The following is a 53,405-nucleotide window of genomic DNA, read 5'->3' as shown; positions in this document are numbered from 1 at the left end:
CAGCAGATAGAAGCGCAGGATTATGCTGCACCACTTTCAGCTGACGGATACAGACCGATATTAAAGTACGGAATTGCAATGTACAAGAAGGGCTGCATGGTGAAGAAAGCTGAATAAAACTAGAATTTTAAAGGACTATAAACTTTTTAGGGGGGGTAGACTTTGGCGGAGGTCTAAACTTAAAGGGGTTTTTAGAGGAAAACAGGTATAGAGTCAAGCTGAATCATAAAGGCTTGAGGCTATACCTTTTCTTGTAGAACGAAAACCACCGGCTAAGCCGGTGGATTATTATTAGAGTATAAAGAGTATCAAATATTTTGCGACCATAGAAAAAACTATTGCTGGAAGAGGTAATCATGACCTTGATTATCTGAATGCAAGGTCGCTTTGCGGCAATAGAGGTTCAACGTCTAAATCCTCTCTTAAGCGTTGGCATATTAGTTCTTCGTCTCTTGCTAAAAGAGCCTCAATTAATGCTTCGTGCTTACTTTTGGTGCTGGAGGTGGAAAGATGAATTGCTTTTCGAACGGTAAAGGCAAGGAGTGATTCCAGCAATTCTACGAGAAACTTATTTCCTGTAAGTTCAGCCATTTGCAGGTGGAACTGACGGTTGACTACCTTTTCAGGTAAAGTAGGATACTCTTCGCCGTCTATACAGTTGTATAAATCGCGAATTTGTTCATCAGTGCAATGGGCAATGATATGCTTAACAACACCTACTTCCAGGAAGTAACGAGTATGTATAATTTCCTGCATTTCCCTGGTAGAAAAATTGTAAATAAAATAGCCTTTTCTAGGCCTTTTGATCAAAAATTTGGCTTCGCAAAGCTTTTGCATGGCTTCGCGGGCACTGCCGCGGCTAACTTTGTATTCCTCGGCAATATCCTGTTCTACTAAAACACCGTTTGGTCCAAACTCATTCTGCAGAATGCGGCGTCTTAGATCATCGTAAACACGGTTTACTATAGAATCCATAACTGGTCTCCTTTGTTAAAACTATCTAACCATAGATTATACCATTTTCTGACTTTTGGCAAGAAAAAATTTACAAGGCGTATCTAACAAGAAAAATAGAGAGTCTTCGTCTTTTTTCAAAATAAAGACAGGTCTTTAATGCGGGATAAAATATTTGATGATAGTAGAAAAATTCAGATAAATACTTGACAAAATCCAGCGAGGAGACTATAATCCAATTAGTGATCTAATCACAGAAAGAATCAGAAATGAGGAGACAGATTAGACGGCTCAAAAGGGAATTGGAGAAGTCAAATGAGGAGGAAAAAATGAAAAAGAAATTAGTTTCACTGCTAGCTGTACTGCTTTGTATAGCCATGGTAACCGGTTGCGGCGGCGGAGACGACGGAGACGGCAGCCAGTCAAAGATTTTCCGCTGGGCTAGAAACTATGATGCGACGACTCTTGACACTAGAAGCATCAACGATGACGGCTCTTATGAAGTTGCGATTCTGCTGGTGGAAACTCTCGTCAGATTTAAAGGTGGTGAAATCGTACCCGGCGTTGCCAAGGACTGGACTGTCAGCGATGATGGAAAAGAATATACCTTCAACCTGAGAGAAGAGGCAACCTGGAGCGACGGTACGCCGCTGACAGCAGAGGATTTCGCCTATTCTTTCTTAAATTTAATCACTGCAGATAATGCTTGTGGCAATGCTGACAGAGGTTTTATTTTCAAGAATGGTGAAGAGTTCTTTAAGGGAGAATGTAAGGCAGAAGATGTAGGCGTTGAAGCAGTAGATGAACACACGCTGAAGGTTACCTTTGAGTCTTCTGGTCTTGAAAAGCTCTATGAATTATCCAACTACTGGTTTGCACCGGTGAAGAAAGATGTGGTAGAGGAATACGGAATCGAGTACGGCAGTGAAGCAGAAAAGTTCATGGGTAACGGGGCCTTTACTGTGACTTCCTGGGAACACGGCAGCAAGATTATCCTTGCAAAGAACGAAAACTACTGGGATAAGGATTCCATCAAGGTTGACGGCATGGAGCTTACCGTAGACGTGGAAGAAAAAGCAGCTGCGGATATGCTGTCTGCCGGTGAAGTGGACGCAATGGTAGCCTTTGCTTATGAGTCAGTAAAAGACATTGAGGACGGAAACATTGTGATTGATCCATTTACTTCAGGTTATCAGTTTGTACATATGAACTCCGGCGGCTGTACAGAAGAAAGCAAACGCTTTATGGAAAATACAAACTTCAGACGTGCCCTCAACTATGCAGTAAACAGAAAGGCATTGGTCGACAGTATCTACGCAGGAGCAGCAGAGCCGGCTACTCGTATTACAGCGCCGGATGCACTGGGTGTAGAAAAGACCTTTAATGAGGAGTACCCGTTTGAAGCCTGGCCGGCGGAAGGAAATCCGGAAAAGGCAAAGGAATGCCTGGAAGCTGCGCTGAAAGAGCTGGGTGCAAGCATCGACGATGTACCGGAGCTTACCATGGTATGCTACGAATCTCAGAACAGCACTATGGCCTTGCAGGCAGTACAGGATATGATTCTGTCCACACTGAATATCAAGTGCAGCTTAAACCCACTTCCGATTCAGCAGATGCTGAGCAAGGTCGATAACGGCGAATGGGACATCTGGTGGGGCGGAAAGACTCTCGGTACCTTAGACTGGGCGAGCACAGACAGCATTGCTGACGCGTATGACTTTGGCAGCTCTCAGTGTTTTGGCTACAAGAACGAAGATTTTTCTAAGACCTATAAAGAAGCTAAGGGTGCTGAAACCTTAAAAGAACGTAAGGATTTGCTCTTTGATATGGAAAAGATTGCCTGCGACGACCCGGCAAGCATCCTTGCATACTGGTCCAAGAGCTTTTGTGCACATACAAAAAATGTAAAAGGCATCACATACGGAAACTATATCGATGCAACTTACGTTGAACTGACAGAATAAGTTATTGGAATATGGGACTGAATGAGATAATCAGTCAGTCCCATTTTATTGGAGAAATAAGATGGCAAAATATGTTTTTAAGAGAATTTTAATCTCTTTAGCGACCATTTTCGTGCTGGCTACTTTGACCTTCTTTTTGATGAAGCTGCTTCCGGGCAATCCATTCTTAAATGACAAGGTACCAAAGGAAATCCAGCAGCAGCAGATGGAATACTACGGCCTTGATAAGCCGGTGATGGAGCAGTATGTGACTTATATGAAAAATCTGCTTCACGGAGATTTTGGAACTTCCCTGAAATATGTAGGTAGAAGTGTTTCTGATATTATTAAAACTCATTTCCCTATTTCGGCAAAGCTGGGACTGGTTGCAGTTCTTTTTGCTTATGCGGTGGGAATTTTATTCGGCATTTTATGTGTAAAATTTAAAAACAGGTGGCCTGATTATCTTTTGATAGTCCTTGCAGTTGCAGGTATTTCCCTGCCTTGTATGGTAATCGGACCGCTTCTTCGTTTCTTCCTTGGCGTAAAGCTACACCTATTTCCGGTTTCCGGCTGGGGAACGATGCAGCATATTATCGTGCCTGCATTTGTCATGTCGGTGGCAACCATCGCCAGCGTCACCAGAAGTATGCGTGCCAGCATGCTAAACATTACGACCCAGGATTACATCAAAACAGCTTACGCTAAGGGCTTATCGCCGGTAAAGGTTACCCTGCGCCATGAGCTGAAGAACGCGATGATTCCGATTCTGACCAGCATGGGCATGGCTATTGCAGGTGTGGTAATGGGTTCCTTCGTTGTGGAACAAATTTTTGTAATCCCGGGACTTGGCAAGCACTTTGTCAACGCAGTCAGCACACTGGATTATCCGCTGGTTATGGGACTGACCGTCTTCTATGGAAGCTTTTTGGTATTGATGAACTTTATCGTCGATATTCTGTATGGCATTGTAGACCCTAGAATCAGAACAAGTTAAAGGAGAGAAAGAGGAATGACACAGACAAAATTTCGTAAAGACGATCTATCAGCTCTGGTGCAAAGCGACGGCTTTGCCGAGGTGATATCTCGTCCGCCTACAACTTTTATGAAAGATGTATGGAGAAACTTTAAAAAGAGAAAAACAGCCATCGTGGCTCTATGGATACTTGCTTTGATTCTTTTGCTGGTACTGATTGGACCGATGATTTCACAATATAACTATTACAGCAACGACTACTCTGCTATCAATTGCAGGCCGGGCGGAGAACACTGGTTTGGCACAGATACCCTGGGGCGTGACCTTTGGGTTCGTGTATGGCAGGGAGGAAGAATTTCCTTATTCATTGCTGTTGCGGCAACCTTGATTCCATATTTGATCGGTATGACTGTGGGCGGTTTTGCCGGCTACTTTGGCGGCGTTGTAGATATGGTCATCATGCGTATCATCGATATCCTCATGGGTATTCCGTCTCTGATTTACAACATTCTGCTGATGATGGTACTGGGAAGCGGCAATATCTTTACGCTGATTATTGCATTTTCTTTGACCGGCTGGCTGGGTGCAGCGAGAACCACCAGAGCCCTGGTGCTGCAAAACAAGGAGAGAGACTTTGTTATGGCAAGTACGGTGCTGGGAGCATCGTCTAAACGACTGGTGTTTAAGCACCTGATTCCAAATGCTCTGGGTATTTTGGTTGTAGAGATGACCCTGCTGATTCCGTCGGTTATCTTTAACGAGGCCTTCCTCAGCTTTATCGGTCTTGGCGTAGCGCCGCCGACACCGAGCTGGGGTCAGCTGATTAAAATTGCATCAGAATCTTTTAAGAGCTATCCATATCAGTTTATTATTCCTTGTATCTTTGTGAGCATCACCTTGCTCTGCTTTAACCTGATCGGCGATGGACTGCGTGACGCATTAGACCCGCGCCTGCGTTCCTAATAGGAGGTAGATTATGGAAAGAGAAAAAATACTTTCAGTAGAAAATCTTGCGGTCAGCTTCGCTACCTATGCGGGAGAAGTACAGGCCGTCAGAGGCGTAGACTGGCATTTACATAAGAAAGAGACCATTGCCATTGTAGGAGAATCCGGCTGCGGCAAGACAGTCAGCATTCAGACTGCCATGGGACTTTTGCAAAAGCCTGCCGGAAAAATCAAATCGGGAAAAGTCATCTTCCGTGGGGAGGATATTACAAACTACAGCAGAAAGCAGATGAGAAAGCTGCAGGGTAACGAAATGACGATGATTTTCCAGGATCCGCTGACCTATCTGAATCCGACTATGAGAGTAGGCGATCAGATTGCAGAAGCTTATAGAGAGCACAACAAGGTCAGCAAAAAAGAGGCGATGGAGAAAGTAGTAGAAATGCTGAAATTTGTCAGCCTGCCTTCGCCGGAGGAAAATATCAAGCGCTATCCACATCAGCTTTCCGGCGGTATGCGCCAGAGAATTATGGTAGCCATGGCGCTGATCTGTGACCCGAAGGTACTGTTTGCAGACGAACCGACGACGGCGCTTGATGTAACCATTCAGGCGCAGATTATTGAACTGATGAATTCCTTAAAGGACAGAATCGATACATCTATCGTTTTGATTACCCATGACCTTGGCGTTGTAGCAAACATGGCAGAAAGAATTTACGTCATGTATGCCGGTCAGGTTGTGGAGCACGGTGATGTGGACACAATCTTTGAAAATCCAAAGCACCCGTATACATGGGGACTACTGGATTCCGTGCCAAGACTGGATAGCAATCACAAAGAACAGTTATCTTCCATTCCGGGTTCCCCTCCGGATTTGCTTGCGCCTCCTTTAGGCTGTGCTTTTGCAGCACGGTGCAAATATGCCATGAATATCTGCGCACGCTGCGCACCGCCAAAACAGGACTTTGAGGAAGCAGGTCACTATGCGTCCTGCTGGCTTCACGATCCGGATTATATCAAAGAGAAAGGAGTGACTGTCAATGAATAGAGAAACGTTGATGGAATTAGATCACGTAAAAAAGAGCTTTGATGTGGCTGGCGGCGGCAAGCTGATGGCAGTCAACGATATTACCCTTTCCATCGGAAAAGGTGAAATTCTAGGTCTTGTAGGCGAGTCCGGCTGTGGTAAAACGACCCTTGGGCGTACCGTCGTAAAGCTGTATCAGCCCAGTGAAGGAAGTATCAAATATAACGGAAAAGATATTTGGAAGTTTAATAAAGAAGAAAACTTTACCTACAGACAGAAAGTACAGATGGTCTTTCAGGACCCTTACGCTTCCTTAGACCCGCTGGTGATGGTGGGAAGTTCTATCGATGAAGGCATGGAAATTCATAAAATCGGGACAAAGGCAGAAAGGCAGGAAAAGGTTGTAGAGCTTTTGCAGCTTGTCGGTCTTAATAAGGAACATGTCAACCGTTATCCTCACGAGTTTTCCGGAGGGCAGAGACAGCGTATCGGTATTGCAAGAGCTCTTGCGATGGATCCGGAACTGATTGTCTGCGATGAGCCGATTTCTGCACTGGATGTTTCCATTCAGGCGCAGATTGTAAATCTTCTCATGCGGCTGCAGGAGGAGAGAGGACTGTCCTATTTATTCATTACCCATGACCTTTCCATGGTAAGACAGATTTCCGACCGGATTGCGGTAATGTATCTGGGCTCTATTGTGGAGCTTGCGCCTAGCGATGAGCTTTATAAGAATCACGCTCACCCGTATACCAAAGCCCTGCTTTCTGCAATTCCGATTCCAAATCCGACCATTGAGCGCAAGAGAAAAAGAATGCTTTTAACAGGCGATGTACCGAGTCCTATCAATTTGCCGCAAGGGTGTAATTTTGCAATGCGTTGTCCTTATGCGACAGATCGCTGCAGAGCAGAAAAACCGCAGTTAAGGGAGATTGCAGAAGGGCACTTTGCTGCCTGTCACTTAACTGAAAAGTGAGCGGCGTGAAAGGAGAATGGTTATGAAACAGGCAGAAATCAATGCAGTGTTACAGTACTCACTGGAACTGGGCGCTGAATTTGCTGAGCTATTTTTGGAAGACAGGGATGAATTCAATATTTCATACAAGGAGTCATCGGTAGGAAATATTGCAAAGGCAAGACGCAAAGGGGCAGGTCTTTATCTGATTTCGGGGACAGAATGTGTCTATGTATATACAAATAGTTTATCCCATACCGAGATGATGAAGCTGGCAAGAATCGGTGCTGCGATGCTGAAAGAGAAAAAACAGGGCAGATTTACAGCGCCAAAGACAGCGTCTATTGGGATTTCCAATCCGTGCGAGGCAAAGGTCTTACCATCTAGTGTAGAGCGTGCTAAAAAGTTAAAGGTTCTTGAAAATGCTGATAAAGCTATGAGGAGTTCTTGTAAGTACCTCAGAAGCTTGGATTTAACCTATTTCGATGTAGACCAGAGGGTACGCATTGCAAATACCGAAGGTGTTTTGGCAGAGGACAGAAGAGTTGTATCCAGAATCAGACAGATGCCAAAGCTTGAGGCCGGAGATAAATCGGCAGGGCATTTCACTGATTTTACAAGGCCGATGGGATTTGAAGCTTTTTCTGACGAGAGCTATATCGATCGCATGACAGCAGATTTAAAGAGTATGGAGGAAACCATGTTTGCAGAGGTTGCACCGGTGGGCAGAATGCCGGTTATCTTTGCAGCAGGAGGAAGTTCCGGCACATTTTTCCATGAAGCTTGCGGTCACGGACTGGAGGTTACTAATCTGCAGATTGATCCGACTTATGCAGGAAAGATGGGGCAGCAGATTGCTTCTGACAAGGTGACTGTTATCGATGACGGAACGCTGCCGCAGATGTACGGTTCCTCTATTTATGACGATGAGGGCATGCTGCGGCAGAAAAATGTACTCATTGAAAATGGAATCTTAAAATCCTATCTGGTCGACAGAATCGGCAGCATTAGAACAGGCTTTGCAAGAACAGGAAGCGGCCGTCGCCAGGATTATACCTATGCGCCGGTAGCAAGAATGAGCAACACCTATCTTGCTTGTGGGAAAGACGATGAAGAAGACATGATTCGCTCTGTGCCTTATGGCCTTTTCGTAGAAGAGCTTGGAGGTGGTACAGCGGGAGAAGAGTTTTCTCTCGGTGCACAAAGAGCGTATCTGATTAAAAACGGAAAGCTTGACAGACTTGTGAAAGGTGCGATTCTTACAGGAAGAGCAAAAGACGCAATGATGAATATCGACCGTGTCGGAAAGAAAATGGTATATGAAGACGGCGGCGCATTTTGCGGTGCAGCTTCCGGCCTTGTCAATACAACCACTTCCGGCGCACAGATGCGTATAAAAGAAATGATGGTAGGAGGCGAAAAATGAGAATTACGTTAGATCAGTTTAAAAATATATTTTCCAATCTGCCGTCAGAAGTTACAGAAGCGGAAGTAAACGCGGAGCGTAGGGAAGAATGCCTCGTCACAATCTGCGATGATAAGGTAAGGGACAGCCGTTACTTCGATACGACCAGTATGTACCTGCGGGCAGTAGGAGAAAAGACCGGTACAGGATACCTTTACACCGAGGATATGAACGCAGATCCGGAGGCGCTTCTTCTGGAGGCTCTGGCAAATGCCCCAAAGGGTGAAAATACCAAAAAAGAACCGATGCATCACTGCGCAGAGCCTGTAAGGATTTTTGCCGAAGATGACGGCACAGATTATGATCAGATGAAGGAAAAAGCCCTTTTTCTTGTGAAATCGGCAAGAGAAAAAGAAGGTGTTATTTCTGCTGAACTGACGCTGCGCAAAACCTGCTTTACAAGGTATGTAGTAAATACATGGGGTGTAGACGCTTATGCTGAAAATGTATATTACATGGTAACGCTGCAGGTTGCCATGAAGCGGGAAAGCGGAAAACCTCAAAAAGGTACCAAGTTATTCTGTGTAAAAAAACTGGCAGACCTTGACTTTGAAAAATTGCTGCAGTATGCAATCGCTGAAGCAAACTTGCTGGACGGAGCGGGAAAGCTTGTGGCTACTGAAATTCCGTCCGGCACATATGACGTGGTTCTGAGCAATGAAGTCGTTTGCAATATTTTGATGACTGCATGGCAGCTCTTTAGCGGAGACCACATGGTTTCGGGGCTGTCTCCTCTTGCGGACGCATTGAACAGTAGAGTGGGAAGTGACCTTTTTACGGTGATAAGCGGAGCCAAGTGCGACGGCTGGGGCTATGACATTCCGGTAGATGCGGAAGGCACTGTTTGTGAAGAGACAGAAATTGTAAAGGATGGTATATTCAAATCGCCTATGACAAATCACAGGGCTTCAGAGAAGCTGGGCTTAAAAGCAACCGGACATGGCGGTCGAGGGATTACGCTGACTGGAATGCTTCCAATCGACCTGCAGACTCTGCCAAACGTGTTTTATATCAAGCCGGGCAAAACGCCCAAAGAGGAACTGACAGACAAGCTACTGGATGGACTCCATATCACCTGTTCCTCAGACGAGTTCCATTCCGTTCACGTTGCCGACGGTTCCTTCTCCATTCCTTGCAAAGGGGTGGTCTATGAAAATGGCGCAGCGATAGGCTATGCAGATCAGCTTACCATGGCAGGAAATCTCCGTGATTTATTCGAAAATATTGCGGCGGTAGGAGAAGATTTGCAGCTGCATGAATTCGATTATAAAAACTACTGCTACGGAGGGCCGAGCCTTTTAGTTAAAAATGTGATGATTGGTGGAAACAAAGCATGAGTGTAATAAATGAAACGTTAATTCAAAACGAGTATGGGTTTCTCGGCGATGTGGTTTATTTGAATACCAGCTCTATAGGACTTCCGCCGCTGCGCACCCAAAGGGCGGGTTCGCGCTTCATGGAAGGCTATGTAGAGAGTCTTTGTGTCAACGGCATTACAAGCCTTGGACCACAGCGAACTAGCGCAAAGGAGATGCTGGCGGAATTGATTCATGCAGACACTGATGAAATTGCCTTTACCAAAAGTACTACGGAGGGAATTTCCATCGTGGCGCAGGGCTATCCCTTTGAAAAGAGCGATAACGTGGTTGTCTGTGATATGGAAAATCCGTCTAACCTCTATCCGTGGATTTGCAGTTCCAAGAAATACGGGTATGCGTTGAAACTGATAAAGACGGATGGGAGAAACCTGTCGGAAGAACAGATTTTTGCAGCGGTAGATGAAAATACGAGGGCAATCAGCTTATCGGCTGTTCAGTTTGGAACGGGAATTTGCTTGGATTTAGAAAAAATCGGCAGATTTTGCAGAGAGCGAAATATTCTCTTTGTAGTTGACGGTATACAGGCATTGGGTAGACTTGTTATCGACGTAAAAAAACTGCACATAGACGTTCTTTCCTGCGGCTGCTATAAGGGTATGTTGGCAACCTTTGGAACAGGAATTATGTATTGCCGCAAGGATTTGATTGAAAAGATAGTTCCTTCGTATGTAGGAGGAAGCAGCGCCGTATATGAACCGGATCCGCCGCAGACGCTGGATAGTATTGATGAAGTTTCCCTGCGTAGCGATGCGGAGCGCTTTGAAGGAAGTACGACAAATGCTATCGGCATTGCCCTTCTTGAGAGCAGTTTGAGCCTGATTTTGGAGCTGGGCAAAGAAAATATACAAAATCATGTCAGAGGTCTTGAAATACTCCTGCGAGAAAAGCTGCAGGGCTGCGGGCTGGATATTCTGCCCCAGTCAGAAAACCTGTCCGGGGTTTTGGTGATGTATTATGATGAAAAGCATTACGACCGGGCTAGTGACATTTTTGAAAAGGCAAAGATAAGAGTGACCCACAGACCGGGATATATCAGACTTTCTATCGGGTTACATAATTCGGTTTCTGATATTGAAAAAGCAGCAGATGCATTAAAGCAGCTGGGAAGGCTTTAGGAAAGGAAGTAAGAAACGATGAGAATAGCGATGATTCAAATGCCTGTCACAAAGGACAAGGAAGCGAATTTGAAATATGCTTGCGAGAAAGTAAGGGAAGCAGCACAGCGGGGTGCAGAGCTTGCGGTGCTTCCGGAAATGTTCCAGTGTCCGTATACTGCAGAATACTTTAAGCGATTTGCAGAAGAGGAAGGGGAACATTCATGGAAAACCATGTCGGCATGCGCTGCAGAAAACCGGATTGGTCTTGTCGCAGGCAGTATGCCGGAAGCCTGCTGCGGAAAGATTTATAACACAGCTTATGTCTTTGATGAGACAGGAAAACAGATTGGAAAGCATAGAAAAATGCACCTCTTTGATATTGATATCAAGGGTGGGCAGTATTTTAAGGAATCAGACACCTTTACGCCGGGAGATGATGTGACTACATTTGCGTTCAAGGGTATTACCTTTGGCCTATGTATCTGTTTTGATTTCCGTTTTCCGGAGCTATCCCGCCTCATGATGCTGAAAGGCGCACAGGTAACCATCGTGCCGGCAGCATTTAATATGACTACAGGACCACTGCACTGGGAGACCATGTTCAGACAGCGTGCCGTAGATGAGCAGATTTTTACGGTGGGTGTAGCGCCTGCAAGAGATGTTGACGGTGTGTATGTTTCCTACGGAAACTCCATTGCCTGCGATCCGATGGGACGCATTTTGGTCAGAGCAGAGGAAAAGCCTTGCATGCTGTATGTGGACCTTGACATGGCAGAAGTGGGGAACACCAGACAGCAGCTGCCTCTTGTCATCGGCAGAAGAACCGACCTTTATATGACGAAAGAAATCGGAAAGAAATAGAAAAAAGTCCAAGAGGTGTCGACATGTATGATTTAATCATAAAAAATGGTATGCTCATTGATGGAACGGGAAGTGAGCGCTATCAAGCAGATATTGGAGTAAAAGACGGGCAGATTGCAAAAATTGGAATCCTTGCAGAGGCAGACAGTGAAGCGATCATTGACGCAAAAGGACAGTTTGTAACGCCGGGTTTTATCGATATGCACTCCCATGCCGATGTAAGCATTTTTATGCAGCCGGATGCGGAAAACCTCATTGGTCAAGGCGTAACCTCAGCATTTACAGGCCACTGCGGTATGGGAATGACGCCCCTTGATAAATACTGGACGTTGATGCACGTAGAAGGTCCTGCATACGAGGAAATGATGCCTTTTTCTACAATCGGACATTTTCCGGGAGAATATCCGGCAATCGATGTGCCGACGTTAAAAGCCGGCATGAAAAAGTGCTTTGGAATCAATATGTCGTGGAAAACCTTTGGGGAGTATCAGCGGTATTTGAGGGAGCAAGGTGTTGCCGTCAATCTGTTTATGATAGCAGGACACAGTAACATGCGTCAGAACGCCATGGGGCTCCATGCGGAAAGACCTGCGACGGAAGCGGAGCTTTTAGAAATGGAGTACTGGGTCAAGGAAGCCATGGAAGCAGGCGCTTTTGGAATTTCATACGGTCTTGACTATACGCCGGGCTGGGACGCAGACGATGAGGAACTCCTTAGGTTAGCAGAATGCTTAAAGCCATATGATGGCATTCTCACTGCCCATGTGCAGATGCGAAACCATCGCCACGGAAAAACCGTAGAAGACCATAGAACTTTAGATGGCGTAAAAGAATTGATGGAAATCGGTCTTAAGACCGGCGTGCATGTTCATGTCAGTCATATTGAAGCAGCTGATGAGTTAGATGATGAAAAAGCAATCTACGAAAGTGAAAAGGAAACGCTGAAACTCATTGAAGTCTATCGAAAAAAGGGCGTGCGCGCTACATGGGATGTTTTGGTGCCGAACCTTTATGCCATGTACTATTTCAGTGATTTGAGTAAGGTGCTGCTTTACTACGTAACGAGCTGCGGAGGCAAAAAGGCTTTCGGGGAAAGATTAAAAAGTGAAGGATACCGAGAGTATCTGGCAGAGTGCATCAACAGAAATGAGAACATCGTATTTCCAAGGTGGAACGATCAAGCTGTAATCGGCAGGTGCGCATGCAAGGAATGGGAAGGTAAACGCATTTGTGATATTGCAGAAGCTTTAGAAACGGATTCTGCCCATGCACTGATAGAAATTTTGGCAAGGGATCCGGAAACTCGGTATATTCAGCCCATTGCGCCGTCTCTTGCCAAGCCGCAGTCGGAAAGGTTTTATGAGGCGAAGGAAGCTTGCATCGGAACGGATAATATGGCGACCAACTATGATTTTGAAGGCGATGTAGAGGATATGCCAAAGGATAACGGAACGCCATCTGGATTTTGCGGAATCATAGAGTACATCAACAGCAGATTAGAGCGTGGATATAAGCTGGAGACAGTAGTGGGACAGCTGACAGGCAATGCGGCAAAGGTTCTCGGTTTAACGAAGAGAGGATATCTGAAGGAAGGTATGCAGGCAGATATCGTCATTGCGGATTTGGAAAACTTGAAACCGAATAAGAACATGGTGGATCCCAGAAGCAAGCCGGAAGGTATCAGCTATGTGCTGGTAAACGGCAAAGTCGCCATGGAGCATGGCAACCACAGCCATGTGCGCAGCGGTATGATAGAACGCTACGCAGACCGGTAAAAATAAAAAGATGCAAAGAAAATAATTTATGGAACGAAAAGGAGAAAGAAATATGAAATTAGAACGTTACAATTCAAACGGACGCTTCCACGAAGCAGTCATTCACAACGGAGTGCTTTACCTTTCAGGTCAGATTTCTGATAAAGGCGAAACTGTTTCCGAGCAGGCGCTGTCCTGTCTGGAAATTTTGGAGGGAAAGCTAGAAAAGTATGGATCAGACAAGAAGCATATCATTTCTGCCAGTGTATATCTTCCGGATATGGGAACTTTTGATGAATTTAACGGCGTGTGGGACAACTGGTTCGAAGAAGGCACGCAGCCGGTACGTACCTGCGTAGGCGCAGCACTGTCAGATACGAAATTTAAGGTAGAAATCACTTTAATTACCGCTGTAAAAGAGGCATAAGCTGGGAGAAGAGAGGTCAAAGTATGAGATTTGTAAATCCATTTGGTGAAAATTGCGGACATTATTCCGCAGGTGTAATCAGCGGAAGCACCCTTTATATTGCAGGGCAGATCGGCGAAGATAAAGAGACTGGAAAGAGGGAGCTTGGAATCGAAGCACAGACTGTTGCCGCACTTAAAAATGTTGGGAAGGTAGTGGAAGCTGCAGGTGCAGTGAAGGAAAATATTGTGATGTGCAAGGTGTATGTTGCGGATCACACATATTGGGATATTGTGAATAAGATTTATGCAGAGTTTTTTGGAGAACACAAGCCTGCCCGCATCATTGTTCCGGTAAAGGGTTTTGAACCGGGAACTCTCATCGAAATCGAAGCAGTTGCTGAGCTGCAGTAAGGAAAGCGCCACGCGTATTGCAGACTAAAGCATGGGAGATATTATGAAGCAAAAGAATTTAAAAGCGTATTTTGAAGGATATAAAGAGGAGTTTTTGCAGGATTTAGAAGAACTGATTTCTATTGACAGCACCAGAGGTGAAAGCGAACCGGGTTTTCCTGTAGGTCGCGGCCCTGCACAGGCTCTTGAAAAAGCCCTTGAAATTGCGAAGAGATTTGGCCTTTATACCGAAAACTGGGAGAACTGTCTGGGCATTGTACAGCTAAATGACAGCTGTGAAAGAAAGCTGGATATCTTTGCCCATATGGACGTTGTTCCGGCTGGGGAAGGCTGGCAGGTCACTGAACCTTTTGTGATGAAACTTGTCGATGGCTGTGTTTATGGAAGAGGAACCGCTGACGATAAAGGACCGGCTCTGGCAGCGATTTACGCACTTCGCGCTATTAAAGAACAAGGAATTGCGCTGGCTGAGAATGTGAGGCTGTTCCTTGGCTGCGATGAAGAATCGGGCTGCCTGGATTTGAAGATGTACAGAGCAAAAACGAAACCAGCAGAGATGGCTTTTTCACCTGACGGAGAATTTCCCGTTGCCAACATTGAAAAGGGCAGCTTAAAAGGAGCTTTGACAGCAGAGTTTCCTGAAGATAAAAGACTGCCGCGCATTGTATCTGTGCAGTGCGGGAGCAGTATCAATGTGATTCCAAGCTCGGCAAAGGCAGTGATAGAGGGTCTGACTGCGGAAGATTTAAAAAATATCTTAAATGTGGTTTCAGAAGAAACCAATGTGGATTTTTCGCTGGAAAAGCTGAAAGGTGATTTCATTGGAATTACTGCTGATGGTGAAGGCGGCCATGCCAGCAGACCGGAGCAGGCGAGAAATGCTGCGACTGCGATGCTGCAGCTTTTAGTGAGGCTTCCGGTTGCTGAATCCTTAGGCTTTGAAAAGCTACAGAGTTTACAGGAAATCTTTCCCCATGGAGATTATTACGGAAAGGCTGCCGGTATCTATATGGAGGATGAACTGTCCGGCAAAATTACTGTAAGCCTTGATATTCTAAATTATAATGGAAAAACGTTAACCGGTGAATTTGATTCACGTACACCGATTTGCGCAAATTTGGAAAACTTAAAACCTATTGAGGATATGGCGGAAGAAAAAGGATTGCAGTATGAGGCTGAAAGAGAGGAAGCGCACCACGTGCCTGAGGATACGGTACTGGTTAAGACGCTGTTAAAGTGCTATGAGGCTTATACGGGCTTTGCCGGACACTGCATTGCTATAGGTGGAGGTTCCTATGTGCACAATATGCCTTACGGTGTCACTTTTGGCTGCGCAATGCCGGGGGTTGACAACAGAATGCACGGACCTGATGAATTTGCTGATTTAGACGTACTTCTGACAAGCGGGGCTATGTTTGCCTCTGCGATTTTAGAACTGTGCGGCGAGAGAAACTAATATAGCAAACGACACACATAGTTGTATTCCTATAAAAGAATCGTAAGCAAGGTGATGACCCGCTTACGGTTCTTTTGCTATCAGGGAATACTTTTAGAAAAACTGTTGACATTTTAACAGAATAGTTTAATCTAATGAATGAAACGGAGTATTTGAGAAAATACGAGGAGGTTGATAAGATGAAAGTTTTGGTAACAGGATTTGAGCCCTTTGGCGGGGAAAATACCAATCCGTCATGGCAGGCAGTGCACAGGCTGCCGGACGTAATTTCTGGTGCAGAAATTATAAAAGCAGAGATTCCCGTGGTGTTTGAAAAAGCAGGGCTTGTATTGGCTCAGTCGGTAAAAGCGCATAATCCGGACATAGTGCTGTGCGTTGGGCAGGCAGGCGGCGCAGACGCCCTTGAGGTGGAGCGTATTGGTATCAATTTGATTGATGCGCGCATTCCTGACAATGATGGCAATCAGCCTATCGACATTCCGATACATGAAGATGGCGCAGCTGCGTATTTTGTGACGTTACCGATAAAGGCGATGGTGGAACGTATCCGTCAGGCAGGAATTCCTGCGAAGCTTTCTTATTCGGCAGGGAGCTATGTATGCAATACTCTTTTATATGAGGCCCTACATTTAGCGGAACAATCGTATCCTCAGATGAAGGCAGGCTTTATTCATGTGCCATTTATTCCGGAGCAAGTAGCGGATAAGGAGGATACACCGTCTATGGCTCTTTCAGATATCACAAAGGGGCTGCAGGCGGCAATTGAAGCGGCTGTATGTGGAAACGAAATTCACGTGTCGATGGGAACCTTGCAATAGCCATATAGAAACAGGCATGTACTGCGTTGAGACATGCCTGTATTTTTGTATATGAGAAAACCACGCATTGGACGCGAGGTTCCGGAAATGTTACACATTTGAATAAAAAAAACTCCTTCTGCTATACTTGGAATGCGGTCTGCCAACTGCAAAGAAGAATAGAGAAGGAGGACATTCAATGAGTATGAATGACATTAACAGTTTATCGCATTCCAAGTGGAATTGCAAATACCATATTGTGTTTGCACCCAAATATAGAAGAAAAATCTTTTATGGGAAATACAAGAGAGAAATAGGTAGGATTCTAAGACAGCTTTGTGAGTGGAAAGGTGTAAAAATTGTAGAAGCAGAGGTCTGCTCTGACCATATTCACATGCTTTTAGAGATTCCGCCAAAGTATTCTGTTTCAAAATTTGTGGGTTACCTCAAGGGGAAGAGCAGTACGATGCTGTACGAGCAATTCGGGGAGCTGAAATACAAATATCGAAACAGAGAGTTTTGGTGCAAGGGATATTAAGGGCCATATAAATTAGGAAAACCGCAAATACAAGGCTTTTCGGAGCCTACCAACAACAAAAATAATATTTGATCTATCACATTACGCTGAAAGGCCGTCCGGCCATCAAAACCGGGCGGCTTTTTTGCGTGGGTAGACGGGAAGGAGGCAAAAAATAATTACAGAAATTTAAGCCTGAAATTTGTGCAACTTTAACGAAAAGGAGGTTAATGAATGGCAGATGACAAACTGAACACGGGCCCCGGTGAGAAAAAAATCCCGGAGGCTCCCGAGTCTGTAACGGCTGGCCAGCCCCAGGCCCCGGCTCCCGAACAGGCCGCTCCCACACCCCAGCAGGAACAGACCGGGCCCGCAAAGCCCGATCCCGGCGATGTGGTAGTGTCCTTTGAGCAGATCAATGAGCTCATGGGCGAAAAGCGAAAGGCGGCCCGGGCTGAGGTAGAGAAAGCCGGGGATGCCCCCACAAAGGAGCAGGCTCCCGGTGAGGCGGAACAGCCCGCCACTGGCGAACCGAAAAAGCCCCGCCGTGGCCGTTCCCCGAAGGAGGATAAAGCGGAGCCCGCTGGCAAGGAGGCGGCAAAGCCCCGCAAGGGCCGCCCGCCCAAGGCTGACAAAGCGGCCCCCGGCGAGGCCCAGCCGTCCAAGCGAGACAAAATGTCCCGAAGTGACGGGAAGGCTCCGGACGCTCAAACTCCCCCAAAGGCTGGGAAAACTGCTCCCGAAAAGAAGGCCGCCGCCCCGGAGCAGGCTCCGCCCGGGCCAGTCACCCCTCCCCGTCCGGTGGAGGAAGGCAAGCTCATGTATCTGAAACTTTCCGAGATGCATCCGTTCCATACATTCCGGCCCCACCCGTTCAAGGTGCGGGACGATGCCAAAATGCAGGAGACGGTGGCATCCATTAAGGCAAACGGCGTGATGGTGCCCGGCCTTGCCCGCCCGGAAAAGGACGGAAACGGCTATGAGATTGTGGCGGGCCACCGCCGCTGCCGTGGCAGTGAACTGGCGGGACTGGAGGAAATGCCCTTTATCGTCCGGGATATGAGCGACCACGAGGCTGTCCAGGCCATGAAGGACAGCAACAAGCAGAGGGATCAGACGCTCCCCAGCGAACTGGCCGCCCTGCTGGACTTGGAAGTGGAGGACATCAAGCACCAGGGCGGGCGGCTGAAAAATGTGGCCGAGGGCGACATTGGCAAGCGTTCCGTGGAGATTGTGGGCGAGGCCCATGACATGAACTATAAAAAAGTCATGCGCTATCTGCGGCTCAACTCCCTTGTGCCGGAACTGCTGGACAAGGTGGACGATAAAAAGATGGGCTTTATGCCCGCCGTGGAGCTCTCTTATATCCGGCCCAAAAACCAGAGGCTGATCGCCGTTTCCATTGACGGGGAGCAGGCGTCCCCCTCGGTAGCCCAGGCGAAAAAGCTCCGGGAGATGGATCAGGAGGGCAAGCTCAACGGCGATGTGATTGACGGCATCTTATCAGAAAAGAAAAAGGAGGATCGAGGCGTGATTATTTCAACCGCTGAACTGGAAAAGTATTTCGGCAAGGAGGTCACTCCGGCCAAAATGAAAGAGCAGATCATCGGCCTGCTGGACGAGTGGAAACAGAAACAGCCGCCCGAGCTGGCAAAGGCCCCGAAGAAAATGGAAAAAGACAAGTAACCACTTCGAGACATTTTGTCCCGAGGGGCTCTGCCCCTCTGCGATGGCTCTGGTGGTATATATCCCCCGTCGCCGGGGATAAAAAAGCGCAGTCGGGAGCGGGCCGTCAAGGGGGCCAACGGCCCCGCCGCTTGCGGCGGCTTGCCCTTTACGGCCTGCCCCGGCTGTGCTATCTCCGGCCAAGCGGCGGGGGTATATCCTCCAGAGCCGCCCCCTTTCCCATGATTGGGAAAGGGCGGGGGGTTAGGGTTGAACGATTTTATGATAGAACGGAGGTTTTTACTTATGAAACGACCCCTTGCATACATTACCGCCGCATGGTTTGGCGGCGACAGTGAAAACGCAGAACTGGCGGCCCAGTATTGCCGGGCCGTATATGAGGCGGGCTTTGCCCCGATTTGCCCCGCCCTCTATCTGCCGCTGTTCCTCAATGACGCAGTACCCGAGGAGCATAAAAGCGGCATTGACATTGGCCGTGACCTGCTCCGCCGCTCCCGGGTGCTGGTGGTATGCGGCCACAGCATGACCGAGGCCATGAAAAATGATATTGCCGTGGCCCAGCGGCTGGGGATTACCGCCACCACCCTTGAGGGCATTTTGACCGTTAAGGGCCAGGGCAAACGCTGATGGCATCCTTGTTTGAGGCTTACATTACCAACCTCGGCAAATACAACGAGGGGGAGCTGGTGGGAGAAACACTGGAATTTCCCACCAGCCCCCAGGAGGTGCAGGCGCTGTTGAAACATATCGGCGTGGACGGCATACGGTACGAGGAATTTTTTATTACCAGCTTTGACGGCGATGTGCTGGGGCTCTATGACTATCTGGGTGAATATGAAAATCTGGACGAGCTCAACCATCTGGCCTGCCTGCTCTCGGAACTCGATCAAGGTGAGCTTGAAAAATTTGAGGCAGTGCTCCATACGGGGGCGCATACCTCCAGTGTGGCAGATATTATCAATCTGACGCAAAATCTGGATTGCTTTGAATTTTATCCGGAGATTGAAAATGAGGAGGACTTGGGCCGTTACTGGGCGGAGGACCTGCCGATCCCGGAAGAACTGAAAGACTATTTTGACTATGAGGCATACGGCAGGGACATCTCCATCAACGAGGGCGGCCACATGGCCCCAGGCGGCTATGTGGTTCAGACCAGCGGAGACTTTAGGGAATATTATCACGGCCCCCAGGACATCCCCGCCGAGCATAAGGTGTTTTCCTATCCCCAGCTTTCCATCCGGGAGCAGATGGCCGCTTACAAAGAGGTGATTGACGGTTCCTCAAAAGAGGGCTTTCGGCGGCTGACCGAAAAAGGCCGGGAGGAACGCTGACAAGGCACTTCGAGACATTTTGTCCCAAAGCGGAGAAAGGAGGCGGTGTAACTGATTGATGAAGAAATTTCCCGGAGCTCCATAGCGATCTCTGTCCGGGCTGGCAAGCTGACGGCCCGGGGGCTGGCTTATGTGCTCCAGGCGGCTGGGGGCCAGATCGCCAAACGGCACCGGGCGGCCCAAAGGCCCCACGGCAGGCAGAGCGTGAAAAAGCTCATGGCCCACGGAGAAAATATAAACAGCATTGAGGTGGAGGCTCCCAGGCTCTTTGACCGTATGGCCCGCCGTTTCAATGTGGACTATGCCTTTTATAAAACTGGGCCGGACAAATATCTGCTGTTTTTTAAGGCGGGACAGGCGGACGCTGTTACCGCCTGCTTTGAAAGCTATTCCCGGAAACTGCTCACGCAGTCAAAATTCAGACGCATCCCTATCCGGGAGCAACTGAAACAGGCGGCGGAGCGGCTTGCGGTGGAAAAGCCCCGGGCGAAAGAACGAGTAAAGGAGGCGGCCCGTGAGGACAGATAGCATAAAAAAATATTTGATACCCAACATCCCCTACCTGTTTATCCTGTGGGCCTGTCTGAAAATCGGGACAGCCTACCGGCTGGCGGCGGGTACGGATTTCGCCCACAAATTGATCGGGCTGGGCCAGACCATCGGCCCGGCCTTTGCCGACTTCGCCCCGGGAGTCAATCCCTTTGACTGGCTGATCGGCATCGTGGGGGCGGCGGCGTTCCGTCTGCTGATCTATGTAAAAAGCAAAAACGCTAAAAAATTCCGCCGGGATGAAGAGTATGGATCGGCCCGGTGGGGGACGGAAAAAGACATCAAGCCCTTTGTCGATCCAAAGTTTGAAAACAATGTCATTCTGACCGGGACGGAGTTCCTTACCATGAATACCCGGCCCCAAAACCCGGCCAACGCCCGCAACCTCAACTGCTGTGTCATCGGCTCGTCCGGCTCGGGAAAAACCCGGTTCTGGCTCACGCCCCAACTGCTCCAGGCTCATTCCTCTTTCGTGGTGGTCGATCCCAAGGGCGGGGTGCTGTCCCAGGTGGGCGCTTTTCTCCAAAAGAAAAAGGGGTATAAGGTCAAGGTATTCAACAGCATTGATTTTTCAAAATCCATGCACTATAACCCGCTGGCCTATATCAAGAACGAGGCCGACATCCTTAAATTTGTGGATGCCCTCATTTCCAACACCAAAGGCGAGGGCAAGGAGGGCGACCCGTTCTGGACAAAATCGGAAACTTTGCTTTACTGCGCTTTGATCGCCTATATCATTTTCGAGGGCCCCGCCGAGGATCGGAACATGAATACTCTGGTGGATATGATTTCCGGTATGGAGGTCAAAGAGGATGATGAGGAATTTATGAACGCCGTGGACTATATGTTTTCCGGGCTGGAAAAGAGAAAGCCGGATTGTTTCGCTGTCAAGCAGTACAAAAAGTACAAGCTGGCCAGCGGCAAGACGGCAAAAAGCATTTTGATTTCCTGCGGGGCCAGACTTGCGCCCTTTGACATCCCCCAGCTCCGGGAGATTATGTCTTATGACGAAATGGAGCTTGACCGCATCGGAGATCGGAAAACGGCGGTGTTCTTTATTATCTCGGACACCACCCAGACCTATAACTTCCTTGTGGCTCTTGCTTTTTCGCAGATGTTCAATCTCCTGTGCGAGCGGGCCGACAATGTCCACGGGGGCCGCCTGCCCCACCATGTGCGGGTGCTGTGGGACGAGGCGGCCAACACTGGCCAGGTGCCCCAGCTTGAAAAGATTGTGGCGGTGATCCGCTCCCGGGAGGTGTCGCTGACCCTCTTTTACCAGCAGTTGGCGCAGTGCAAGGCTATTTATGACAAACACGCTGAGACGATTTTGGGAAATATGGACAGCGTGATCTTCCTCGGAGGCCGGGAGGCCAGCACCATCAAGGAAATTTCCGAGAACTGGCTGGGAAAGGCCACTATCTCCATGCAGACCGACAGCCGCTCCCGTGGCCAGTCGGAAAGCTACAGCCAGAATAACCAGCGGCTGGGCCGGGAGCTGATGACCCCGGCGGAACTGGCAACCATGCCGGGGGACAAGTGCATTTTGCAGTTGCGGGGCCTGCCCCCGTTCTTCTCCCCCAAATATGATCTGAAAAAGCACCCCAACTACAAATACACGGCTGAGGCCGATAAAATCAAAAACGCCTTTGACCTTGACAGGCTCATCAACCGCCGCAGGCGGCCCGGGCCGGAGGAACTATGCGAGGTGTATAAGGTGTCCGTGGAGGACAATGGGCTCACAGGCGAGGACGAGGACATCCTCAACTATGACGATATTGACGATCCGGACGCCTTTGCATAAATGGGCTTTGGGACAAAGTGTCCCGAAGTCGGTAACTGCCGCCAGAAATGGCGGCTTTTTTCATAGCCGGGAATATCCCGGAGAAATGGAGGACTATATGGCATTTTTCGCATCCGCTATCACCACTTTACAGACCCTTGTGATCGCCCTCGGCGCTGGCCTTGGCGTATGGGGCGTAGTCAATCTTCTGGAGGGCTACGGCTCGGACAACCCTGGCTCAAAAAGCCAGGGCATGAAACAGCTCATGGCTGGCGGCGGCATCATCGTGATCGGCACCACGCTGATTCCTCTGCTGTCTGGCCTGTTCTAAGGAGGGCCTATGGATTTTCTCACCGACTGGCTCACGGACTGGCTGAAGGAGCTGCTGATTGACGGAATTATGGGGAACCTCTCGGGGCTCTTTGATACCGTCAATGCCAAAGTCGGAGAGATTGCGGTACAGGTAGGGACGACCCCGGCGGCATGGAACGCCGGGGTTTTCTCCCTCATCCGCCAGCTTTCCGAAACGGTGATTTTACCGATTGCCGGGCTGGTGCTGACCTTTGTTGCCACCTATGAGCTGATACAGATGCTTTTGGAAAAAAACAATATGCACGAGTTTGATGTGGCGAATATCTACAAGTGGGTATTCAAAACCGCTTGTGCCATCCTCATTCTCTCCAACACTTTTAACATTGTGATGGCTGTGTTCGATGTGTCCCAGAGTACCATCTCCAGGGCGGCGGGGCTGATCCAGGGCTCTACAGACATTACCCCGGATATGCTGGCCGCATTGGAAACCACGCTGGAGGGGATGGACTTGGGCCCGCTTTTGGGCCTGTGGCTCCAGTCCTCGCTGATCGGCGTGACCATGCAGGTCATGGGGATTATCATTTTTGTTTTGGTGTATGGCAGAATGATTGAAATATATTTGCTGACCAGTTTAGCGCCCCTCCCCGTGGCTACTCTTGCCAACAGAGAGCTTGGCGGCACAGGGCAGAACTACTTAAAATCCCTGTTCGCCGTGGGCTTTCAAGGGATGCTCATTTTAGTGTGTGTCGCTATTTATGCAGTGCTCGTCCAGGGGATCGCCACCAGCGGCGACCCCATCGGGGCAATCTGGGGAACCGTTGGCTATACGGTTCTCTTATGCTTTATGCTCTTTAAGACGGGCGGCATCGCCCAGCGCATTTTCGGGGCGCATTAAGCAGGACTTCGGGACACTTTGTCCCAAGGCCGGAAAGGAGGCGGGATATGCCAAGGCGGGCCCCCACCCGGTATAAACCGGGCCCGGATGGGGAAATGCGCCGGACATGGAACGGCAAGCTCCCGGAGGAATTTACCCAGCGGGACACGCTGGCGTTTATGGCTGATACCGATTTGCTTTTGAATGGAAAGGTATCGGCGGAAACCCTGTCTGCAATCCATGCGGCAGGCTATGACTATAAGGGCGGGGCTGTCATCCCCATGCCTGGAAAGGAGGAAACAGGACTGAGTAACGATATAATTGCAAAAGCTGAGGCGGTGCGGCCCGCCCCGATAAGGGAGCAGATGGCCCAGGCCGCAAAGGAGGCGGGAAAGGAAAACGCCGCCCGCTCTGCCCCGGCAAAGAAAAAGGAGGCCCGGGATGACCGCTGAGAAAACCTCGGGACAAAGTGTCCCAAAGCTCCCGGCCTGCCCGGAGGGGCTGTTCCTTATGGACGGCATCGAGGGCCTGCGCTCCCTCCCCCGGTACTCGGTGGATATGCTTTTGACCGACCCGCCCTACGGCACCACCCGGAATTTTTGGGATGTGCCGCTCCCCCTCCCGGAGCTCTGGGAGGCGGTGAGATGGGCGGTCAAGCCGGAGGGGGCTGTGCTTTTTTTCGCACAATGCCCCTATGACAAGGTGCTGGGGGCCTCCAACCTCTCCATGCTCCGCTATGAGTGGGTATGGTACAAGAGCCGGTGTACCGGCTTTCTCAACGCAAGGCGGGCCCCCCTAAAGCGGACGGAGAATATTTTGGTATTCTATCAAAGGCTCCCCTATTACGATCCGCAGTTTGAACAGGGCAAGCCCTATAAGAAAATTTCCCGTGAGGGGAGCAACAGCCCCAACTATGGAAAATTCCTGCGTTCCAGCAGTGGATCGGAGGACGGCCTGCGCTTTCCCGGAAACCTTTTGACCTTTTCTTCCGTACAGCGCACCGTCCACCCCACGCAGAAACCCGTGGAGCTGTGCGAGTATCTCATCAAAACTTATACCCGGCCCGGGGAGATCGTTGCCGACATCTGCGCTGGCTCCGGCACCACCGCCGTGGCCGCCGTCAACACGGGCCGCCGCTTTGTCTGCTTTGAAACCGCCCCGGCTTTCTATGCCCCGGCCACGGAGCGCATCCGGCTGGCGGGGGAGGCGGTAAAGGCCGGGCAGAAAGGAGTGTAACTATCGGAGACTATTCTATCATTTACGCCGATCCCCCCTGGCGGTACGCCCAAAAGGGCCTGCAAGGTGCGGCGGAGCGGCACTACCCCACAATGACGATTGACGAGCTGTGCGCGCTCCCGGTGGCAGATCTGGCCGCCCGGGACAGCGCACTTTTTTTGTGGGCGACTTTCCCCCAGCTCCCCGAGGCTCTGCGGCTCATTAAGGAGTGGGGCTTTACCTATAAAAGCGTGGCCTTTGTCTGGCTGAAAAAGAATAAAAAGGCGGATAGCTGGTTTTATGGGCTGGGCTTTTGGACAAGGGGGAACGCAGAAATCTGCCTGCTGGCTACCAGGGGCCATCCCAAACGGCAGGCGGCGAATATCCATCAGTTTATCATTTCCCCCATAGAGGCCCACAGCAAAAAGCCGGACGAGGCTCGGGAAAAGATTGTTGCCCTCATGGGCGACCTGCCCCGTGTGGAGCTGTTCGCAAGGCAGACACCGCCCGGCTGGGATGTGTGGGGAAATGAAGTCGCAAGCACGCTCCCGGACTTTGGGACAAAGTGTCCCGAAGTGGCCGGGGCTGGAAAGGAGGATCATTCGTGTCCTATGTGAATGTACCCAACGATTTATCGAAGATCAAAACAAAAATTGCCTTTAACCTCACCAAACGCCAGCTTGTCTGTTTCGGCTCTGCGGCGGCGGTGGGCATCCCGTCCTATCTTCTGGCCCGTGGCTCCATCGGCAACACCGGGGCCATGTTTGCCATGCTGGTGATCATGCTCCCGGCGTTCCTGCTGGCTATGTACGAAAAAGACGGGCTCCCCTTTGAAAAGGTGGTGAAGAACATCATCCGGGCCCGGTTTACCCGCCCCGGGATAAGGCCCTACCAGACAGAAAACATTTACGCCCCCTTTACCGGGCGGGGCGCTGTGAGAAAGGAGGATGCGATTGCAGACAACAAAACAAAAAAGCGGGCGAAAAGCCGCAAAGGGTAAGGGCCGGGCGGCCATCTCCGCCCAGCAGTCTATCCCTTATATTTCTATGCACCCGGACGGTGTGTGCAAGCTCCCCGGCGGGCTCTATACGAAAACCGTGGAATATGAGGACATCAATTATTCCGTGGCAAGCACCGAGGATCAGACGGCGATCTTTAGCGGCTGGAGCTCATTCCTCAACTATTTTGACAGCTCTCTGCCGTTCCAGCTTTCCTTTATCAACCGCCGCTCCCACTCCCGGGGCCGCTACAAGGTGAACATCCCCCAGGCGGACGATGATTTTAACAGCGTCCGGGAGGAATTTACCGGGATGTTAAAAAACCAGATCGCCCGTTCCAACAACGGCATTGAACGCTCCAAATATATCACCTTTGGCATACCTGCCGAGGGGATCGCTGAGGCCCGGCCCCGTCTGGAGCGTGTGGAGGCCGATGTGATGGGGAACTTTAAGCGGCTGGGCGTTCCCTCGGAGCCGATGGACGGGCGGGCAAGGCTGGCTTTGCTCCACAGCCAGATGCACCCGGGGAGCCGGGAGCCGTTCCGCTTTTCGTGGAAGGACATCCCGCAGACGGGACTGGGCACGAAGGATTTTATTGCCCCGGACAGCTTTGACTTTCGGCAGTCCCGCTTATTCCGGGTGGGCCAGTATTGGGGGGCCGTGTCCTACTTGCAGATTTTAGCGTCCGAGCTTTCGGATAAACTGCTGGCGGAGATTTTGGAGCTGGATGCGGAGATGACCGTGACCCTCCATATCCAGACGGTAGATCAGCTCAAGGCCATTAAAACCATTAAGGGAAAACTCTCCGACATTGGAAAAATGAAGGTGGAGGAACAGCGGAAAGCTGTCCGGGCCGGATATGACCCCGACATTCTGCCGCCCGACCTCATTACCTTTTCCAAGGACGCCGCCGATCTCCTTGCCGACCTCCAGTCCCGCAACGAGAGGATGTTCCTCTTGACCTTTACGGTGGTGAACCTTGCCCCCACCCGCCAGCGGCTGGAAAACGATGTGTTTACCGTGGGCGGCATCGCCCAGAAATACAACTGCGCCTTAAAGCGGCTGGACTGGCAGCAGGAACAGGGCTTTGTGTCCTCGCTGGCCCTCGGCGTGAACGAGGTGGAAATTAAGCGGGGCATGACCACCAGCTCCACGGCGATCTTTATCCCCTTTATGACAAGGGAACTGCGGATGGACGGGCAGGCCCTCTACTACGGCATGAACGCCCTTTCCCACAATGTCATCATGGCTGACCGGAAAAAATTGAAGTCGGCCAACGGGATGTATCTGGGCTCCACCGGCTCGGGGAAATCCTTTGCGGCAAAAAGGGAGCTCTTAAATGTTTTTCTTACCATTCCCCAGGATCGGATTATCATTGTTGACCCGATGGGCGAGTATGCCCCGCTGGTGAAACGGCTGGGCGGGCAGGTGATCGAAATTGCCCCGGACAGCCCCCACCACTTAAACCCGATGGATGTGGAGCTCAACATGGCCGCCGGGGAAAGCCCTCTTTCCATGAAAGCAGACTTTCTTCTTTCCCTGTGCGAGTTGGTGGTGGGCGGCAAGGAGGGCTTACAGCCCATTGAAAAAACGGTGGTTGACCGCTGTGTGCGGCTGGTGTACCGGGAGCAGGCGCTGGGGCTTGGGAATACGAAAACCCCGCTTTTGCAGGATTTGTATGAGGAGCTCCTAAAACAGCCGGAGCCCGAGGCCCGGCGTGTGGCAACGGCGTTAGAGCTCTACTGCACAGGCTCCTTAAACCTTTTTAACCACCCCACGAATGTAAAGACGGACAGCCGGGTGGTGTGCGTTGTGCTGAAAAACATGGGAGAAAATCTCCGCAAAATCGCCATGCACATCACAAACGAGTTTGTCTCCCAGGCGGTAGATACTAACTTCCGGGAGGGCGTGGCAACCTGGTGCTACTTTGACGAGTTCCATGTCCTGCTCCGTGACCCGCTGACCGCCAGCTACTTTGTGGCGGTGTGGAAGATGCTCCGCAAAAAGGGCTGTGTCCCGAGTGCTTTAACCCAGAATGTGAAAGACCTTTTGGCCAGCCGGGAGATCGAGAACATTCTGGACAACACGGATTTTATGATCCTGCTGTCCCAGGCCCAGAGCGACCGGGCAATTCTGGCCAGACAGCTCGGCATTTCCGAGCACCAGCTTTCCTACATCACCCACTCTAATTCCGGCGAGGGCCTGCTGTTTTATGGGAATGTGACCATCCCGTTTGTTGACCGTTTCCCCAAGGGGGAGATTTATAACCTGCTGACCACCCGCCCGGAGGATATGAGAAATGAAACGAAAACCGAATAAACCACGCCCGGAGCCCTGGGCGCAGACAGGCCCCACTGACCCCGGGGGCGGGGCCGCCGATTCGGGCGGCTCTGCTTTTGGGGCTGGCTCTGAAAAGCAGTCCGGGGCAACGGCTGAGGGAACTTCGGGACAAAGTGTCCCAAAGTCTCCCAAGTCCAAATTCAGACAGAAAAGCCAGCAGGAACAGGCCGCCGCCAGCAAGCTCCGCATGGAAAAACAAGGGGAAAAGCTGGGGGCCGCCAGGGAAAAGCTGGCAAAACAGAAACCGCCCAAAAAGCCCGGCCCGGTGAAACGGGCGGGCCGTGTGGCCGGGGGCTCCGTCCACGGCTTTGTGCATGGCAAGATTTTTGAGGTGGAGCAGGAAAATGTAGGCACCGAGGGGGCCCACCGCTCCGAGCTTGTGGGCGAGTCCGGCCTGCGGTATGGCTCCCGGTTTGTAAAGCGCAAAATCCGGGAGCACCCGGCAAAAGCGGTGAGCCGGGCCGAGGCGAAGTTTATCAAGGCCAAGGCGGACTATCATTTCCACACCGCCGCTCAGGAGCACCCGGAGCTTGCGAAAAGCGCCCTCAAACGCTACTGGCAGAAACAGCGGCTGAGAAAGCAATACCAAAAGCGGGCAAGAGAGGCCGCCAGGCATGGTACAAAGGCCGCCGGGAAAACTGCCGCCGCCACGGAAAAGCTGGCGGCAAAGGCGGCGGGCTTTGTGAAACGCCATCCCGTTGGCTCCCTGATCGCTCTTGTCTGCGTTCTGCTTATTTTTATGATGCAGTCCTGCTCGTCCTCGCTGGTAATGCTGGGGAACGCCGGGGCCGGGGCTGTCGGGGCCAGCACCTACCCTTGCGAGGATGGGGATATGCTGGGGGCTGAGGCCTCCTACTGCGGTTTGGAGGCGGAGCTGGGGCGCTATCTTGATACCTACGAGGCCACCCACGATTATGACGAGTACCACTTCGACCTGGACGGGATCGAGCATGATCCCTATGTACTGCTTTCTATTTTGTGTTCGCTCCATGAGGGCCAGTGGACGCTCCCCCAGGTGGAGGGCACTCTGCAAACGCTCTTTGACCGCCAGTACATTCTCACCGAGGAAGTGGTGGTGGAGGTGCGCTACCGGACGGAAACCCGCACCGACAGAGAAGGCAACGATTACGATGTGGAGGTTCCCTACAATTATTACATCTGCTATGTCACGCTGGAAAATGCGGATTTATCCCATCTGCCCGTTTCCCTTATGGGCGAGGATCAGCTATCCCGGTACGCCATCTATATGTCTACCCTTGGCAACCGCCCCGACCTGTTCCCCGACTCGCCCTATGTAAACAGATACATCACGGGCCAGCCTGGTGGCGGCTATGAGGTGCCCCCGGAATATCTGGACGATGAAACCTTTGCCGCCATACTGACCGAGGCCGAGAAATACATCGGCTACCCTTATGTGTGGGGCGGCTCCAGCCCGGCCACTTCCTTTGACTGCTCCGGCTTTGTGTCCTGGGTTATCAACCATTCGGGCTGGAATGTGGGCCGTCTGGGGGCACAGGGGCTTTACAACATCTGTACCCCGGTGGGCTCCCCCAGGCCCGGCGACCTTGTATTTTTTAAGGGCACCTACAATACCCCGGGCGTGAGCCATGTGGGGATTTATGTGGGGGATGGGCGGATGCTCCACTGTGGAGATCCCATCGGCTACGCAAATTTGAATACAAGCTACTGGCAGTCTCATTTCTACGCCTACGGGCGTTTACCATGATTGGAGGTATTTATGGCAACAGCGAAAAGCATGAAAATCCAGGCCGAGATTGATAAGGTCAAGGCCAAAATCAGTGAACAGCAGGCCCGGCTCAAGGAGCTGGAACAAAAGAAACTGGAAGCGGAAAACAGCGAGATCGTGGACATCGTGCGGGGCATGAGCATCCCCCTTGACCAGCTCCCGCTCCTGTTTGAAAAGCTGAAAGGCGGCGCTTTGGGACAAAGTGTCCCGAAGTCGGAGCCCGAGAAAAAGGAGGAAAACTAATCTATGAAACGAGTTCAAGTTTTGACAGCGGCGTTTTGCGCCGCTGTTCTTTTATGCGGATTGAGCACAACGGCCTATGCCGGGGGCGGCGAGGAATGGGAGGGGCTTGACCCGGAGGAGCCCGCCGTCACGGAGGAGCCTGCCGAGCCCACGGTCACGCCGGGCGAGGGGTTTTCCGAGGAGGGAAACCTTGTGACCCGTGATCTCCTTTATGACGAGCACACCAATAAGCAGTTTATTACCGTCCAGGCCAGGGGCGGGACTACCTTTTATCTCGTCATCGACTATGACAAGCCCGTGGACGAGGAAGGCGAGCAGTATGAAACCTACTTTTTGAACATGGTGGACGAGGCCGACCTGCTGGCCGCTGCCGAGGCAGCGGGGGCGGAGGCGGCGGTCTGCTCCTGCGCTGAGAAATGTGCGGCGGGGGCTGTCAATACCGACTGCCCGGTTTGTTCTGTGAATATGGGGAAATGCGTGGGGGCGGAGCCGGAGCCCGTCGCTGACCCGGTGGAGGAGCCAGAGCCCGAGCCGGAGAAAAAGGGCAACGCCGGGACGCTCCTTATCATTCTGGCCCTTGCGGTAATCGGAGGCGGGGCCGGCTGGTACTTTAAGATTTACCGCCCCAAACAGGAAAAGGCCGCCGGGCCCGGGGAGGACTACGGGGACGAGCTGGAGGACTATGAGGTTGGGGACGATATGCCGCCCTGGGACGAGGACGAACCCGAGGAAATGGAGGACGAGGAATGAATTTTACAAACAGCCCCTTAGAACGAATGATGAAGGAACGCCCCCGGCCGCAGGCTCCTGCCGTGAGCAGGCCGCCCAAAGGCTCCGCCTGCTGTGGCTGTGCCTACTGGCGGGGCATCCGGTGTGTGTCCTGCTATAAGGAGCTTTTGAAGTCTCCGGCTGGCGGGAGGTAAGGCAGTGGGTCGTGAGCTGACCCGGCAGGAAAAGGCGGCCATCCGCTCCCTTGTGGTGAAATGGTGCGCCAACTATGACCGGGAATATGGATGCCTGCCGCTGGAGTGTGAGTGCTATATGTTCGGAAAATGCTGGACGGGGAGCTTTTGCCGCTATTTCCGGGAGGCCGTCCTGCCCCTTGACCCGGCGTTGGAGGCGGCCCTTTTGACCGAGGGCCCCAGGCCGGATTTCAAGCTCTGCCCGGTATGCGGCGGAGCCGTGGCCCCGGACAGGCGGCAGGCGTACTGCTCGGAGGCGTGCGCCTTAAAAGCCCACCGCCGCCAACAGCGGGAATATATGCGGAAAAAACGGGGCCGGACTGTTGACAATTAGGCCCCCGAAAACCCGCTTGTAACAAGGCTTTTACAGGCCGTTTTGGGGGCGGGCAATAGGATTCTATGTCCCGCCCCCAAAGGGCCGAAATGCTGTCAACATTTATCCGCCGGGACTTTGGGACAAAGTGTCCCGAAGTCCCGGCTTTCTGGAAGGAGTTACTATGGACAAAAATCAAGGCTATTCCATTTTGAAGGCTGTAATGCTGGAAAACGGCAGGGGCTTTGCGCTGGGGCATCATCCCACGGCCCCATCCCCCTATGTCACATGGGCCTGTTACGATGATAAGGACGGCCAGCGGCAGTATGAATGGGGGCATTACGGTAACAACCTGGCCGCTATGGAAAAGGACTTTTCGGCCCGGGTGCAGGACTACCAGCGGCTTTACCATGTGGAGATCGTGCAGACCGAGGCCCCCGGCCTTTACAAGTATTATTCCACCCAGCGGCCTGTGGACATCGGGACATTCCCCAAGCCGTCCCACAATGCCCCGGATGAGATCGTCAACTACGATCAGCGCATCCCTGTGGAGGGCGGCGCATTTCCGGCCTGGGGGCATCTGACCTACACCCGGCCTTTGACGGAAAAACAGGCGGCGGATTATGAACTGCGCCCAGCCCCCGGCAATCCCGACAGACCCCGCCCGATTGCCCAGCAGATGCGGGAGGCTGGAACGCTGGCAAAGGAAAAAGCTCTGGATAAGGTGCTGGAGTCGCCCAGCCCCCGCCGTGGACGGGATCGGGAGGAACGATGAAAAAGCGCCGCCGCCCTGTCCATCTCCATGTGATGGTATCCGAGGAGGAGCAGGCTCTCATTCAAGAACGCATGGACGAGGCGGGCATCCGCAATATGGGGGCCTATATGCGGAAAATGGCCCTCAACGGGTATGTGCTCCATGTTGACCTCTCGCCCGTCCGGGAACTGGTATCGCTCCAGCGGCGGTGCTCAAACAATCTCAATCAAGTGGCAATCCAGGCCAACACCTACGGCGGGATTTATCCCGAGGAAATCGCCGCTTTGAAAAAGGACTATGAGGCCCTGTGGGGGCCGCTGTCCGATCTGCTAAAAAAGCTCGCCGCCGTGGTGGAGCTCTAATCTCTCCGGGGAGTGGTATATGCCGCTCCCCGGTTTTCTCGACTTCGGGACAAAGTGTCCCGAGGTGGCGAAAATCGTTTATGGAGAGGAGGGATATTTACGGCAACCACCAGACTCATTACCCACCATATCAGCAAGGGGGAAACCATTGGGCAGTCTCTGAAAGACCGTTTGGACTATGGGAAGAACCCGGAGAAAACCCAGGGCGGGGAGCTCATTTCCGCCTATGAGTGCGATCACCAGACCGCCGATGCCGAGTTCCTGCTCTCCAAGGCAAAGTATAAGGCTGTCACGGGCCGGGAACAAAAGCGGGAGGCTGATGTGCTCTGCTATCAGATCCGTCAGTCCTTTGCCCCTGGGGAGATTACCCCGGAGGAGGCCAACCGGGTAGGCTATGAAACAGCCATGCGCTGGACAAAGGGCAGACACGCCTTTTTCGTTGCCACTCATACGGATAAAAAACATATCCACAACCACATTTATTACAATCCGATCTCGCTGGACTATACTCGGAAATTCCGGGACTTCTGGAGGTCGGCGGGGGCTCTGCGGCGGCTCTCTGATCGGGTATGTCTGGAAAATGACCTGTCCGTGATCCAGCATCCAAAGCTCCATAGCAAGGGCCGTTTCTTGCATTACGGCCAGTGGATCGGGGAGCGGCCCCCGTCCGCACAGCAGAGGGTACGGCAGGCCATCGTTGCGGCTCTGGAGCAAAAGCCCGCCGACTTTGCGGCGTTCCTCCGGCTTATGGAAGAGTCCGGCTTTGCGGTAAAGCATGGGCGGGGCGGCGTGATTTCCTTTCTTGCTCCCGGCCAGGATAAGCCCACCCGCCTGCGTTCCTCCACCCTCGGGGACGGTTTTGATCCCGGAGACATCCGGGCGGTGATCGCCGGGGAGCGGCCCATCCCGGTACTGGCAGACGAGGCCCCGGCTCCGGCCCGGCGTGTCAATCTGATCATAGATATTCAACGGCGCATGGCCCAGGGCAAGGGCCCGGCCTATGAACGGTGGGCCAAGGTTTACAACCTCAAACAGATGGCCGCCGCCCTCCAGTATCTGCGGGAGCATGACCTTATGGACTATGAAACGATGGCGGCCAGCACCGAGGCGGCGGTGGAGCGTTTTCATGCTCTCTCCGGGGAACTGCGGGAAACGGAGGCGGCCCTCGAAAAGACAGCCGGGCTCATGGCGGCTACAGTGGAGTATGCCAAGACCCGGCCCGTGTTCGATGGCTACAAGGCGGCCCGGTACAGTAAAAAATATCTGGCCCAGCACGAGGCGGAGCTTTCCGACTACCGGACGGCAAAGGCGGCGCTCAACGAGCTTTTGGCCGGGGAGAAACTCCCGAAAATGGCGGATATGAAAAAGGCCCGCCAGGAGCTGGCGGGGAAGAAAAAAGCCCTCTATGCCGAGTACCGCAAGGCCCAGGCGGATATGCGGCAGGCCGTGGCGGTCAAGGCGAATATTGATCACCTGCTCGGCGTAACGGACGGGCGGGAAAATAAGGCCCAGGAGCGATAGCGACAGGCCGCAGACAACAGGCGCATAGCGCCGGGACTTTGGGACACTTTGTCCCGAAGTCCAGCGGGTTTGGGGAGCTCCCCAACAAGCATTTTTGCGGGGCCAGCGGCCCGGCAAAAATAGCAGGTGTGGCCACACCTGCCCTGCTTGCCGTTTCGTGCGATCCCGCTACATGGCGCAAAAACGGAGGTCACGCTTTCTTACGCATCCTCCGTTTCCTTGGCGGCTTTCATCGCTTGGATGGTGGCCTCTACAATTTTCAATTCTCTTTCGTCCAGAGAGCCCAGCATGGCGTCAATGCGTTTTCTGCATTCGCTCCCGCCGTTCTTGGATGGGTAAAAATACTGATCTACTGATATGTCAAACATTGTGACCAGTTGATAAAAAGTATTAAGGCTTGGGTGCTGGCCGTCATTTTCGTTATACATGATCGTGCGTGGAGAGCGGTCAACAATATAGGCCAGTTGCTCCTGTGTCATCCCGCTGGCCTCCCGAGCCCGCTTGATGGCCCGTCCTATATCGTGAAAATCAAATCGCCGTTTGTCTTGCTCTAACTTCATAATATCACCTAATGTAATTTTACATTTCATGTGATATTATTTGAACGATTTATATTTTCATACTACCGACTGTTTAATTTCATGTCTGCATAGAGGATAATGCACATGAGGGTTGACAAAAGGAAATTTCTCTGCTATATTTTATACAGACCGTTGGTTTGTATGGAGGTGCGGGATGGCAAGAAACAAATATCCGGAGGAAACCGTAAAGCTGATTTTGGATGTTGCCACCCATCTGTTTGTCGAAAAAGGGTATGACGCAACATCCTTGCAGGACATCATCAACGAAACAAATCTTTCAAAAGGTGCAATCTATCATCATTTTTCGTCCAAAGAGGAAATTTTTGAAGCGATCTTTCATCGTATAGGTGAAGAAAACACAACCGCTTTGGCAAAAGTGCGGGATAATAATTCCTTGAATGGGCTGGAAAAACTGCGGGCAATTTTTAAGGCCGCTTTGTTTAATTCTAATCAGAGCTTAATGTTGACAGTTACACCATGCTTATTGGATAATCCACGCTTTTTAGCGATGCAAATTGCTCAGCTCTACCAAATTGTTGCTCCAAAGTTTATTCAACCGATCTTACAGCAGGGGATTGACGATGGCTCCATTCAAGCGACAACTCCCCGTGAACTGGCAGAGGCAATCATGGTTTTGTCTAATGTATGGCTCAATCCGCTGGTTAGCATGACTGACGAAACGGGGGTGCGTAATCGGTGCAAAACATTCAATGACCTGTTACAAGGCGTTGGTATTAACCAGCTTTTGGACGATGAAATGATAGAGGGCTATGTTAGCTACTGCAAGTCTCAGCACCCGGCCTAACTTCCTAAAATAAGCTGCTCCCTAAAAGAGCAGTTTATTTTGGACATTTATCAAACCGACGGTCGGTTTAATAAATCAATCAATGGAGGTACTTTATGCAAACAAAACTTTTTAGGCGTGATTTTACTCTTGTTGTGATCGGCCAGATTATTTCCCTGTTCGGCAACGCCATCTTGCGATTTGCCTTGCCACTGTATTTGTTGCGGGAAACAGGTTCTTCAACTCTGTTTGGCGCTGTGACAGCCTGTTCCTTTGCTCCGATGGTTGTTCTCTCTATGGTTGGTGGTGTATTAGCTGACCGAGTGAACAAACGCAATATCATGGTAGGACTTGATTTTTCAACAGCGGCAATTATCATTCTGTTCTACTTTTCTCTTGGCAAACTGCCAACAGTCCCATTGTTTATTATCGTACTGATGTTACTGTATGGCATTTCTGGTACTTACCAGCCGTCAGTGCAAGCGAGCGTCCCCTTATTGGTATCGAGAGAAAAGTTAATGGCGGGAAATGCCGTTATTAACCAGGTCAATACGCTTTCCGGCCTGCTGGGGCCGGTGATCGGCGGTGTGATGTTTACCCTTTGGGGGATTTACCCGATTCTGCTTTTGAGTGCGGCGTGTTTTACACTCTCCGCCGTTATGGAGATTTTCATTCGTATCCCACATGAAAAGCGGTTTCGTGAAGTTGGCGTATTTCATGTAATAGGAATGGACTTAAAAGAAAGCTATCAGTTTGTAAAAACAGAAAAGCCTATTTTCTTCTCGGTGGTCTTTCTGGTATCTATCTTCAACTTGGTTTTGAGTGCGGTAATGATTGTGGGAATACCTATTCTAATAACGCAGGTATTGGGAATGTCTGATACCATGTATGGCTTTACACAAGGCTCTCTGGCTTTAGGCGGTTTGTGTGGTGGAATTTTAACGGCCATTGTATCTGAAAAACTGAAACTTCAAAATTCGTATGTGCTACTTTTGGCTTGTTCTGTGGCTGTGGCAGTTATGGGAATTTCTCTTTTCTTGAATATGCCCACTATTGTATCGTATTGGGCAATAACTTTAATGAGCTTTGCGGCGATGGGGGCGTCTACGCTCTTTATGGTACAGATTTATACGATGGTGCAGACACAAACTCCACCACAATTAGTAGGAAAGATTATGGCGGCGCTGATCTCTATTGCGATGTGCGGCCAACCGATAGGTCAAGCGATTTATGGAGTTTTGTTTGATATTTTTGCTATGCACACATGGATAGTTTTAATAGGTGCCGCAGTTGCAGCGTTTTTGATTTCCTTGTACTCCAAAAAGATATTTAGCCAGTTAGAAAGCAATAAGTAGTCTCCATTATTGATGGAAACAACTTTGCATAAAGACAAGACTGCACTTCATACAAAGGCCGCTGTTTGACAGCAACGGTTTCACGGCGGTTTGAAAAATATAAATTCAAGCCGCCGTTTTCTTTTTCAAAAATAGAAATACGGAGGGTGTGTTAAAGTTGCCCTTTTTCAAGGACACGGCGGTGCCAAAGAGGTATCGCTGTGTCCATTTTCATATTTTGTAGCCCCCGTGAACTCCATCAGTTAAAAAAAGCGTAGCCCCTCCCCCGGAGCAGTCCGGCTATGGATGTGAAAATAGACAGTATATAATCGAATATATAACTTCGTGCGTCTGCATGGCTCTGTGTCATGCGGGCGTTTTTTGTTATCCGCACTTCGAGACAAAGTGTCCCAAGGTGCGGTGTAGCTCCCCGGGATGCCGCTCCCCACCGCCCCCGTTTCGGTCACTCATCCACCCAACACCGAAACGGAGGTTTAATTATGACTACATTCAATCTGAAAGATTTTTATTATTGGTACACGCAGGATCAGTTTATCGAGGTTTCTGACGAGGTGGCCGGGGTATTTCTGGCCGATGCCCGTCACGAAATGGCTTACCAGCGGCGGCTTTCCCGGCACAAGGCGCAGTATTCTCTGGATTGTGAGGACGGGATTGAATATTCCGCCTGCCTGCATGAGCCCACGCCCCAGGAGCTCTTGGAGCGGATGGAGCTGTTCTGCCGTCTGTGGAACGCCCTCAATTCTCTGCCGGAAATCCAGGGCCGGAGGATCGACGCCCATATCATTCTTGGAAAGAGCATCAAGGAAATTGCCGAGGCCGAAGGCGTACATGAGGAGTCTGTCCGGCAGTCCATCAAGCGGGGCCTTGAGCGCATGAAAAAAACTTTTTAATTTTTTCATTTTGCCCACTTGGAAATGATGAAAAAATGTCTCGGTTTATGAGAGGAGGTTATCTTTCTCTGCAGAACAACAGGAGCGGCCCCGAGCAACATACGGGGAGCCGGGCGGCGGGTGCGCTGTGACTTTCTCCACAGAGGAACGAGCGAACAACACCAGCGCCGCAAATGGGGCGGGCCAACCCCAGGGCCACGATCCGCCGCAGGACAGGCTGGCCGCCTGTCCCTCCGGGCCGCCCTCTTGTCTGTGTGGGAGCGCCGCTCCGAATAAAGCTGTCTTTGGACGGGTCAAGAAAATGAGGGCGGCGTTCCCTCAATTTTAGGAAAGCGAGGTACAGTCTATGAGTTACGATCCCGCAGAATTGGCGGCCCTGTTATCTGAACCGTGGAGCAACGGCGCTTGCCGTGGCTATGTCATTATGGCGATGGAAAACTGCGGCTTTGCCGACCAGGACATCCGCCGTATCATGGCCGAGCTCTATGAGCTGTTCGACTTTGTATCTCTGGATGAGGCCGAGGCCCATTATCAGAAAAGCTCCTATTGACTTCGAGACAAAATGTCCCGAGGTGGAGCGAGGCAAGAGGGCGGCACCTTTTGGGTGCTGCCCTCTTGCGTTTCCCCACTATGAGCGGGAGGCGATTTAACCCTGTTTTGGAAGAGGAGGTTTTACCGTGAGATTAACTGCACAGGAAATTGAACAAATGAAAAGCGTTGACATCGGCGCAGTAGATAAGGAAACCCTTGCAGACGCAAGCGGTTTTACTTTCGATCCGATGCTCCCCAAGGAAACCCGGGCCCAGCGGATGTTGGAGCATTTCAAAAATCCGTATTGTTTCCGTTTGGGCGATATGGTGATTAAGCTGGAGTTTGCGGACGAGGGGCCCTCCCTCCAGGAACTGCTCACCGCATTTTTTCTCCGGCAGAAAAGCGGGCTGTAACTTCGACTTCGGCCCCTCTGCAACTTCGAGACAAAGTGTCCCATACAAAGGCATCCTTGTTGTCCCTCCCCAGCAGAGGTATAATATAGATGTAATGTGATAGGGAAGGAGGACAAATGGCAAGAACAGCAAACCGGGGGACAATAAGCGCCAGTGCCCCTACTTCATACAATGCGATGCGCTGGAGGCTGGGTAAATATATCCGGCTCTCCAAAGAAGATTTACTCCGTGGCCGGGACGAAAGCAACAGCGTTATCAACCAGAGGCGGCTTTTGGAGCAATACCACCAGACCCATCTGGACGAGTTCTATGACGGAACCGAGCAGGATGTATATGTGGATGACGGCAAAACCGGGACGGATACTGACCGTGAAGATTTCCAGCGGCTCCTGGCCGATGTGTATAGCGGCAGGATCAACTGCGTGATTGTCAAAGACCTGTCCCGCCTCTCCCGTAACTATACCGATGCCGGGAACTTGATTGAAAATCTGTTTGTCCGGCTGAATGTACGGTTTATCAGCTTGGCGGAGGGTGTGGACAGCTACCGCAACCCGGACAGCGTATCAAACATTATCGTGCCGATCACGAATGTAATGAACGATCAATACTGCTATCAGACCTCAAAGAAAATCCGGCAGGTATTTGATATGAAACGCCGCAACGGTGAGTTTATCGGTTCGTATGCCCCCTATGGCTATGTGAAAGACCCGAATGACAAACACGCCTTGTTGGTTGATCCCGAGGCCGCCGAAGTGGTAAAAAGCATTTTTGCGTTGTTTCTGTCCGGTATGAACAAACGGGGGATCACCTATTACTTGAACGACCACGGGACACTTTGTCCCACAGCCTATAAGCAACAGCAGGGGCTCAAGTACAACGCCCCCAACGCCCAGGGCAATCCTATGTGGAGTACAATCACCATAGACACAATCTTAAAAAATCGTGTTTATGTGGGGGATATGGTACAAGGCCGCCAGCGGGTGAAAAGCTATAAAATCCACATTCAAGAAAAGGTGCCGGAGGAAGAATGGTTTATCGTGGAGAATACCCATGAGGCCATTATAGACCGGGAAACCTTTGCAAAGGTGCAGAGCCTGCTCAAACGGGATACCCGCACCGCTCCAAAAGCTAAACAGCTTTACCTGTTCAGTGGTTTTCTGAAATGTGCCGACTGTGGCCGGGCGATGTCCCGGATCGCATCCAAAGGGATTTATGTATATTATCAATGCGGGACTTATAAAAGCCTGTCAAAAAAGGCTTGCACTATGCACTCGATTAAAAGTGACCGACTTGAGGCTGGAGTGCTGTTTGCGATCCAGCAACAGGTGCATCTGGCACTTACTTATTCCGAGTTTGTTGCCCGTATCAACTCCGCACCTCTGAAAAAGAGCAAGTCAAAGCGGCTGGAAGATACCATTGCCGCAAAAGAAAAAGAGCTTGCTAAAATCATGCGATACAAGCAGGCCCTTTATCAAGACTGGAAAGACGGGGAAATTACCCGCAACGATTACCGGCACATGAGCGAGGACTATGAACAGCAGTTTGAGGCCCTCACACGCATTATGCAAACGCTGACGGCGGAGCAGGAGCAACTGGAAAATGGTGTGGATGCGGAAAGCCCATGCCTTACCGCATTTCTCAAATACCGGAACATTGATAAGCTGACACGGGAAATTTTAGGCGAGCTGATCGACCACATTAAGGTTTACGAGGGCGGCAATATCAGCGTGAAATTCAAATACGCTGATGAGTTCCGCCGTATAGCAGAATATATCGAGCTCAATTCCCCTATGGTTACGGGGGCCGCAGGCTGACCCCCTAACCTAAAACAATTCCGTTTGCTTGTTTTCCTAATATATAACGCCCATATGTTGATACCGCAGGAAAAAACACAGAACGAATTGCGGAGTACATTTGTAATCAACTTGCAGTTGGATTGAACGAGGAAACAATCTGAAAATATGTCAGAGAGCAAGAAAAACATGATCAGGCGATTGACAAACTGAGCGTGAAAGAGTATAACGACCCATTTACAAAATAAAGAAAACCCCTTTGTGGGGTGGCTAAAGAGGCAACGGCAATGTAGCTTGAACAAAGTGAAAGCTAGCACTTTGGGATGCTAGCCTGTAGTGAAGGGCTATAGTCCTAGAGCAAACCACCCTTTTGAAGGGTAGTTATGATTTGCTGGGGCGCGTCACCAGCGGAGAAGCATTGGGGAAACGCTATGGGGAGTTATCAGCAGACTATAACCTTTTTTATACATTTGAAAAAGAAGTCGAACTATGGTATACTGGACGCAGTTATGGTTCCAATCGTATTTTGAAAGAACCCCATTGCTATGAATTCTATAAAATGTAAAAGTAGCACTGAAGAATCATAAGCTAATGAGATTTACTGAATTATGAAATAGTAGATATATCGAACCCTTTCTACTAAATAATAGGAGGCAAGAGTCTATGACGATTAAAATCCATGTTACAAGAACAGTATTATTTTTGTTGTGCATTGCTGTGACGTGTCTTTTTGTTGTAACTTCCGAGTCTTACGGAGTATCGGTACCGGAAGCGACGGCGACTATCACAGAAAGTGACGGCGTTAATATACGCAGCAGTTATTCCACTTCTTCCTCTATCGTTGGAGCAATTCCATATCGATCCACAGTATATATAGAGAAAGAAAAGTATACAGTTGCAGGAAGTAGCAATAAGACTGATATCTGGTACAAGATTTCCAGCAGTTACGGAGACGGTTATATTCGTTCTGATTTGGCATCGGTTAATTATTCTTATAGAGAGGGAAAGACAACTTCTACGATTAATTATAGAAAAGGACCGGGAACGGATTTTTCCAGTGAAGGAACTGTGGAAAAAGGGACACAGGTGAAAGTAGCTTTGGCAGCAGAGACCGCTGCGGGCTCGTCCTGGTATAAAATCTATTATAATAATGCGTACTATTACATATCTGCAAGCTATGTAGATATGGACAGTCCCTCTGAAGGTATTGGGGGCGGTGCACTGACCGATGCGCAGTTTGAGGCAATGCTTGAGTCAGAAGGTTTTCCTGAAAGCTATAAGACGATGCTTCGAAAACTTCATGTGAATCACCCTAATTGGAAATTCCGCGCAAAACACGTTGACTTTACATGGGAAGAAGCGCTGAATAAGCAATGTGCAAATTCCAATGCGAATTTAGTATCAAGAAATTTCTCGGATGGATTTAAATCTGTTCAAAAGGGAGATTATGACTTTGATAAGCATACTTATATCGGAAAAGATGGAGATTCGTGGGTGTCAGCTTCCAAAGAGGGCGTTGCTTACTATATGGATCCTAGAAACTGGCTGACGGAATCCAGTATTTTTATGTTTGAGCCAAATAATTATGATCCTACCTATCAGACAGAATCTCTGGTGAAAAAAATTCTTTCAACTACTGCACTGCCGTCAACTGCGGCAAAGTATTATATCAGTGCCGCAGAGCAGACTTATAACGGGAAAAAGTATGTGATCAGTCCTGTATATCTGGCGACTAAGACAAGACAGGAACTAGGCAGCAGCGATTTTATGATAAACGGACATAAATTTACATACAGTGGAAAAACCTTTGAAAACTGTTATAATGTGTATAATATTGGGTCGGTAGACAGTCCTGACGGCAGTGCAGCAACCAAAGGGCTTGTTTATGCGGCAGGTGGTGTGAATAAGACTGACACTAGTTATTTACGGCCCTGGAATACTTTGGAAAAAGCAGTTAAAGGAGGCGCAATTTATATTGCCAGTACTTTTTTGGAAAGGAATCAGTATACTTCTTACTACGAAAGATACAATATCATGAACGGGCTTTCGGGAATCGGAACTTATCAATATGCAACAGCAATATTTTCGGCAGCAACGCAGGCATCCTTAATTCAGAATAACTATTATGATTTCGGTGTTTTGAGTGAATCTTTCACTTTTGAGATTCCCGTCTATAAGAGTATGCCGAGTACAGTTGCGGCAAAGCCCAGTGTGGCAAGTAATAACTGTTATTTAGACAGCATTACTGTGTCCGCAGGAGATCAAAAGCTGTCATTTACCAAAAGTTTTAACCGGTTTACTTCAAACTATACAGTGAAGACGACGGTAGGCGCTTCTGTAGATAAATTGACCATCAAGACTATGAAAAATGATAATGATGCAACTGTGACAATCAGTGGGAACAGTCTGAAGGAAGGCGACAATAAGATTACGATTAAGGTGAAATCTCCATCTGGTAAATATACAAAAAATTACTATGTGACGGTCAGCAAGGATTCGTCTCTCTCAGAGAATCCAAATCAGGATATCATAGACGGTGTAGAGGGGACCTCTCTGACCGCAAGTTCAGAACTGGGAGACGGTTATATCCGTATCAATTGGGAAAAATCTTATGGATATAAGGTAGACTACTTTGAAATTTTCAAAAGTACAAAGTCGGAGAATTATGACAGCAAACCACTTTATACCACGACAGATGGTACCAAACGTACGATGAAGAACACAAGTAATTTAGTAAGTGATACGAGGTATTACTACAGAGTGCGTGGCGTTCGGGTAATTGATGGAACGAAGTATTATACAAAGTGGTCTAATGAAACCGTCCGCACTTATAAAAATCCGGAAAGCCCAGAGAATCCAAATCAGGATATCATAGACGGTGTAGAAGGAACTAGTCTGACAGCAAGTTCGGAACTGGGGGACGGTTATATTCGAATTAATTGGGAAAAATCCTACGGGTATAAAGTGGATTACTTTGAAATTTTTAAAAGCACAAAATCAGGAATTTACGATGGCAAACCACTTTACACCACGACAGACGGTACTAAACGTACGATGAAGAACACAAGCAATCTGGTGAATGGCACAAGGTATTACTATAGAGTGCGTGGAGTTCGGGTAATCGACGGAACGAAATATTATACCCAGTGGTCCAGTGAAGCCAACCGCATATATAAAAGCCCAGAGAATCCAAATCAGGATATCATAGATGGTGTAGAAGGAACTACTCTGACAGCAAGTTCGGAACTGGGGGATGGTTATATCCGTATCAATTGGGAAAAATCCTATGGATATAAAGTGGATTATTTTGAGATTTTCAAAAGTACAAAGTCGGGCGGCTACGGTAGCAAGCCACTTTACACTACAACGGACGGAACTAAACGGACACTGAAGAATACAAGTAATCTTGTAAATGGTACAAGATATTATTACAAAGTGCGTGGAGTTCGGGTAATCAACGGAATGAAGTATTACACAAAGTGGTCCAATCAGGCGAACCGCATTTATCGTTAGTGCAAATAGAAAGAACGCAGGTAAATATATTCTGCGTGAAAAGAAATGGGTGTTGCAGAATCTTCTATTTTTAGATGATGCGACACCCTTTTATATAGCCCTGATGTTTCTGTAAACTGCATAGCAGTTCTTTTGACCTGTTTGACTTTTTTTGCATGATGTTATATAATGGAGTATCAAGAATATGTAAAATATCATTGAAATTTAAACATTATGACATATATATACAACAGATGGAAAAACTATTTTGAGATATTACAGTCAAGGAGATTATATTGAGTAAATTGAAACCGTTTGTGATTGTGCTTTCAAGAAACTATTCTACCGGACTTGGCATTATTCGTTCTTTGGGCGCTGCTGGCTATCGGGTAGATTTGATTGCCAGTACGAAGAAAAAAGGAAGTTCTGTTATTATTTCTAGCAGCAAATATCTGAATAAAACAACAGAAGTTCTTTCACCTAAGATTCAGGGCGATACTGGGGCATCGTTGATGGAAGTGCTGATGGAGTATGCAAAATGCTGTGGGGAAAAAATGGTTCTTTTTCCGGCAGATGACTTTACTGCATCTGTGGTGGATTCTAATCGCGGAGTATTGGATAAACATTTTTTGATTCCGCATACTACAAGAGATTCTGATTGTTCTATTGTTGATTTGATGGACAAGACGATGCAGGAAAGTCTAGCGAAAAAAGCAGGGCTTTTGACACCTTTGGCGTGGAGGGTTTCTCTGAAAGAGACAGTTATTATTCCTGAAGACGTGGTTTATCCCTGTTTTGTGAAGCCTATTGAGAGTGTTTCTGGACGCAAAACAGAAATGATGGTGTGCTGGGACAGAACACAATTAAAAGGGCAGCTGATGAAGATGAAAAAGTTTTTCAGTAACCGATCTGTGCTGATTCAGGAGTATCTGCATATTGATAAGGAATATGACATGTCCGGTATCTGTTTGGATCAAAAGGTTATTATTCCGGGAATCATAGAAAAAATCAGGGTAGCAGAGTATGAGCGAGGCGTTACTATGTCCGGCAGAATGTTGCCGCCAGATATATTAGGTGAAACCCTGGAACGTGTTAAAATGCTCATGAAACAGTGTCACTATGTTGGGATGTTTGATGTGGAATTAAACCTTTGCGGGGATAAGATTTATTTCAACGAAGTAAACTTTCGCAGCGGTGGGCCTAATTTTGCGTACTATTTAAACGGTGTAAATCTGCCGGAGATTTTTGTAAAGGAAATCACAGGAGAAGAGCGCAGCAGTGAGGATGAGACGATTACTTCCTTTGGAAAAACCTTTGTATATGAAAAGGTTGTCTGGGAGGATTATATTTATGGCTATATGACAAAGCGTGAACTTCATCGCTGTATAAAAAATGCTGATTACACGCTCCTTTCAAATACAGACGATCCGGCACCTGGAAAGATTTTTCAAAAAAGGATTCGTTTAAGCGCATTGAAGCATCGTGTCAAACATCTTTTGCAAAGAGAAACGGAGGAAAAAGATATTGCGGATACTAGAAAGTCCGATGATAGACACCCTGTTGTTGTGGTAGTAGGCAGAAACTATGGCAATATCCTTACGATGACTCGAGATTTGGGAATGGAAGGATATCAGATAGATGTCCTTCGTGTATATAAGAAGAAACCGAAAGTAATGAATCTGCTCAGTAGAATGAAGCCGGAGATTTACAGCAAGTATGTAAGACAGTTTCACCAATGTGTGAGCGGAGATAATCCGGCGTGGCTTCTTCACAGTTTGTCGGATCTTGCAGCGTCAAATGGCAGAACTCTTCTGATACCGGTAGATGATTATACTGCACAAATTATAGATGAGAACCTAGAAGAACTGAAACCTTATTATATACTCCCTAATATTTCAGATTGTGCCGGAGCGCTAAGCCAACTGATGAACAAGGCTGTGCAGAAGAAACTTGCTGCTACGTTTTCGTTACCTGTGCTTGACAGTGTATTGGTGAAATCCCGAAACGGACAGTTTGAACTTCCGGAAACAATTGTGTATCCGTGTTTTATAAAGCCGAATGTCAGTTCAAAGGATACTAAAGCAAAAATGATGAAATGTAGGGACAGGGACGAACTCAACGGTGTTTTACGTGAGTACGCAGCATCGTCTGATTTTGAAATTCTGGTTGAAACCTTTGCAGAAATTAAAGCGGAGTATTCGCTGCTTGGGGTGAGTACTGCGGCAGGCGTTATAGCGCCGGGACTTTTTAGGGTTGTAGCAGGCGGACACCGGGAGAGAAAAGGCGTAGCGTTAATGGGGGAAACGGTTTCTCATTCGCTTCTGCAGCCTATCGTCGAGCAGTGCATTGCTTTTGTCGATTCCTTGAATTACACTGGTTTATTTGACATTGATCTTATTGAAACAACAGATGGAAATATCTATTTTGTAGAGCTGAACTTTCGTGCGGGGGCATCAATTCATGCCTTTACCCGGTGCGGTGTAAATCTTCCTGCGATGTATGCAGATTATTTGTTGAAGGGTAAGGAACTGAATTTGAACTGTAGTCTTGATATAGCAGGAAAGCGATTTGTCAGCGAAAAAATTCTGCTGGAGGAATATGTAAGAAGTGATTTGAGTCTGTCTGAGGGCAGAATGATGATGGATAGCGCAGACATTTGCTTTATTAAAGCTGACGACGATCCGAAGCCTTATCAGTATTTTAAACGGTTTTACTTTGTTGCTGCTTTGATGAGAATTCCATATCGAATTAGAGATAGAAGGGCTGTAAAATAGTAAATTTCAATATAGCGCTGAATGAAAGTCAGGAAAAAGGAGGATATCATATGTTTAGCTTTTTTAGAAAAAAGGCAGATTCGTCGAAATCTGCAGATAAAGCGTTAAAAAAACAAAAGAGAAAAGAGGAAAATATATTATCTGTTATGAGTAAGACGGGCTGGAGCCGTGAGAAGACTGTAGCACAAATTGAAGACGCTAGACAGAGGTTAGGCATTACCTATAAGGATTATAATCGGTATGAGTTTTATAAAATTCCTATAAACGAGCAGGAAAGTGAATACCAGAGGAAAGAGGCACAGAGAAAGAGAAAAGCTGAAAAAAATGAAAAATTCCTTCATACGGTAATGGAAAATACCGGATGGAGCTACGAAGTAGCAAAAGAAAAAATGGAGGAGTCAAAGGCTAAATGCGGCGCAGAATATAAAGATTATGTAGCATACAGGTTTTGGGAGACTGACGAAGAAACCCAGAAAACTTATTTTACAAAGGGCGACGCAAATGCACTTAGGAAAAAATATAATACGAACAAGGAAAATGTTGCCTGCTTTAGAAATAAGAATGAATTCAATGAGGTATTCGGTGACTGCTTGGGAAGAGTATGGACATACAATAAAGATGTGTCCTTGGAGGAATTCACAGAGAAGTTTAAAAATGAAAAAAAAGTGATTTATAAGCCGCTGTCGGCAAGCTGCGGATCTGGGGTTCAGGTCTTTGACATCTCTGAAGACAGCGCAGAAACCAGCTATGATCGGATAAAGACGCTTCCTGTAGGCATCGTTGAGGGATATCTGATTCAGCATCCAGATATGAGTAGATTTTCAAAACGAGCAGTGAATACGCTTCGTGTGGTATCTGTTTTTAAAGATGACGAAGTGCACATCCTTTATGCTGCTTTCAGAATGGCAGGAGGGGATGCAGTAGTGGATAACTTCCATAATGGAGGCGTTCTTGCCTTGATTGATTTGGAAAGCGGTAAAGTTATGACGGATGCCATTGATTTGTCGGGAAAAATCTATGAAACGCATCCCGCTACAGGTGAAATAATTAAGGGGTTTCAGGTACCTTACTGGGATGAGGTAAAAGCGTTAATTGATAAGGCGGGCAGAATCGTGGAAGGTGTTGGTTATGTGGGCTGGGACATTGCTGTTACAGAGAGTGGACCAGTACTCATAGAAGGAAATACATCTCCTGCACCTAATGTTTTACAGTTGCCGTTCTATCTTCAGGAGCATAGGGGAATGCATCATGTAGTGGAAAGATATTTATAAAAATCTCTTAAGAGGAAGAGGGAAAACAATGAATGATAAAAAACCATTAGTTGTAGTACTTTCAAGAAATTATTCTACTGGTCTCAGTGTAATCAGATCCCTTGGATCTTCAGGATATACGGTGGATTTAATTGCCAGTGCATATAAAGAAAACGCTTCTCGACTGATTGCAGAAAGTAAATATGTTCATGAAGCCGTTGAAGTATTGACGAAGAAAGTGAAGGATGAGGAAGATACTGCGCTGGTCGAAGCCCTTCTCGGTTATGCCAACAGATATCCAGAAAAACCAGTTCTGTTTCCGACAGATGACTATACTGCGTCAGTTATGGACCTGCATAGAGGGGTTCTTTCGGATATCTTCGTTATGCCGGGTATTGTAGGCGGCGGTCAGGGAAGTCTGAAGCATTACATGGACAAAAGTGTACAAGGAGAGCTTGCCAGAAAGGTGGGCATTCTAATTCCGAAGGAATGGGTGATTTCCTTAAGAGATGCGAACATAACAATTCCTGAAGACATGGTGTACCCTTGCTACTGCAAGCCTTTAGAAAGCAGCTTGGGATATAAGCAGGAGATGGCAAAATGCGATAGTAAAGAGGAACTTGGTGCGCATTTACAGAAGCTGAGGGAAAACTTTGCCAATCGTTCTATTCTGGTACAGGAATTTCTTGAAATTGATGAAGAAATTGACCTGGAAGGCGTGTGCATGGATCAGAGAGTTGTGTTGCCGGGTATTATCTGGAAAAGACTAATCGGGAAGCATGATGTAGGGGTTCCGCTGGCAGGAAAAACCTTTCCAGTAGAAAAACTGGGAAACTTCAAAGAGAAAATCCTAGCATTTTTGCGTGAATTTCACTATTTTGGTATGTTCGACCTGGGATTCAATATTGTCGGTGACAAAATCTACTTTAATGAGAACAATCTGCGAAGCGGCGGTACTAATTATATTTACTATAAAAGTGGCGTAAATCTTCCGGAAATTTTTGTAAAGGAAATATGTGGTGAGCGGCATACACCACAGGAGGCAGTTCTAGCTGAATTTGGTAAAACATATATCTATGAAAAGGTTGCCTGGGAGGATTATCTTCACGGCTTTATGACAAAAGCTGAACTGGATTTGTGCATGGAACAGGCAGATATTAAGATTATCTGCGATAATGAGGATGCAAATCCGGAAAGGATTTTTTTGGAAGAAGTCACTGAGCGGGAACGAAAAAAACAGATTAAAGATGAATATTTGAATCATATTCTGATAGAATCCGGCTGGGAAAGAGCGTATGCCAGAGAACAGATTAAAGATGCCCGTAATAGACTGGGAATCTCTCTGGCAGATTACGACAAATATGATTTCTGGAAGTACTCCGAGAAGGAGCAGGCAGAGGAATATGCGAAGATACTTCGCCGCAGAGAACGGAATAAAGAGCAAAAAGAGGCCTGTCTCGCCTTTGCAATGGAAACGGCTGGCTGGAAAAGAGAATATGCGGAGAAGCAGATTAAGGATGCAAGAAACAGGTTGGGTATCAGTTATAAGCAATACCAGAAATATAATTTCTGCTTGATTCCTACAGATGAGCAGGAAGACAGATATCGAGCGCTTCTGAAAGAAAAGGAGCGACAAAAGGTACAAAAAGAGTATGAAGGGAAAAAGCCTCTGGTTGTTGTTCTTTCCAGAAATTACTCAACGGGTCTTGCCGTAATTCGTTCTCTGGGCGCTGCCGGGTATATGGTGGATTTAGTCGCCAATGCTCATAAACCGGGACTTTCAGACATTGCCTGCTGCAGTAAGTATGTCCGTAGGTCTATTGAAGTCGTATCCCAAAAAGTAAAAGATGGAGAAGACACGGAACTATTAGAAGCGCTGTTTCAGTATTCAGGGGAAAAAGTAAGACCGGTGCTGTTCCCAGCAGATGATTATACTGCTTCTGTGATGGACATGAATAGAGATAAACTGAAAGATATCTTTGTGATGCCTTCTATCGTAGGTGGAAAGGCCGGCGCTATGGTGGATCATATGAACAAAACTGTTCAGGGAAATCTTGCAAGAAAGGCCGGACTGCTTACACCGAAGGAGTGGATTATTTCTTTGGCAAATGATATTGTGATCCCGGAGGATCTGGTTTATCCCTGCTTTGTAAAGCCTATCGAAAGTATTACCGGCTATAAAAGAGAAATGAAACTCTGTAATGATAAGCAGGAGCTCAGAGGCCATCTCAATAAGCTGCAGCGTAAATTTGCGAATCGTTCGATTTTAGTACAGGAGTTTCTCAATATTGAAAATGAAATTGACCTGTCTGGCGTCTGTCTGGATCAGCAGATTATTATTCCGGCAATCATCCGGAAAACCAATGTGGCACAATATGAAAAAGGCGTTACTCTGGCAGGAAAAGTAGCTCCTTTTGCAGAGCTTGGAGAGATTCAGACGCAGATTATTGAGATGATGAAATCGTATCACTATATCGGTATGTTTGATCTGGAGTTCAATGTTGTCGGCGATAAGATTTACTTTAATGAAGTGAATTTGCGGAGTGGAGGTCCTAACTACTCTTATTTCATGAGCGGAGTAAATCTTCCGGCACTGTTTGTAAAAGAGGCTATCGGACAGGAACATATGCCGGAAGAGGAAAAGGTAACAGCTTATGGTAGGAGCTTTATCTACGAAAAAGTGGCGTGGGATGATTATATTCATGGATTTATGACAAAGAGGGAACTTAATACCTGCATTGCAGAGGCGGATATTCCGCTTCTCTATTCTGATGAGGACCCTGCACCGGGACAACTTTTCATCAGGAAAATTACAAAGACAGCACGCAAAAAAAAGATTAAACAGAGACTGAAAAAAATTAGACGGTCACTGGGACAGATGAAACGAGGAATAGCGGCACAGCTTCGCCCTCTGAAACAGATTCTCTTAGGATTTCCACAGACCAAAAAAACAAATAGACGAAACGTGAACTCAGAAAAACCTCGTGTGATTGTTGCAGGTCGTAACTACTGCTCTAATCTGTGTATGGCAAGATCTTTGGGTGAAGCGGGGTATGAAGTAGAGATATTGCGAATTTTCCAGGTGAGGCCGAAGCTGAGAAATCTGATGAAAATGCTCAAACCGGATGCTTACAGTAAATATATCAAGGCATATCATATGTGCGTATCCAGAAGAAAGAGTATTAATATTGTAAACATGCTGAAGGATTTAGCAGATCCTGCCCGCAAGATGCTTTTGATACCGGCTGACGATTTGGTGGCTTCTGTTGCAGATGAATATCTGGAAGAGCTGAGTCAGTTCTATTTTCTTCCGAATGCGGATAATAAAGAGGGAGAAATTAATCGGCTGATGAGCAAAGGAGTACAGAAGGAACTGGCCCTTGCAGCAGGCTTACCAGTATTAAACAGTTGTGTAATCAGAACCGTAGGAGGTAAATTCTACGTTCCGGAGACGGTTACGTATCCTTGTTTTATCAAGCCGAACGTCAGCAGAAACAGCTCAAAGAGCAGGATGCGGGTGTGCTACAGTGAGCGGGAACTCATTGATACCTTGAAAGAGTTTTCTGCGAAGAAAGATATCGAAATGCTGGTAGAAGATTTTGTGGACATTAAGAAGGAATACTCTATTCTTGGAGTCAGCACTAAGGCGGGTGCTAATGGCCCTGGTTTCTTCGGTGCTGAAGAGGGCGGTCAGAATGAGCACAGAGGCGTTGCCGTTACTGGGAGAATCCTTTCGTGTGAAACCATGCAGCCTTTGATTGATAAGCTTATCGATTTTGTAGGTACTCTGAAATTCGATGGTTTATATGATATCGACTTAATCGAAACCGCCGATGGAAAGGTCTACTTCGTTGAAGTAAACATGCGTTTTGGTGCGTCCGGTTATGCGGTTACAAGATGCAACGTCAACCTTCCTGGTATGTTTGCCGACTACATGATTTTCGGTAAGCCGGTAGATATGAACAGTAAAGTTGAAAACACCGGTGTTACCTTTGTCAGCGAAAAGGTACTGATAGAAGAATATATCATGGGAAGACTCCCGAAATCAAAACTGAAGGAATGCATGAACCAGGCGGATATCTGTTTCGTAAAGAATTCAGAAGATCCGGGTGCATACAGACACTTTAGGAAATTTTATCCAATCGCTTCAGTCATGAGGGCTCTGTATAAAATGAGAGATCAGCATGCTGCAGCAAATAAAAATAATTAGGGAAAGCAGGGAGAAATTGATGTCTGAATTTCTCATATATGGGGCAACAGCAGTTCTGCGTTTTATCAATTTGTTTTTCAGGCCTTTTAGGCTGAAAAACAAAGTTGCTATTATCAGCCGTCAGTCAGATGAGTCTACACTGGATATAAAGCTTCTGACAGACTGTCTGCGTCAACAGAACATAGAAACCGTTGTGCTTACAAAAACATTGAAAAAATCTGCAGCCGGAGCAGTCAGCTATGGTCTGGAACTAATGAAACAGATGTATCATCTAGCATCAGCTAAAGTGGTTATTCTTGATGGCTACTGTATTTTGGTGTCGGTACTGCCCAAAAAGAGGGGTCAGAAGGTAGTTCAGATGTGGCACGCCCTTGGTGCAATTAAGAAATTCGGCTGGCAGAATGTTGAAAGTCCTGATGGTCACAGCAAAGCCGTTGCAGAGGCTATGAGAATGCACAGAAATTATGATTACATTCTTGCACCTGGCAAAATTACAGGAAAATATTTTGCAGAGGCTTTCAGAACATCGGAAATAAATTTGGTTTATTACGGCCTTCCAAGAATTGACTTTATCAGAAGAAAGGATACAGTGGCAAGAGAAAGGCTGGAAGTAGATTATCCTGCAGTCAGAGAAAAACAAAGCGTGCTTTATGTGCCGACTTTCCGTAAAAATTCGGAGCTCGAGCTGGAGAAACTGATTTCCCAATTCGATTTTAACACCTTTAATTTGGTTTTGAAAAAGCATTTTCTGGATCAGGGAGATTACAGCTGGGCAGAGGAAAGAGGTGTCATTGTGGATCAGAAGTATTCGTCTATGGAATGGCTTAGAATTTGCGATAAGGTAATCACTGACTATTCGGCGATAGCTTTTGAAGCTGCGATCCTTGACCGTGATTTATATATTTATCAGCCGGATCTTGAAAAATATGATAAAAATGTAGGTCTTAATGTAGATCTCAGTCAAGAGGCAATTGGAGAATATGTCTGCATATCAGAAAAACAGCTGGCGGATAAACTCCGTAATCCTTATAACGGGGGTGCCGTTGCGGAGTTTCGGGAAAAGTATATTGAAGTTGGTCTGGACGACTGCACAGAGAAATTGTGTGGATTCATTGAAACACTGCTTACTGAATAGGAGGCTCTTTTGAAGATGATACCTACATTAAAAAAAATAGCAAAAAAATCAACTGTTTTGCGGATTCTGATGAGGAGCACTCTTTACGGAATACGGGGAATTATTTATCGATTCAGAGGAATCGGCACCGCAGCTGACGAAAAAATGATAATTTTTGGCGCATACAATGGTAAAAGTTACGCCTGCAGTCCAAAGGCTGTTTATGAGTACTTAATTAAGGATTCTCGTTTTTCTGACTTTCGATTTATCTGGCTTTTTGAAA

General features: G+C 48.4%; 47 protein-coding genes and 2 pseudogenes (1 of these 49 only partly in view). 47 read left to right on the top strand and 2 right to left on the bottom strand.

Translation table 11 applies throughout. From position 1 onward, the window contains the following. Window positions 1-366: 366 nt before the first annotated feature. Complete coding sequence (locus tag D1151_RS11935) at window positions 367-975, bottom strand: GntR family transcriptional regulator (RefSeq protein WP_160200575.1); 609 nt, start codon at window positions 973-975, stop codon at window positions 367-369. A 308-nt stretch (window positions 976-1,283) separates the two neighbouring features. Here D1151_RS11935 and D1151_RS11930 point away from each other — a divergent pair, with 308 nt between their 5' ends. The 34 genes and pseudogenes from D1151_RS11930 to D1151_RS11765 all read left to right on the top strand — a co-directional run bounded on the left by D1151_RS11930 (window position 1,284) and on the right by D1151_RS11765 (window position 33,935). Beyond that, the gene (locus D1151_RS11930) at window positions 1,284-2,918 is read left to right on the top strand and encodes a peptide ABC transporter substrate-binding protein (RefSeq protein ID WP_160200574.1); all 1,635 of its coding nucleotides are present in this window, start codon (window positions 1,284-1,286) and stop codon (window positions 2,916-2,918) included. A gap of 61 nt (window positions 2,919-2,979) precedes the next feature. Further along, window positions 2,980-3,894, top strand: coding sequence for an ABC transporter permease (locus tag D1151_RS11925; RefSeq protein WP_160200573.1), 915 nt, complete (start codon window positions 2,980-2,982; stop codon window positions 3,892-3,894). A 15-nt stretch (window positions 3,895-3,909) separates the two neighbouring features. Next, on the top strand, window positions 3,910-4,836 hold the full coding sequence (locus D1151_RS11920) for an ABC transporter permease (protein WP_160200572.1): 927 nt from the start codon (window positions 3,910-3,912) through the stop codon (window positions 4,834-4,836). A gap of 13 nt (window positions 4,837-4,849) precedes the next feature. Continuing rightward, complete coding sequence (locus D1151_RS11915; protein ID WP_160200571.1) at window positions 4,850-5,866, top strand: ABC transporter ATP-binding protein; 1,017 nt, start codon at window positions 4,850-4,852, stop codon at window positions 5,864-5,866. Further along, the gene (locus D1151_RS11910) at window positions 5,859-6,821 is read left to right on the top strand and encodes an ABC transporter ATP-binding protein (RefSeq protein WP_160200570.1); all 963 of its coding nucleotides are present in this window, start codon (window positions 5,859-5,861) and stop codon (window positions 6,819-6,821) included. The genes D1151_RS11915 and D1151_RS11910 overlap by 8 nt, the downstream gene beginning before the upstream one ends. A 22-nt stretch (window positions 6,822-6,843) precedes the next feature. Continuing rightward, on the top strand, window positions 6,844-8,226 hold the full coding sequence (locus D1151_RS11905) for a TldD/PmbA family protein (protein ID WP_160200569.1): 1,383 nt from the start codon (window positions 6,844-6,846) through the stop codon (window positions 8,224-8,226). Continuing rightward, window positions 8,223-9,602, top strand: a complete 1,380-nt coding sequence (locus D1151_RS11900; RefSeq protein WP_161909032.1) for a TldD/PmbA family protein — start codon at window positions 8,223-8,225, stop codon at window positions 9,600-9,602. The genes D1151_RS11905 and D1151_RS11900 overlap by 4 nt, the downstream gene beginning before the upstream one ends. Beyond that, window positions 9,599-10,759, top strand: coding sequence for an aminotransferase class V-fold PLP-dependent enzyme (locus D1151_RS11895; protein WP_160200567.1), 1,161 nt, complete (start codon window positions 9,599-9,601; stop codon window positions 10,757-10,759). Before D1151_RS11900 ends, D1151_RS11895 begins: the two co-directional genes overlap by 4 nt. A gap of 18 nt (window positions 10,760-10,777) precedes the next feature. Next, a complete protein-coding gene (locus D1151_RS11890; RefSeq protein WP_160200566.1) occupies window positions 10,778-11,602 on the top strand; it encodes a carbon-nitrogen hydrolase family protein in 825 nt (274 codons plus the stop codon). A gap of 23 nt (window positions 11,603-11,625) precedes the next feature. Then, a complete protein-coding gene (locus D1151_RS11885) occupies window positions 11,626-13,377 on the top strand; it encodes an amidohydrolase family protein (RefSeq protein ID WP_161909031.1) in 1,752 nt (583 codons plus the stop codon). Window positions 13,378-13,429: 52 nt separating this feature from the next. Beyond that, complete coding sequence (locus D1151_RS11880) at window positions 13,430-13,783, top strand: RidA family protein (RefSeq protein WP_161909030.1); 354 nt, start codon at window positions 13,430-13,432, stop codon at window positions 13,781-13,783. 23 nt (window positions 13,784-13,806) lie between these two features. Next, entirely contained in the window at window positions 13,807-14,175 is a 369-nt protein-coding gene (locus tag D1151_RS11875) for a RidA family protein (protein WP_161909029.1), read from the top strand. A 43-nt stretch (window positions 14,176-14,218) separates the two neighbouring features. Then, window positions 14,219-15,631: a Sapep family Mn(2+)-dependent dipeptidase gene (locus tag D1151_RS11870; protein ID WP_202620426.1), complete on the top strand. Its 1,413-nt coding sequence runs from the start codon at window positions 14,219-14,221 to the stop codon at window positions 15,629-15,631. Between the two features lie 179 nt (window positions 15,632-15,810). Beyond that, the gene (pcp, locus tag D1151_RS11865; RefSeq protein WP_161909028.1) at window positions 15,811-16,449 is read left to right on the top strand and encodes a pyroglutamyl-peptidase I; all 639 of its coding nucleotides are present in this window, start codon (window positions 15,811-15,813) and stop codon (window positions 16,447-16,449) included. Window positions 16,450-16,633: 184 nt separating this feature from the next. Further along, window positions 16,634-16,963, top strand: a pseudogene (gene tnpA, locus D1151_RS11860) (IS200/IS605 family transposase); the annotation flags it as partial. A gap of 216 nt (window positions 16,964-17,179) precedes the next feature. Further along, the gene (locus D1151_RS11855; RefSeq protein ID WP_161909027.1) at window positions 17,180-18,631 is read left to right on the top strand and encodes a ParB/RepB/Spo0J family partition protein; all 1,452 of its coding nucleotides are present in this window, start codon (window positions 17,180-17,182) and stop codon (window positions 18,629-18,631) included. A 285-nt stretch (window positions 18,632-18,916) separates the two neighbouring features. Further along, on the top strand, window positions 18,917-19,258 hold the full coding sequence (locus D1151_RS11850) for a hypothetical protein (RefSeq protein WP_118021158.1): 342 nt from the start codon (window positions 18,917-18,919) through the stop codon (window positions 19,256-19,258). Then, window positions 19,258-19,962 carry an antirestriction protein ArdA gene (locus D1151_RS11845; protein ID WP_161909026.1) on the top strand — a complete coding sequence of 235 codons (705 nt, stop codon included), beginning with the start codon at window positions 19,258-19,260 and terminating at the stop codon, window positions 19,960-19,962. The genes D1151_RS11850 and D1151_RS11845 overlap by 1 nt, the downstream gene beginning before the upstream one ends. 132 nt (window positions 19,963-20,094) lie before the next feature. Beyond that, window positions 20,095-20,490 carry a PcfB family protein gene (locus D1151_RS11840; protein ID WP_161909025.1) on the top strand — a complete coding sequence of 132 codons (396 nt, stop codon included), beginning with the start codon at window positions 20,095-20,097 and terminating at the stop codon, window positions 20,488-20,490. Further along, complete coding sequence (locus D1151_RS11835; protein ID WP_161909024.1) at window positions 20,477-22,315, top strand: VirD4-like conjugal transfer protein, CD1115 family; 1,839 nt, start codon at window positions 20,477-20,479, stop codon at window positions 22,313-22,315. Before D1151_RS11840 ends, D1151_RS11835 begins: the two co-directional genes overlap by 14 nt. Before the next feature lie 97 nt (window positions 22,316-22,412). Further along, a complete protein-coding gene (locus tag D1151_RS11830) occupies window positions 22,413-22,625 on the top strand; it encodes a Maff2 family mobile element protein (protein ID WP_016316823.1) in 213 nt (70 codons plus the stop codon). Between the two features lie 9 nt (window positions 22,626-22,634). Next, window positions 22,635-23,501: a VirB6/TrbL-like conjugal transfer protein, CD1112 family gene (locus D1151_RS11825; RefSeq protein ID WP_161909023.1), complete on the top strand. Its 867-nt coding sequence runs from the start codon at window positions 22,635-22,637 to the stop codon at window positions 23,499-23,501. Between the two features lie 47 nt (window positions 23,502-23,548). After that, window positions 23,549-23,932: a hypothetical protein gene (locus D1151_RS11820; protein WP_161909022.1), complete on the top strand. Its 384-nt coding sequence runs from the start codon at window positions 23,549-23,551 to the stop codon at window positions 23,930-23,932. 58 nt (window positions 23,933-23,990) lie between these two features. Further along, window positions 23,991-24,716: a site-specific DNA-methyltransferase gene (locus D1151_RS11815; RefSeq protein WP_330588335.1), complete on the top strand. Its 726-nt coding sequence runs from the start codon at window positions 23,991-23,993 to the stop codon at window positions 24,714-24,716. Between the two features lie 2 nt (window positions 24,717-24,718). Beyond that, entirely contained in the window at window positions 24,719-25,312 is a 594-nt protein-coding gene (locus D1151_RS11810) for an MT-A70 family methyltransferase (RefSeq protein ID WP_161909034.1), read from the top strand. Continuing rightward, the gene (locus D1151_RS11805) at window positions 25,300-25,695 is read left to right on the top strand and encodes a PrgI family protein (protein WP_161909020.1); all 396 of its coding nucleotides are present in this window, start codon (window positions 25,300-25,302) and stop codon (window positions 25,693-25,695) included. Before D1151_RS11810 ends, D1151_RS11805 begins: the two co-directional genes overlap by 13 nt. Next, window positions 25,643-28,012: a VirB4-like conjugal transfer ATPase, CD1110 family gene (locus D1151_RS11800; protein WP_202620425.1), complete on the top strand. Its 2,370-nt coding sequence runs from the start codon at window positions 25,643-25,645 to the stop codon at window positions 28,010-28,012. The genes D1151_RS11805 and D1151_RS11800 overlap by 53 nt, the downstream gene beginning before the upstream one ends. Next, entirely contained in the window at window positions 27,993-29,759 is a 1,767-nt protein-coding gene (locus D1151_RS11795; RefSeq protein ID WP_161909019.1) for a C40 family peptidase, read from the top strand. Before D1151_RS11800 ends, D1151_RS11795 begins: the two co-directional genes overlap by 20 nt. A gap of 12 nt (window positions 29,760-29,771) precedes the next feature. Next, entirely contained in the window at window positions 29,772-30,023 is a 252-nt protein-coding gene (locus D1151_RS11790; protein WP_160228103.1) for a DUF4315 family protein, read from the top strand. A 3-nt stretch (window positions 30,024-30,026) separates the two neighbouring features. After that, window positions 30,027-30,773: a DUF4366 domain-containing protein gene (locus tag D1151_RS11785; RefSeq protein WP_161909018.1), complete on the top strand. Its 747-nt coding sequence runs from the start codon at window positions 30,027-30,029 to the stop codon at window positions 30,771-30,773. A gap of 177 nt (window positions 30,774-30,950) precedes the next feature. Next, the gene (locus tag D1151_RS11780; RefSeq protein ID WP_161909017.1) at window positions 30,951-31,319 is read left to right on the top strand and encodes a cysteine-rich VLP domain-containing protein; all 369 of its coding nucleotides are present in this window, start codon (window positions 30,951-30,953) and stop codon (window positions 31,317-31,319) included. 163 nt (window positions 31,320-31,482) lie between these two features. Then, window positions 31,483-32,073, top strand: coding sequence for a hypothetical protein (locus tag D1151_RS11775; RefSeq protein ID WP_161909016.1), 591 nt, complete (start codon window positions 31,483-31,485; stop codon window positions 32,071-32,073). Next, window positions 32,070-32,414: a plasmid mobilization relaxosome protein MobC gene (gene mobC, locus D1151_RS11770; protein ID WP_161909015.1), complete on the top strand. Its 345-nt coding sequence runs from the start codon at window positions 32,070-32,072 to the stop codon at window positions 32,412-32,414. The genes D1151_RS11775 and mobC overlap by 4 nt, the downstream gene beginning before the upstream one ends. Window positions 32,415-32,468: 54 nt before the next feature. After that, on the top strand, window positions 32,469-33,935 hold the full coding sequence (locus tag D1151_RS11765; RefSeq protein ID WP_330588333.1) for a relaxase/mobilization nuclease domain-containing protein: 1,467 nt from the start codon (window positions 32,469-32,471) through the stop codon (window positions 33,933-33,935). Between the two features lie 200 nt (window positions 33,936-34,135). On the opposite strand, the gene D1151_RS11760 is transcribed toward D1151_RS11765, so the two are convergent. Next, on the bottom strand, window positions 34,136-34,495 hold the full coding sequence (locus D1151_RS11760) for a helix-turn-helix domain-containing protein (RefSeq protein WP_161909014.1): 360 nt from the start codon (window positions 34,493-34,495) through the stop codon (window positions 34,136-34,138). A gap of 175 nt (window positions 34,496-34,670) precedes the next feature. Between D1151_RS11760 and D1151_RS11755 the strand changes: the two genes are divergently transcribed. The 13 genes and pseudogenes from D1151_RS11755 to D1151_RS11695 all read left to right on the top strand — a co-directional run. Further along, window positions 34,671-35,321: a TetR/AcrR family transcriptional regulator gene (locus D1151_RS11755; RefSeq protein WP_161909013.1), complete on the top strand. Its 651-nt coding sequence runs from the start codon at window positions 34,671-34,673 to the stop codon at window positions 35,319-35,321. A gap of 95 nt (window positions 35,322-35,416) precedes the next feature. Beyond that, window positions 35,417-36,655 (top strand): MFS transporter, encoded by a 1,239-nt coding sequence (locus D1151_RS11750; RefSeq protein WP_161909012.1) that lies wholly within the window; start codon window positions 35,417-35,419, stop codon window positions 36,653-36,655. 479 nt (window positions 36,656-37,134) lie between these two features. Beyond that, a complete protein-coding gene (locus D1151_RS11745; protein ID WP_161909011.1) occupies window positions 37,135-37,545 on the top strand; it encodes an RNA polymerase sigma factor in 411 nt (136 codons plus the stop codon). A gap of 346 nt (window positions 37,546-37,891) precedes the next feature. Beyond that, entirely contained in the window at window positions 37,892-38,095 is a 204-nt protein-coding gene (locus tag D1151_RS11740; protein ID WP_161909010.1) for a hypothetical protein, read from the top strand. A gap of 127 nt (window positions 38,096-38,222) precedes the next feature. Beyond that, entirely contained in the window at window positions 38,223-38,489 is a 267-nt protein-coding gene (locus tag D1151_RS11735; RefSeq protein ID WP_160228111.1) for a DUF6870 family protein, read from the top strand. 116 nt (window positions 38,490-38,605) lie between these two features. Beyond that, window positions 38,606-40,303: a recombinase family protein gene (locus tag D1151_RS11730; RefSeq protein WP_161909009.1), complete on the top strand. Its 1,698-nt coding sequence runs from the start codon at window positions 38,606-38,608 to the stop codon at window positions 40,301-40,303. A 116-nt stretch (window positions 40,304-40,419) separates the two neighbouring features. Further along, window positions 40,420-40,530, top strand: a pseudogene (locus D1151_RS11725) (IS200/IS605 family transposase); the annotation flags it as partial. 415 nt (window positions 40,531-40,945) lie between these two features. After that, window positions 40,946-43,795 carry an SH3 domain-containing protein gene (locus tag D1151_RS11720; protein ID WP_161909008.1) on the top strand — a complete coding sequence of 950 codons (2,850 nt, stop codon included), beginning with the start codon at window positions 40,946-40,948 and terminating at the stop codon, window positions 43,793-43,795. A 275-nt stretch (window positions 43,796-44,070) separates the two neighbouring features. Next, the gene (locus D1151_RS11715) at window positions 44,071-46,548 is read left to right on the top strand and encodes an ATP-grasp domain-containing protein (protein ID WP_161909007.1); all 2,478 of its coding nucleotides are present in this window, start codon (window positions 44,071-44,073) and stop codon (window positions 46,546-46,548) included. A gap of 50 nt (window positions 46,549-46,598) precedes the next feature. Next, on the top strand, window positions 46,599-47,819 hold the full coding sequence (locus D1151_RS11710; RefSeq protein WP_161909006.1) for a sugar-transfer associated ATP-grasp domain-containing protein: 1,221 nt from the start codon (window positions 46,599-46,601) through the stop codon (window positions 47,817-47,819). Window positions 47,820-47,847: 28 nt separating this feature from the next. Continuing rightward, a complete protein-coding gene (locus D1151_RS11705; protein ID WP_161909005.1) occupies window positions 47,848-52,008 on the top strand; it encodes an ATP-grasp domain-containing protein in 4,161 nt (1,386 codons plus the stop codon). 19 nt (window positions 52,009-52,027) lie between these two features. Further along, entirely contained in the window at window positions 52,028-53,143 is a 1,116-nt protein-coding gene (locus D1151_RS11700) for a CDP-glycerol glycerophosphotransferase family protein (RefSeq protein ID WP_160200557.1), read from the top strand. Window positions 53,144-53,158: 15 nt separating this feature from the next. Continuing rightward, window positions 53,159-53,405: the start of a CDP-glycerol glycerophosphotransferase family protein gene (locus tag D1151_RS11695; protein ID WP_160200556.1), read on the top strand. Its footprint extends 1,001 nt past the window's final position; the window shows 247 of its 1,248 coding nt (coding positions 1-247); its start codon is at window positions 53,159-53,161; its stop codon lies off the right edge, out of view.

It is taken from the genome of Emergencia sp. 1XD21-10 (assembly GCF_009936045.1).
Taxonomy (GTDB): Bacteria; Bacillota; Clostridia; order Peptostreptococcales; family Anaerovoracaceae; genus Senimuribacter; species Senimuribacter intestinalis.
Note: the sequence above shows the minus strand (reverse complement) of the source record. Positions and strands in the feature narration are given on the sequence as shown.

What these genes read in the sequence shown, in the direction of transcription:
- D1151_RS11795 (WP_161909019.1), top strand. Translation starts at nt 27,993, where the DNA reads ATGAAACGAAAACCGAATAAACCACGCCCGGAGCCCTGGGCGCAGACA.
- D1151_RS11720 (WP_161909008.1), top strand. Translation starts at nt 40,946, where the DNA reads ATGACGATTAAAATCCATGTTACAAGAACAGTATTATTTTTGTTGTGC.
- D1151_RS11870 (WP_202620426.1), top strand. Translation starts at nt 14,219, where the DNA reads ATGAAGCAAAAGAATTTAAAAGCGTATTTTGAAGGATATAAAGAGGAG.
- D1151_RS11850 (WP_118021158.1), top strand. Translation starts at nt 18,917, where the DNA reads ATGAAACGACCCCTTGCATACATTACCGCCGCATGGTTTGGCGGCGAC.
- D1151_RS11910 (WP_160200570.1), top strand. Translation starts at nt 5,859, where the DNA reads ATGAATAGAGAAACGTTGATGGAATTAGATCACGTAAAAAAGAGCTTT.
- D1151_RS11855 (WP_161909027.1), top strand. Translation starts at nt 17,180, where the DNA reads ATGGCAGATGACAAACTGAACACGGGCCCCGGTGAGAAAAAAATCCCG.
- D1151_RS11880 (WP_161909030.1), top strand. Translation starts at nt 13,430, where the DNA reads ATGAAATTAGAACGTTACAATTCAAACGGACGCTTCCACGAAGCAGTC.
- D1151_RS11830 (WP_016316823.1), top strand. Translation starts at nt 22,413, where the DNA reads ATGGCATTTTTCGCATCCGCTATCACCACTTTACAGACCCTTGTGATC.
- pcp (WP_161909028.1), top strand. Translation starts at nt 15,811, where the DNA reads ATGAAAGTTTTGGTAACAGGATTTGAGCCCTTTGGCGGGGAAAATACC.
- D1151_RS11705 (WP_161909005.1), top strand. Translation starts at nt 47,848, where the DNA reads ATGAATGATAAAAAACCATTAGTTGTAGTACTTTCAAGAAATTATTCT.
- D1151_RS11895 (WP_160200567.1), top strand. Translation starts at nt 9,599, where the DNA reads ATGAGTGTAATAAATGAAACGTTAATTCAAAACGAGTATGGGTTTCTC.
- D1151_RS11750 (WP_161909012.1), top strand. Translation starts at nt 35,417, where the DNA reads ATGCAAACAAAACTTTTTAGGCGTGATTTTACTCTTGTTGTGATCGGC.
- D1151_RS11755 (WP_161909013.1), top strand. Translation starts at nt 34,671, where the DNA reads ATGGCAAGAAACAAATATCCGGAGGAAACCGTAAAGCTGATTTTGGAT.
- D1151_RS11790 (WP_160228103.1), top strand. Translation starts at nt 29,772, where the DNA reads ATGGCAACAGCGAAAAGCATGAAAATCCAGGCCGAGATTGATAAGGTC.
- D1151_RS11845 (WP_161909026.1), top strand. Translation starts at nt 19,258, where the DNA reads ATGGCATCCTTGTTTGAGGCTTACATTACCAACCTCGGCAAATACAAC.
- D1151_RS11800 (WP_202620425.1), top strand. Translation starts at nt 25,643, where the DNA reads ATGCGATTGCAGACAACAAAACAAAAAAGCGGGCGAAAAGCCGCAAAG.
- D1151_RS11730 (WP_161909009.1), top strand. Translation starts at nt 38,606, where the DNA reads ATGGCAAGAACAGCAAACCGGGGGACAATAAGCGCCAGTGCCCCTACT.
- D1151_RS11920 (WP_160200572.1), top strand. Translation starts at nt 3,910, where the DNA reads ATGACACAGACAAAATTTCGTAAAGACGATCTATCAGCTCTGGTGCAA.
- D1151_RS11815 (WP_330588335.1), top strand. Translation starts at nt 23,991, where the DNA reads ATGGACGGCATCGAGGGCCTGCGCTCCCTCCCCCGGTACTCGGTGGAT.
- D1151_RS11915 (WP_160200571.1), top strand. Translation starts at nt 4,850, where the DNA reads ATGGAAAGAGAAAAAATACTTTCAGTAGAAAATCTTGCGGTCAGCTTC.
- D1151_RS11825 (WP_161909023.1), top strand. Translation starts at nt 22,635, where the DNA reads ATGGATTTTCTCACCGACTGGCTCACGGACTGGCTGAAGGAGCTGCTG.
- D1151_RS11885 (WP_161909031.1), top strand. Translation starts at nt 11,626, where the DNA reads ATGTATGATTTAATCATAAAAAATGGTATGCTCATTGATGGAACGGGA.
- D1151_RS11935 (WP_160200575.1), bottom strand. Translation starts at nt 975, where the DNA reads ATGGATTCTATAGTAAACCGTGTTTACGATGATCTAAGACGCCGCATT.
- D1151_RS11785 (WP_161909018.1), top strand. Translation starts at nt 30,027, where the DNA reads ATGAAACGAGTTCAAGTTTTGACAGCGGCGTTTTGCGCCGCTGTTCTT.
- D1151_RS11745 (WP_161909011.1), top strand. Translation starts at nt 37,135, where the DNA reads ATGACTACATTCAATCTGAAAGATTTTTATTATTGGTACACGCAGGAT.
- D1151_RS11760 (WP_161909014.1), bottom strand. Translation starts at nt 34,495, where the DNA reads ATGAAGTTAGAGCAAGACAAACGGCGATTTGATTTTCACGATATAGGA.
- mobC (WP_161909015.1), top strand. Translation starts at nt 32,070, where the DNA reads ATGAAAAAGCGCCGCCGCCCTGTCCATCTCCATGTGATGGTATCCGAG.
- D1151_RS11775 (WP_161909016.1), top strand. Translation starts at nt 31,483, where the DNA reads ATGGACAAAAATCAAGGCTATTCCATTTTGAAGGCTGTAATGCTGGAA.
- D1151_RS11820 (WP_161909022.1), top strand. Translation starts at nt 23,549, where the DNA reads ATGCCAAGGCGGGCCCCCACCCGGTATAAACCGGGCCCGGATGGGGAA.
- D1151_RS11925 (WP_160200573.1), top strand. Translation starts at nt 2,980, where the DNA reads ATGGCAAAATATGTTTTTAAGAGAATTTTAATCTCTTTAGCGACCATT.
- D1151_RS11875 (WP_161909029.1), top strand. Translation starts at nt 13,807, where the DNA reads ATGAGATTTGTAAATCCATTTGGTGAAAATTGCGGACATTATTCCGCA.
- D1151_RS11890 (WP_160200566.1), top strand. Translation starts at nt 10,778, where the DNA reads ATGAGAATAGCGATGATTCAAATGCCTGTCACAAAGGACAAGGAAGCG.
- D1151_RS11930 (WP_160200574.1), top strand. Translation starts at nt 1,284, where the DNA reads ATGAAAAAGAAATTAGTTTCACTGCTAGCTGTACTGCTTTGTATAGCC.
- D1151_RS11700 (WP_160200557.1), top strand. Translation starts at nt 52,028, where the DNA reads ATGTCTGAATTTCTCATATATGGGGCAACAGCAGTTCTGCGTTTTATC.
- D1151_RS11905 (WP_160200569.1), top strand. Translation starts at nt 6,844, where the DNA reads ATGAAACAGGCAGAAATCAATGCAGTGTTACAGTACTCACTGGAACTG.
- D1151_RS11710 (WP_161909006.1), top strand. Translation starts at nt 46,599, where the DNA reads ATGTTTAGCTTTTTTAGAAAAAAGGCAGATTCGTCGAAATCTGCAGAT.
- D1151_RS11740 (WP_161909010.1), top strand. Translation starts at nt 37,892, where the DNA reads ATGAGTTACGATCCCGCAGAATTGGCGGCCCTGTTATCTGAACCGTGG.
- D1151_RS11900 (WP_161909032.1), top strand. Translation starts at nt 8,223, where the DNA reads ATGAGAATTACGTTAGATCAGTTTAAAAATATATTTTCCAATCTGCCG.